The 57,671-nt window shown below is 47.3% G+C and carries 56 protein-coding genes and 1 riboswitch (1 of these 57 running past the window's edge); of the genes, 29 read left to right on the top strand and 27 right to left on the bottom strand.

Annotated features, from left to right (window positions below):
• Window positions 1-354 carry the end of an FAD-dependent oxidoreductase gene (locus J2Z28_RS23410; RefSeq protein ID WP_211084548.1) on the top strand. The gene continues 984 nt to the left of window position 1, outside the view, so 354 of the gene's 1,338 nt are visible here — the last part of the coding sequence; its start codon lies beyond the left edge, outside the window; it ends in the stop codon at window positions 352-354.
• A gap of 519 nt (window positions 355-873) precedes the next feature.
• Here J2Z28_RS23410 and J2Z28_RS23405 read toward each other — a convergent pair.
• The 4 genes from J2Z28_RS23405 to J2Z28_RS23390 all read right to left on the bottom strand — a co-directional run bounded on the left by J2Z28_RS23405 (window position 874) and on the right by J2Z28_RS23390 (window position 4,174).
• Complete coding sequence (locus tag J2Z28_RS23405; RefSeq protein WP_211084487.1) at window positions 874-1,524, bottom strand: amino acid ABC transporter permease; 651 nt, start codon at window positions 1,522-1,524, stop codon at window positions 874-876.
• A 223-nt stretch (window positions 1,525-1,747) separates the two neighbouring features.
• Window positions 1,748-2,470 (bottom strand): amino acid ABC transporter permease, encoded by a 723-nt coding sequence (locus tag J2Z28_RS23400; protein WP_036616642.1) that lies wholly within the window; start codon window positions 2,468-2,470, stop codon window positions 1,748-1,750.
• Between the two features lie 101 nt (window positions 2,471-2,571).
• Window positions 2,572-3,405 (bottom strand): transporter substrate-binding domain-containing protein, encoded by an 834-nt coding sequence (locus J2Z28_RS23395; protein ID WP_211084486.1) that lies wholly within the window; start codon window positions 3,403-3,405, stop codon window positions 2,572-2,574.
• Window positions 3,406-3,445: 40 nt separating this feature from the next.
• Window positions 3,446-4,174, bottom strand: coding sequence for an amino acid ABC transporter ATP-binding protein (locus J2Z28_RS23390; protein ID WP_211084485.1), 729 nt, complete (start codon window positions 4,172-4,174; stop codon window positions 3,446-3,448).
• A 480-nt stretch (window positions 4,175-4,654) separates the two neighbouring features.
• On the opposite strand from J2Z28_RS23390, the gene J2Z28_RS23385 reads away from it, so the two are divergent.
• Window positions 4,655-6,268, top strand: coding sequence for a glycoside hydrolase family 28 protein (locus J2Z28_RS23385; RefSeq protein WP_211084484.1), 1,614 nt, complete (start codon window positions 4,655-4,657; stop codon window positions 6,266-6,268).
• 152 nt (window positions 6,269-6,420) lie between these two features.
• Here the strand turns inward: J2Z28_RS23385 and J2Z28_RS23380 are convergent, their stop codons facing one another.
• Window positions 6,421-7,272, bottom strand: a complete 852-nt coding sequence (locus tag J2Z28_RS23380; protein ID WP_036616653.1) for an AraC family transcriptional regulator — start codon at window positions 7,270-7,272, stop codon at window positions 6,421-6,423.
• 257 nt (window positions 7,273-7,529) lie between these two features.
• On the opposite strand from J2Z28_RS23380, the gene J2Z28_RS23375 reads away from it, so the two are divergent.
• A complete protein-coding gene (locus J2Z28_RS23375; protein WP_211084483.1) occupies window positions 7,530-7,991 on the top strand; it encodes a cupin domain-containing protein in 462 nt (153 codons plus the stop codon).
• Between the two features lie 151 nt (window positions 7,992-8,142).
• Here J2Z28_RS23375 and J2Z28_RS23370 read toward each other — a convergent pair whose 3' ends face one another.
• The 3 genes from J2Z28_RS23370 to J2Z28_RS23360 all read right to left on the bottom strand — a co-directional run bounded on the left by J2Z28_RS23370 (window position 8,143) and on the right by J2Z28_RS23360 (window position 10,612).
• On the bottom strand, window positions 8,143-8,994 hold the full coding sequence (locus J2Z28_RS23370; protein WP_211084482.1) for a hypothetical protein: 852 nt from the start codon (window positions 8,992-8,994) through the stop codon (window positions 8,143-8,145).
• Window positions 8,991-9,509, bottom strand: a complete 519-nt coding sequence (locus J2Z28_RS23365) for a sigma-70 family RNA polymerase sigma factor (protein ID WP_211084481.1) — start codon at window positions 9,507-9,509, stop codon at window positions 8,991-8,993. Before J2Z28_RS23365 ends, J2Z28_RS23370 begins: the two co-directional genes overlap by 4 nt.
• 275 nt (window positions 9,510-9,784) lie before the next feature.
• On the bottom strand, window positions 9,785-10,612 hold the full coding sequence (locus J2Z28_RS23360; protein WP_047840390.1) for an aldo/keto reductase: 828 nt from the start codon (window positions 10,610-10,612) through the stop codon (window positions 9,785-9,787).
• Window positions 10,613-10,944: 332 nt separating this feature from the next.
• Between J2Z28_RS23360 and J2Z28_RS23355 the strand changes: the two genes are divergently transcribed.
• Window positions 10,945-12,201 carry a DUF445 domain-containing protein gene (locus tag J2Z28_RS23355; protein WP_211084480.1) on the top strand — a complete coding sequence of 419 codons (1,257 nt, stop codon included), beginning with the start codon at window positions 10,945-10,947 and terminating at the stop codon, window positions 12,199-12,201.
• Between the two features lie 85 nt (window positions 12,202-12,286).
• On the opposite strand, the gene J2Z28_RS23350 is transcribed toward J2Z28_RS23355, so the two are convergent.
• From J2Z28_RS23350 to J2Z28_RS23335, 4 genes are read right to left on the bottom strand one after another with little or no spacing between them, the layout of a single operon-like run.
• The gene (locus J2Z28_RS23350; RefSeq protein WP_036616662.1) at window positions 12,287-12,640 is read right to left on the bottom strand and encodes a YxeA family protein; all 354 of its coding nucleotides are present in this window, start codon (window positions 12,638-12,640) and stop codon (window positions 12,287-12,289) included.
• Between the two features lie 29 nt (window positions 12,641-12,669).
• Window positions 12,670-13,401, bottom strand: a complete 732-nt coding sequence (locus J2Z28_RS23345) for an ABC transporter permease (protein ID WP_211084479.1) — start codon at window positions 13,399-13,401, stop codon at window positions 12,670-12,672.
• 12 nt (window positions 13,402-13,413) lie between these two features.
• Window positions 13,414-14,163: an ABC transporter permease gene (locus J2Z28_RS23340; protein WP_091038114.1), complete on the bottom strand. Its 750-nt coding sequence runs from the start codon at window positions 14,161-14,163 to the stop codon at window positions 13,414-13,416.
• Window positions 14,163-15,080 carry an ABC transporter ATP-binding protein gene (locus J2Z28_RS23335; RefSeq protein ID WP_211084547.1) on the bottom strand — a complete coding sequence of 306 codons (918 nt, stop codon included), beginning with the start codon at window positions 15,078-15,080 and terminating at the stop codon, window positions 14,163-14,165. Before J2Z28_RS23335 ends, J2Z28_RS23340 begins: the two co-directional genes overlap by 1 nt.
• 156 nt (window positions 15,081-15,236) lie before the next feature.
• Here J2Z28_RS23335 and J2Z28_RS23330 point away from each other — a divergent pair, with 156 nt between their 5' ends.
• The 8 genes from J2Z28_RS23330 to J2Z28_RS23295 all read left to right on the top strand — a co-directional run bounded on the left by J2Z28_RS23330 (window position 15,237) and on the right by J2Z28_RS23295 (window position 25,798).
• A complete protein-coding gene (locus J2Z28_RS23330) occupies window positions 15,237-15,950 on the top strand; it encodes a response regulator transcription factor (protein ID WP_074093207.1) in 714 nt (237 codons plus the stop codon).
• Complete coding sequence (locus J2Z28_RS23325) at window positions 15,950-17,332, top strand: sensor histidine kinase (RefSeq protein WP_211084478.1); 1,383 nt, start codon at window positions 15,950-15,952, stop codon at window positions 17,330-17,332. The genes J2Z28_RS23330 and J2Z28_RS23325 overlap by 1 nt, the downstream gene beginning before the upstream one ends.
• Before the next feature lie 275 nt (window positions 17,333-17,607).
• Window positions 17,608-17,790, top strand: a complete 183-nt coding sequence (locus tag J2Z28_RS23320; protein WP_211084477.1) for a type A2 lanthipeptide — start codon at window positions 17,608-17,610, stop codon at window positions 17,788-17,790.
• 104 nt (window positions 17,791-17,894) lie between these two features.
• Entirely contained in the window at window positions 17,895-21,242 is a 3,348-nt protein-coding gene (locus J2Z28_RS23315; RefSeq protein WP_211084476.1) for a type 2 lanthipeptide synthetase LanM family protein, read from the top strand.
• The gene (locus tag J2Z28_RS23310; protein ID WP_211084475.1) at window positions 21,235-23,454 is read left to right on the top strand and encodes a peptidase domain-containing ABC transporter; all 2,220 of its coding nucleotides are present in this window, start codon (window positions 21,235-21,237) and stop codon (window positions 23,452-23,454) included. Before J2Z28_RS23315 ends, J2Z28_RS23310 begins: the two co-directional genes overlap by 8 nt.
• A 381-nt stretch (window positions 23,455-23,835) precedes the next feature.
• A complete protein-coding gene (locus J2Z28_RS23305) occupies window positions 23,836-24,117 on the top strand; it encodes a hypothetical protein (RefSeq protein ID WP_169480883.1) in 282 nt (93 codons plus the stop codon).
• A 15-nt stretch (window positions 24,118-24,132) separates the two neighbouring features.
• Window positions 24,133-25,473, top strand: a complete 1,341-nt coding sequence (locus J2Z28_RS23300) for a Tle-like phospholipase domain-containing protein (protein ID WP_244988482.1) — start codon at window positions 24,133-24,135, stop codon at window positions 25,471-25,473.
• Window positions 25,474-25,525: 52 nt separating this feature from the next.
• A complete protein-coding gene (locus J2Z28_RS23295) occupies window positions 25,526-25,798 on the top strand; it encodes a hypothetical protein (RefSeq protein ID WP_017691024.1) in 273 nt (90 codons plus the stop codon).
• Between the two features lie 227 nt (window positions 25,799-26,025).
• On the opposite strand, the gene J2Z28_RS23290 is transcribed toward J2Z28_RS23295, so the two are convergent.
• The 4 genes from J2Z28_RS23290 to J2Z28_RS23275 all read right to left on the bottom strand — a co-directional run bounded on the left by J2Z28_RS23290 (window position 26,026) and on the right by J2Z28_RS23275 (window position 30,256).
• Window positions 26,026-26,787 (bottom strand): YcnI family copper-binding membrane protein, encoded by a 762-nt coding sequence (locus J2Z28_RS23290; RefSeq protein ID WP_244988481.1) that lies wholly within the window; start codon window positions 26,785-26,787, stop codon window positions 26,026-26,028.
• 56 nt (window positions 26,788-26,843) lie between these two features.
• Window positions 26,844-28,559: a copper resistance CopC/CopD family protein gene (locus tag J2Z28_RS23285; protein WP_211084474.1), complete on the bottom strand. Its 1,716-nt coding sequence runs from the start codon at window positions 28,557-28,559 to the stop codon at window positions 26,844-26,846.
• A gap of 208 nt (window positions 28,560-28,767) precedes the next feature.
• On the bottom strand, window positions 28,768-29,424 hold the full coding sequence (locus J2Z28_RS23280; protein ID WP_211084473.1) for a response regulator: 657 nt from the start codon (window positions 29,422-29,424) through the stop codon (window positions 28,768-28,770).
• Window position 29,425: 1 nt separating this feature from the next.
• On the bottom strand, window positions 29,426-30,256 hold the full coding sequence (locus J2Z28_RS23275) for a sensor histidine kinase (protein ID WP_211084472.1): 831 nt from the start codon (window positions 30,254-30,256) through the stop codon (window positions 29,426-29,428).
• Window positions 30,257-30,561: 305 nt separating this feature from the next.
• Between J2Z28_RS23275 and J2Z28_RS23270 the strand changes: the two genes are divergently transcribed.
• A complete protein-coding gene (locus J2Z28_RS23270; protein ID WP_017691019.1) occupies window positions 30,562-30,729 on the top strand; it encodes a hypothetical protein in 168 nt (55 codons plus the stop codon).
• 133 nt (window positions 30,730-30,862) lie between these two features.
• Here J2Z28_RS23270 and J2Z28_RS23265 read toward each other — a convergent pair whose 3' ends face one another.
• From J2Z28_RS23265 to J2Z28_RS23255, 3 genes are all read right to left on the bottom strand, one after another.
• The gene (locus J2Z28_RS23265; RefSeq protein ID WP_211084471.1) at window positions 30,863-32,695 is read right to left on the bottom strand and encodes a bifunctional diguanylate cyclase/phosphohydrolase; all 1,833 of its coding nucleotides are present in this window, start codon (window positions 32,693-32,695) and stop codon (window positions 30,863-30,865) included.
• A gap of 532 nt (window positions 32,696-33,227) precedes the next feature.
• On the bottom strand, window positions 33,228-33,818 hold the full coding sequence (locus tag J2Z28_RS23260) for a DUF5317 domain-containing protein (RefSeq protein WP_074093217.1): 591 nt from the start codon (window positions 33,816-33,818) through the stop codon (window positions 33,228-33,230).
• 242 nt (window positions 33,819-34,060) lie between these two features.
• Entirely contained in the window at window positions 34,061-35,482 is a 1,422-nt protein-coding gene (locus J2Z28_RS23255; protein ID WP_211084470.1) for a uroporphyrinogen-III synthase, read from the bottom strand.
• 276 nt (window positions 35,483-35,758) lie between these two features.
• Here J2Z28_RS23255 and J2Z28_RS23250 point away from each other — a divergent pair, with 276 nt between their 5' ends.
• The 7 genes from J2Z28_RS23250 to J2Z28_RS23220 all read left to right on the top strand — a co-directional run bounded on the left by J2Z28_RS23250 (window position 35,759) and on the right by J2Z28_RS23220 (window position 42,936).
• Window positions 35,759-36,790, top strand: a complete 1,032-nt coding sequence (locus J2Z28_RS23250; RefSeq protein WP_211084469.1) for a BMP family lipoprotein — start codon at window positions 35,759-35,761, stop codon at window positions 36,788-36,790.
• A 332-nt stretch (window positions 36,791-37,122) separates the two neighbouring features.
• Window positions 37,123-38,622, top strand: a complete 1,500-nt coding sequence (locus J2Z28_RS23245) for an ABC transporter ATP-binding protein (protein WP_211084468.1) — start codon at window positions 37,123-37,125, stop codon at window positions 38,620-38,622.
• The gene (locus tag J2Z28_RS23240) at window positions 38,619-39,686 is read left to right on the top strand and encodes an ABC transporter permease (protein WP_211084467.1); all 1,068 of its coding nucleotides are present in this window, start codon (window positions 38,619-38,621) and stop codon (window positions 39,684-39,686) included. Before J2Z28_RS23245 ends, J2Z28_RS23240 begins: the two co-directional genes overlap by 4 nt.
• Complete coding sequence (locus J2Z28_RS23235) at window positions 39,670-40,593, top strand: ABC transporter permease (RefSeq protein ID WP_074093220.1); 924 nt, start codon at window positions 39,670-39,672, stop codon at window positions 40,591-40,593. Before J2Z28_RS23240 ends, J2Z28_RS23235 begins: the two co-directional genes overlap by 17 nt.
• A 46-nt stretch (window positions 40,594-40,639) precedes the next feature.
• Window positions 40,640-41,311, top strand: a complete 672-nt coding sequence (locus tag J2Z28_RS23230; RefSeq protein ID WP_017691010.1) for a sulfite oxidase-like oxidoreductase — start codon at window positions 40,640-40,642, stop codon at window positions 41,309-41,311.
• A 1-nt stretch (window position 41,312) separates the two neighbouring features.
• The gene (locus J2Z28_RS23225) at window positions 41,313-42,071 is read left to right on the top strand and encodes a nucleoside phosphorylase (RefSeq protein ID WP_211084466.1); all 759 of its coding nucleotides are present in this window, start codon (window positions 41,313-41,315) and stop codon (window positions 42,069-42,071) included.
• 253 nt (window positions 42,072-42,324) lie between these two features.
• Window positions 42,325-42,936, top strand: a complete 612-nt coding sequence (locus J2Z28_RS23220) for a hypothetical protein (RefSeq protein ID WP_211084465.1) — start codon at window positions 42,325-42,327, stop codon at window positions 42,934-42,936.
• A gap of 65 nt (window positions 42,937-43,001) precedes the next feature.
• Here the strand turns inward: J2Z28_RS23220 and J2Z28_RS23215 are convergent, their stop codons facing one another.
• Window positions 43,002-43,187 carry an Arc family DNA-binding protein gene (locus J2Z28_RS23215; protein WP_211084464.1) on the bottom strand — a complete coding sequence of 62 codons (186 nt, stop codon included), beginning with the start codon at window positions 43,185-43,187 and terminating at the stop codon, window positions 43,002-43,004.
• A gap of 166 nt (window positions 43,188-43,353) precedes the next feature.
• Here J2Z28_RS23215 and J2Z28_RS23210 point away from each other — a divergent pair, with 166 nt between their 5' ends.
• From J2Z28_RS23210 to nfsA, 8 genes are all read left to right on the top strand, one after another.
• Window positions 43,354-43,539: a hypothetical protein gene (locus tag J2Z28_RS23210; protein WP_211084544.1), complete on the top strand. Its 186-nt coding sequence runs from the start codon at window positions 43,354-43,356 to the stop codon at window positions 43,537-43,539.
• Between the two features lie 124 nt (window positions 43,540-43,663).
• The gene (locus J2Z28_RS23205) at window positions 43,664-44,152 is read left to right on the top strand and encodes a GNAT family N-acetyltransferase (RefSeq protein WP_211084463.1); all 489 of its coding nucleotides are present in this window, start codon (window positions 43,664-43,666) and stop codon (window positions 44,150-44,152) included.
• A 123-nt stretch (window positions 44,153-44,275) separates the two neighbouring features.
• Window positions 44,276-44,674: a metal-sensitive transcriptional regulator gene (locus J2Z28_RS31555; RefSeq protein ID WP_017691005.1), complete on the top strand. Its 399-nt coding sequence runs from the start codon at window positions 44,276-44,278 to the stop codon at window positions 44,672-44,674.
• 59 nt (window positions 44,675-44,733) lie between these two features.
• Window positions 44,734-44,934 carry a copper ion binding protein gene (locus J2Z28_RS23195; protein ID WP_017691004.1) on the top strand — a complete coding sequence of 67 codons (201 nt, stop codon included), beginning with the start codon at window positions 44,734-44,736 and terminating at the stop codon, window positions 44,932-44,934.
• Window positions 44,935-45,150: 216 nt separating this feature from the next.
• Window positions 45,151-47,637 carry a heavy metal translocating P-type ATPase gene (locus J2Z28_RS23190; RefSeq protein WP_415841478.1) on the top strand — a complete coding sequence of 829 codons (2,487 nt, stop codon included), beginning with the start codon at window positions 45,151-45,153 and terminating at the stop codon, window positions 47,635-47,637.
• Window positions 47,638-47,989: 352 nt separating this feature from the next.
• Window positions 47,990-49,150 (top strand): YhgE/Pip domain-containing protein, encoded by a 1,161-nt coding sequence (locus tag J2Z28_RS23185; RefSeq protein WP_036616709.1) that lies wholly within the window; start codon window positions 47,990-47,992, stop codon window positions 49,148-49,150.
• A 165-nt stretch (window positions 49,151-49,315) separates the two neighbouring features.
• Window positions 49,316-49,915, top strand: a complete 600-nt coding sequence (locus J2Z28_RS23180) for a TetR family transcriptional regulator (protein ID WP_036616712.1) — start codon at window positions 49,316-49,318, stop codon at window positions 49,913-49,915.
• Window positions 49,908-50,651 (top strand): oxygen-insensitive NADPH nitroreductase, encoded by a 744-nt coding sequence (nfsA, locus tag J2Z28_RS23175; protein WP_211084462.1) that lies wholly within the window; start codon window positions 49,908-49,910, stop codon window positions 50,649-50,651. The genes J2Z28_RS23180 and nfsA overlap by 8 nt, the downstream gene beginning before the upstream one ends.
• A gap of 100 nt (window positions 50,652-50,751) precedes the next feature.
• Here the strand turns inward: nfsA and J2Z28_RS23170 are convergent, their stop codons facing one another.
• The 7 genes from J2Z28_RS23170 to J2Z28_RS23140 all read right to left on the bottom strand — a co-directional run bounded on the left by J2Z28_RS23170 (window position 50,752) and on the right by J2Z28_RS23140 (window position 56,649).
• Entirely contained in the window at window positions 50,752-51,582 is an 831-nt protein-coding gene (locus J2Z28_RS23170) for a TatD family hydrolase (protein ID WP_211084461.1), read from the bottom strand.
• Between the two features lie 81 nt (window positions 51,583-51,663).
• Entirely contained in the window at window positions 51,664-52,566 is a 903-nt protein-coding gene (locus tag J2Z28_RS23165; protein WP_244988480.1) for an ABC transporter ATP-binding protein, read from the bottom strand.
• A 37-nt stretch (window positions 52,567-52,603) separates the two neighbouring features.
• Window positions 52,604-53,362 carry an ABC transporter permease gene (locus J2Z28_RS23160; RefSeq protein ID WP_017690997.1) on the bottom strand — a complete coding sequence of 253 codons (759 nt, stop codon included), beginning with the start codon at window positions 53,360-53,362 and terminating at the stop codon, window positions 52,604-52,606.
• Window positions 53,362-53,652, bottom strand: a complete 291-nt coding sequence (locus J2Z28_RS23155) for a thiamine-binding protein (RefSeq protein WP_017690996.1) — start codon at window positions 53,650-53,652, stop codon at window positions 53,362-53,364. Before J2Z28_RS23155 ends, J2Z28_RS23160 begins: the two co-directional genes overlap by 1 nt.
• Before the next feature lie 224 nt (window positions 53,653-53,876).
• Complete coding sequence (locus J2Z28_RS23150; protein ID WP_211084460.1) at window positions 53,877-54,917, bottom strand: ABC transporter substrate-binding protein; 1,041 nt, start codon at window positions 54,915-54,917, stop codon at window positions 53,877-53,879.
• Window positions 54,918-55,225: 308 nt separating this feature from the next.
• Window positions 55,226-55,338, bottom strand: a riboswitch (TPP riboswitch).
• Between the two features lie 145 nt (window positions 55,339-55,483).
• Window positions 55,484-56,239 (bottom strand): NAD-dependent epimerase/dehydratase family protein, encoded by a 756-nt coding sequence (locus J2Z28_RS23145; protein ID WP_211084459.1) that lies wholly within the window; start codon window positions 56,237-56,239, stop codon window positions 55,484-55,486.
• A gap of 17 nt (window positions 56,240-56,256) precedes the next feature.
• A complete protein-coding gene (locus J2Z28_RS23140; RefSeq protein WP_211084458.1) occupies window positions 56,257-56,649 on the bottom strand; it encodes a VOC family protein in 393 nt (130 codons plus the stop codon).
• 175 nt (window positions 56,650-56,824) lie between these two features.
• Between J2Z28_RS23140 and J2Z28_RS23135 the strand changes: the two genes are divergently transcribed.
• Complete coding sequence (locus J2Z28_RS23135) at window positions 56,825-57,325, top strand: DUF2798 domain-containing protein (RefSeq protein ID WP_211084457.1); 501 nt, start codon at window positions 56,825-56,827, stop codon at window positions 57,323-57,325.
• Window positions 57,326-57,671: the final 346 nt, after the last annotated feature.

Raw genomic sequence — 57,671 nt, 5'->3', positions numbered from 1 at the left:
GTGGTTGCAGGACGAAAGTTCGACGATGTGATCGCTAGAAGCGGTTACCCGATTGATATTCATGACCCTTCGGGTCAAGGCGTTGTGGCTGCCTTTATAGAGGGAGACGGGGCATATGATATTCCGTATCGCTGTCTGATCTCTCGCAATATCCGCAATCTGCTGGCGGCAGGACGCTGCATCTCCACCACACATGAGGCGCATGCAACGACAAGGTTGACTCCAAGCTGTATGGCTACCGGGGAGGCCGCGGGAATAGCGGCTGCACTCACAGTGAAGATGAAGCTGGACCCGGTGGAACTGCCGATCGAGCTGTTACAGGCGGAATTACGTCACAACGGAGCGGCGATCTAGCAGATGAGTTGATTGTGGACGAATTGGGCGAATCGTTAATAGTGGGAGTGGGTGTTTATTTAATTCGCGGTGGTGTAAATTTTAACGAACCTGAGACGTCTAATACGGGGCTATAAGCTGAAATGGAAAATGTAACGAATCTCAGTGAAGCTATTTTACTCAAAACCCTGTAATAGGGGGTGAAAGTAAGGTGAATCGGAAGAATAGGGCGTCTACGATTCGTTAGATTAGGAATTGCTCCGAAAAAGGCTAAATAAGCTTCCCTCAGTTCGTTACAAATTGGTGGGAAGCTCGTGAATTGATGAGCATAACTGTAGCCCCAAAGACTCCAAATCACACTGCTAGGTGGGTTTAGAGTCTTTGGGGCGCTCTCATTCTTTTAATCCATTGGTTCTATCCTTCATATCTAGTCCTTCGCATCTAATCAATCACGAGGTCTCGGTTCCGTCATGCTCCTTCATATTTCGTATTATCTCATGCCTTATTCTCAGCGCTTCATTCATTCATTCAGTCAGTCATTCAATTCATCCGTGCCTCAAGTCGTCTTGCGACAATGGACAGCGCGTAGTTGATGGCAAAATACAATACGGCTGCGAGCAGCAGGGCCGGGATAATGTAATCGAAACTTTGACCGCCAAGGATCTGCACGTTGTGCATCAGCTCCGGGAGAGAGATGATGATTGCCAGTGAAGTATCCTTCAGGAGTGAGATGAATTGGCTTACCATCGGCGGGGACATGCGGCGTAGCGCCTGTGGCATGATGATGCCGCCGAGGGTCTGCATGTAGCTGAGGCCCGAGGAGCGGGCAGCTTCCACCTGACCGCGCTCAACAGACTTCAGACCGCTACGGACGATCTCAGCGATCATCGCGCCTTCAAACAGACTCAGTCCAACAACTGTGGACCAGAAGACGGACATTTTAATCCCGAGCTGTGGAAGCACCATGTGGATGAAGAAAATGATGAGCAACAGCGGCAGATTCCGGATCGTATCCACGATCACCGCCACAATCTGTGACAGAACAGGGATACGGGTAAACCGGATCGTACCCAGCATAGTGCCGAACACAAAGCTGAATATAATAGATAGCCCTGCTACCTGCAGGGTGATCAGGAATCCGTGAAGCAGGAAACGAAGGTTGGGCCACGCATAGGCCCCGCTAAAGTCCATATTTTATTAGCCTCCTTCTGTATGCAGGAATGGAATATTGAGGATCAATAGATGGGGCATGGACTGTGTATAAAGCAACTCAAGCACCGTAGCAGTGAATTACAATATGCACTGTGACATGATCACCAATGCCAGTAAAACACAGATGATCCAGTACTCATTTAAACCACATGGACAAGCCAATATATCTCCCTGAAAATCTGCGCAGGTACAAGTCAATCTGTTACATGGTAACCTGACCTGCCGGTTTGTTCTTTTTCGGTTTGCCCTTGGTGCTGCGCGCCTCTGCATCGCTCTGTCCAAACCTGCGCTCCATATAATGCACCAGGAAGCTGAGTGGTAGCGTCAGCACCAGATAGAACAGCGCAACAATGGTGTACACACTTAGCGGCTGGAACGTATCCGAGTTAACCAGGTCGGCAAAATACATAAGATCCATACCGGCGACAACGGCAAGAATGGATGAGTTTTTGACCAAATTGATGAACTGGTTGCCGATAGACGGCAGTACAATCTTGATGGCCTGGGGCAGAATGATCAGGTTCATGGCCTGTACATAGGACAAGCCTGAAGACCTTGCTGCTTCCAGCTGTCCACGCGGCACCGTCTGAATGCCCGCTCGGATCGCTTCGGCAATGAAAGCGGCGGTGTAGATGGTCAGACCCAGAGTGCCGGAGACAAACCCATCCAGTGAGATACCTAGTGCAGGCAGTCCAAGATAGAAGAAAAACACAACCAACAGCAATGGGATGTTTCGGATAAATTCCACAAATGCCGTGCCGATCCAGTTCAGCGGTTTCACAGGGGATATCCGAAAGATAGCCAGGATCGCACCAAGGATAAAGCTGCCAATGAGAGCCATAATGCTCACTTGAATAGTATTCAGGAATCCTTCCAGAAAACGATCCGAGTGTCGCATCAGTACGCTGAAATCCAATGTGCCCATATAGGCGAAGCCTCCGTTCTCCAGATGTAGAAACGGCGATTACATCTGCTCATGCTTCGCATCCAGCAGATGAATTCGCCGCTTACCTATCTTAATTCGGGTTACTCGGGCTTGGAGCCCAGCCATTTCTCATGTAATGTGTCATATTCCCCGCTGTCTTTCATGCTTTTGAGCAGCGTGTTGACTTCCTCCACGAAGGCAGTGTCGCCTTTGCGAATGGCCATACCATAAGGTTCGCTTGTGAAATTACCACCAACCAATTGGAAGCTGTTATCCGTCTGTTGCATGCCGATGAGGATGATGTTATCTGTGGTCAGCGCTTCGCCTTTACCTGCTTTGAGAGCGGTGAATGCATCCTGATAGTTATCGAATTCAAGCACCTCAGCATCCGGGGCTTTCTCGCGAATATTCTGAGCGGATGTGGAGCCTTTCACCGCGAGTACTTTCACCCCGCTGAGGCTTTCCAGGCCGGTAATCGCACTGTCGTTTTTCACCAGCAGGGATTGGCCTGCCTCAAAATAAACATCACTGAAATCTACCTGTTCTTTACGCTCATCCGTAATTGTCATCGTGGCGATGATGATGTCGATGTCTCCATTTTGCAGCATGGGAATACGTGTCTTGGAAGTGACCTCTTTCAGTTCGACCTTAGTCTCATCTCCAAGGATCTGTTTGGCGAGTGCCTTGGCGATATCAATATCGAATCCTTCAACGTTGCCACTTGCAGGATCTTTCAAGCCAAACAGCTTCGTATCGTATTTCACACCGGCAATGAGCTTACCGCGTTCCTTAATCCGCTCAATCGTGCCTTTCGCCTCGGCGTCACCTCCACCACCGCTCGTCGAAGGTGTATCTGTACCTGTACTACAACCTGACAATACAAGGGAGAGAATGAGGACAAGCATAAATGATGGCCATTTCAATAATTTCTTCATGAATAAAGACCCCTTTCAAAAATGGAATAGTGGATTATTCTCAATGATGAATCAGACGGCTCAGGAATTGCTGTGCTCGTTCTTCTCTGGGGTTGTCAAAAAACTCGGTAGCGTTGGCCTCTTCTACAATTCGGCCTTCGTCCATGAAGATGACCCGGTCCGCAACTTCGCGGGCAAATCCCATCTCATGGGTAACGACGACCATAGTCATGCCATTATGGGCAAGGGAACGCATAACATCGAGGACTTCCCCGATCATCTCGGGATCGAGAGCAGAGGTAGGTTCGTCAAAAAGCATGATTTTGGGCTCCATGGCGAGTCCTCTGGCGATGGCTACCCGTTGTTGCTGTCCACCGGACAACTGGGAGGGATAACTGTCTGCTTTGTCGGCAATGCCCACCCGGGTCAGATACTTCATTGCCGTTGCGGCTGCCTGTTCTTTGGGTTGTTTACGCACCTTCATGGGTGCAAGGGTAATGTTATCGATGACTTTTTTGTGAGGATAAAGATTGAAGTGTTGAAATACCATGCCGATGTCACGGCGGAAGAGGTTAATGTCCACCTTTTTCTGATGTAGAGGAATCCCACTGACGACAAGTTCACCTTCGGTAATGGTCTCCAGGCGGTTAATACAGCGGAGTAACGTGCTTTTGCCGGAGCCGGAAGGTCCGATAATGACGACGACTTCTCCTTCTTCAATGTGAAGATGGATATCCTTGAGGACATGAAAATGACCGAAATGTTTCTGGACACCCCTAAATTCAATCAAGAGTACACCCCATCCTTTCTGCAACGTCTGTGTGTAAAAGGAATAATAAGGAATAAATTGAAACTAGTTATTTAATCATACATAGTCATCCTGCTTATGGCAATTGGTTTGTGATAAAACATGACATAAGTAATAGGTTATCTAGGGCTATAGCCAGAAAATATGTTATATATCTGTCATGTTATTAAATGCCTTGTGACGAATCCTGACAGAAAAATGAATCTATTCTCCTAGTTGTTTTCCAACCTTTGGAATAGTTGTATAGAGTATACTGAAAGTGATGTTTGATTTATGACTTTGAATTATAAAACAAATACCATCAAGTTCTAACCGTACATGGCAAAAAAGCTTAACCTTGCACTTCTTGCCATTGATATGATGGAGCAAGAGAGCACCCGTCTGAAAATAAACGAAGAAAATAGAAGCGAAATATTGACCCTATAACAATTCCATTACATGTAGAGAGGATGATTCTGCACGATGAATACATATCACTCCCCAATGTCGACAGGAGCAAGTGCCCAGTCCGATGTTCGAGCTTTTGAAGCTAATTTGCCCGTCATTCCCGCTCAGGATTTTCAGCTTACAGACTATGGAGCTGTTGGAGACGGCGTAACAGATAATACGGAGATGTTCCGACTTGCCATTGCTTCATGTGCTGAAGCAGGAGGTGGGAGAATCGTTATTCCTGCCGGAGTATGGCTCACAGGTCCGATTGTAATGCGCAGCCGTATTGAACTACATGTGGAAGAAGGGGCGCTGGTTACATTTAGCCGAGATTTTGATCACTACCCTTTAATTGCATCAAGCTTCGAAGGCTGGCAGGTGGTACGTTGCCAATCCCCGATCGATGGTGATGAACTGGAGGATATTGCGATTACGGGTGAGGGGATATGGGATGGTGGAGGGGAAGCCTGGCGTCCAGTGAAACGCTCCAAAATGACCACTTCACAATGGAAACGATTGGTCGCTTCCGGTGGTGTTGTAGAGCAATCCGGCGGAGATGAAGAAATCTGGTGGCCTACCATAGCTGCACTTGAGGGCGGCACCATCGCGAATCGATTGCATCAGGAGCAGGTACGTGATGTTGCTGCCTATGAAGAAGTCAGAGACTTTTTACGTCCCAATATGGTCAGTTTACGAAGATGCAAACGGGTACTGCTGGACGGTCCAACGTTCCAGAACTCACCTGCATGGAATCTGCATCCCTGGGCATCTGAGCATGTCACCATTCGTAACGTGAGTGTGCGAAATCCGTGGTTTTCTCAGAATGGAGATGGGCTGGACGTTGAATCCTGCCGTCATGTGGTGGTCGAGAAGAGTGTATTCGATGTCGGTGATGATGCGATCTGTCTGAAATCAGGCAAGGATGCCGAAGGCCGTGAACTGGGTCTGCCATCGGAGTACATCACCATTCGGGATTGCACGGTGTATCACGGTCATGGCGGGTTTGTCATTGGCAGTGAAATGTCCGGTGGTGTGCGGCATGTGCGGGTGTCGGATTGCACGTTTATCGGAACGGACATAGGACTTCGTTTCAAAAGCGCACGTGGGCGCGGCGGAGTGGTTGAGGACATTCAGATTGAGCGCATATATATGAAAGATATCATTATGGAAGCGATCTCGTTTTCCTTTTTCTATGCAAATCAGGAAGGGTCTGCCCGGGGCAGTGATCTATCTCAGGAGATTAGCGAAGAGACGCCAGTGTTCCGGGATATTCGAATATCGGATGTGGTCTGTGCCGGTGCCGACACTGCGCTGCTTGTGAGTGGATTGCCGGAACAGCCTTTGGATGGGGTGATCATCCAGCGTTACAACGTGCAAGCTCGCAGTGGTATCCAATGTGCTCATGCGAAACATCTGCATATCGCTGAATTGAAGGCGCAGATCACTGAAGGTCCGCTGGTTCATTTGCACCAGTGCAAAGGGGCAGAATTAGAGAGCATTCAGGGCAAAGGTGCAGATGGCCGACTTCTGATGGTGACCGGACACGAGTCCGCAGGCATTGTATGTCGTGAAGGCGATGCTGACACAGACGGTCGTCAGATCTCTGTGGGTCCCGAGGTACGAAGTGGTGTGATCATTCGCAGGTAAAAGGTATGTAGTAGGGGTTATACAACTTGGTCCAATTCAGCCGTAGTGGCGTAGCCATAGATCCAGTAATCGTGATGCCTTTTAATATAAGGAATATGTAATCTCTGGAGCGAGGCTACCCACTCGGCTTTTATATGAAGTTATCTGATGATCTACCGGTGTTCCTTGCGATAGCGCAGCGGTGTTGTACCGGTAACCTGTTTGAATGTTTTGTTAAAATGAGCCGTATGTTCAAATCCTACCTTCTCAGCGATCATCTGGACACGCTCTTGTGTGGACAGTAATCTTCGTTGTGCTTCCCGGACACGAACAACACGCAAATATTCGCTAAATCGAAACCCGGTAAACCGGCTGAACATTCGGCTCAGATAGGATGGACTGATATAAAAACGATTGGCTGCACCCTCCAGTGTAAGTGGTTCGGTATAGTTTTTATTCACATAAGTAACAATTTCACTGATTTTGTCCTGCATTGGATGCAAGGGACCGGGGCATGACTGCCGGATGTCCTCCTCTACCCGATGAATACGGATCAAAAGTTGGGCAAGCAGACTTCTTACGGCGATCTCATAGTGAGGGCGTCGCTCTTTGCATTCTTGCAGCATCTGCCACAATATACGCTCCATCTCGGGCTGTTCCGCTTCAGGCAGGCGAAGGAGTCTTGAACAATTAAAAGGCAGCAGACCACATATGCCAAGTTCCATCCCCGTTGCAAAAGCAGGAGAAAAACCGATTAATATCCGTTCGAAGCCGGGAATACTTCCTTTGGAGGTGGTATGTACATCGTGTGGATTAATCAGAATGAAATCACCCTTGCGAGCGGACAGAATCTGACCATTCATGGAATACACTCGTTCACCTTCAAGTAAGTAATACAGTTCGTAGAATGGATGAGCGTGAGGTTGTGGCATACCATTCCCATCATGTCTGCGCATATGTTCAATGGTAAATGAATGTTCACCGATTCGGTATTTGGGTCCAATCCGGTCCTCTATGAGACTCATGGTACAGCTCCCCTCTGCTTCACGGATTAACAACGATATCCATATCATAACGGAACATCCATCTTTTTGTAAACGCTATCATTGGAAATGAAATATTTCTTTAATCATATCGTTAGATACCGAGAGAACGAATCTGGCATGGCACTTATGTGCTGTCAAGGTGACAAAACTTGAATGATGTTTTAGAGTAGGGAGAGAGAGGCGAAACTCTGGTTAAGGAGTGTCTCCAATATGATTTGGAAGGAAGGAAATAGGTTATGACGACACATGAATTATCGCCATTGGTTGCTGCGCTCAATATGCAACCTCACGTTGAAGGCGGTTGGTATAAGGAAGAATGGAAGGCATCTTATCAGATTCCACAGTCCGTTCTGCCGGATACATACTCCGGCCCACGATTCTCGGCAAGTTCCACGTATTTCCTGCTGCACGCACATGAAATCTCCGATTGGCATACGGTTCTGTCCGATGAACTTTGGCTGTGGCACAGCGGCAGTCCGGTTGAACTGAAGCTGGGCGGCAACGGGGAGAACCCGGAGAACGAGGAAGTTCTTGTTCTGGGGATGGATATTGCTGCGGGGCAATCACCACAGGTGCTCGTTCCTGCCGGCGTATGGCAGACCGCGCGTCCGCTGGGCGATGAGCCTGTACTGGTAACTTGCGTAGTAGCGCCAGGTTTCCACTTTGATGATTTCAAGCTGGTCTCCAAAGGCGAATAGGTTTTAATATGTGAAAATCCCGATCGGAGATGCTCAGGGCATCCGAATCGGGATTTTTTTGGATTGAGCGTATTAAGTATGCTAAGGTCTATGCCCAGTTCGGGGATGTAGGATTCCCTTTGGGATCAGCATCACTTTTGGCGATGATGGATCACTTGGGCTTCTCGTTACTCATCCAGCTGTCCACATAAAACTCCTCATGATAATCCGGTTGCTGAGCGAGTTCTTTGAGTTTCTGTTCAGCTTCTTCAGCGGTAAGATATTCTCCAATAACTGCTGTAAACTCACCAGTGGACGTTTTGAGGAAAGAGATGTCCTCATCCGGATAGGATTCTTTAATTATACCCATCGATTCTCCAAAAGGCATTGATTCTGTGCGGAGAGAGTATACCTTCCGAGGTGTGACCGGTTTGCCGTCAGAAGTCAGTTTCACTTCCAGGTATCCAGGGTTCTTGAATTCCGTTACGGCATAATGTACCCCTTCTTTTAAAACAACTACGAATCCGACGGAAGAGTCGTCTAAAATCATGGAACCATAAACATCTTTCACTAAAGGCTGGGTCATAAAGTCGGCTTTGACTTTCTCTATATCCATGTAACGTGCACCGCTAAAAGTGAAGAGGATACGATTCGGCGCTTCTTTGTGTACCACATTATAATGGGGTGCATCATTAGTCTGATCTTGTTCGTCGGTGCTAAAATTGATTTTAAGCGTATTTTCTGTTGCTTCCGATCCCACAGTTACTCCATCTGTAACTTTGCCTCCATCGCCAAATTGCAACACCTGAACAATAGATCCAACCACAGGTATTTTGACCATGGCGTTTGCGACAGTAGGAATGTTGACTATGAAGAGAAAAGCAGCACATGCCGCTATGACTGAGGCATAACGAATCATTCGAGATGAATTCTTGCGAGCAGTGGCTCTTTTCTGTGCATGATGAATAACGTCAGTAAGTTGAGCAGGGATTTCAATATTTTCGTAACGATCTTTACCTGTCATAGATCTCCAACCTCTCCTTCTATTAAATCCATTTTTAATTTGTTGATAATCCGATAGAATTTTGACTTAACGGTATTCTCCGACAGGGAGAGCACTTCAGCGATCTCCCGGAAACGCATATTACCAAAGAACTTTAATATAATATAGGCTCTATCTTCGGGCACGAGTCGGTCCAGTGCGTCATACAGATCCATTTTTTCTTCCAGCGACGCCCCTCGCTCTGGAGCTACAAACTCCTGAACATGATCCTCCATATAGGTCACTCGCTGGTTGCGTCGAATATGGTCTATCGCTGTGTTGATCACAATTCGTGACATCCAGGAATCAAAATAAGTCATGGACTCCATCTTTCCATAAGCGATGAACCCTTTATAGACCGCTTCGGATACGATATCCAGCGCTTCTTGTTCATTTTTAACATAGCAGTATGCCAGTCGATATAATTTATTTTGAATCTCTGTTATTTTTTCGCTGAACTGTTCTTCTTTTGTCTTTCTATGGTTCAGTCTAATCACGCCTGATCCCCCCCTGATCAACCTAAAAATTCAAGTCACCGCTCGTTCCAGGCCTGGATTCTATATAAGTGCTTGAGTTCGCTTGACACTCGTTAGACTGATGAGGAGAAGAAATAGTTCTAAACGGTCAAAAAATTTTTTTTCTTTCGGCCCTGAATAGGATAACGAGCCTCGCCTCCATTCTTAACAACGAATAGTTTGCCTATAACATCACATACCAAAACACCCGCTCTTCTAAGATCGAAGGCGGGTGTAATCGAATTTATCTGCTTATATTAGAAGTTAAAGTTGTCGGGATCGGAACCAAAGCGTTTGTTCTCGTTCAGGCCGTTAATCTGCTCTATTTCTTCCGAAGTTAACTCAAAATCGTAGAGATCGGCGTTCGCGTGAATACGCTCAGGAGTGACGGATTTGGGTATGGTCACGATGCCGTTCTGCAGATCCCAGCGCAGAATCACTTGTGCCGGGGACTTGCTGTATTTGGCGGCGATATCCTTCAGCAACGGATGATCCATCAGATGACCTTGTCCGAGCGGGGACCAGGCTTCGATCTGAATCTGATGTTTGTTGCAGTACTCACGAAGCTCTGACTGAATCAATAGTGGGTGAAGCTCCACCTGATTAACTGCTGGTTTGATCGTGGCATCGATCATCAAGTCTTCCAGATGGTGAATCTGGAAGTTGCTCACACCGATCGCCCGGATGCGTCCTTCTTTATGAAGTTTCTCCAGCGCTCGCCATGTATCTTTGTACTTGCCCTTAACCGGCCAGTGGATGAGATAGAGATCCAGATACTCCAGTTCGAGTCGTTCCATGCTGGCTTCGAAGGCAGCTAGCGTGGATTCATATCCCTGATCGCTATTCCATACTTTAGTGGTAATGAACAGATCCTCACGAGCTACTCCAGATTCACGAATACCCTGAGCGACACCTGTTTCGTTGTTATACGCTTTGGCTGTGTCGATGCTGCGATAACCAGCTTGAATGGCTGTTTTGACAGCATGAACGACTTCGTCTCCGTCTTTAACTTTGAATACCCCAAAACCCAGCCATGGCATTTTGACTCCGTTATAGAGTGTGGTTGTGTCCTGCACGTGTTTCATGGTCCGAAATTCCTCCTCTTATTGATTCATTGTTCCACTATGTAATTACCCTGCTGTTCAGCAGCCAATCGATATCGAAGGGCTGTCTTGATTGATTATACTAGAATCTTCCTGGTCTTGGAAAAGGGAGTGATCCATTTTACGAAGTAAACGCCGCTATTATCCTTTTTCTTCAACCAGAGGTTTGGTTTTGACGCTTGTGGGTGATAAGATGAAGTATACGAAATATGGAAGTCGAGACTTTGCTATGGAGAATTTACATAAGAAACGAAGAAGTGCGGAATCGGGTACAGTCCAGACCGTACGATTAACGATAAAGGAGCAAGATTACAATGGCTAAACCTAAACAAACCAAAAAAGCAGCAGCCTGGTCTCTCGTGGTCATGGGAGCGGGATTTGCTGCATCCTTGCCGTTCCAGGGCGTTCCGGTGGGCAAATTGCTGGTAGGATCATTTGAAGCGGGACTCGTGGGTGGACTTGCGGACTGGTTCGCAGTTACCGCACTATTCCGTCACCCGCTCGGCATTCCCATTCCACACACGGCATTGCTGCCGAAAAATCGCGATAAAATGACGGAAGGTCTGGTCTCCGCAGTAGAGAATAACTTGCTCAACAAAGACAGCATTACCGAGAAAATTGCAGATTTCAAAGCAGCAGAGACAGTGCTCGATACGTTGACACGTGAGCTTCATAATGACGGGATCAAGATCATGATTGATACGCTCTGCAAACGAATTCTGGCTGGTCTGCCGTTAGAGCAGATTGCTCCGCTCGTAGCACGTGAGATCAAGTCACAAGCGGGCGCCTTTGATCTAGGTCCGATTCTGGAACGGGCTGCCCACCAGATGACAGAGCGGGGTTATGACGCCAAAGCGCTGGACTACGGACTGAAGCAAGCCGAGGAGTGGCTGGTTAAGCCCGAGACGATCATGTTTTTGGGTGAAAGCGGCATGAAAGCCATCAGCGGCATTCAGATGAACGGATTGATGCAGTTTGCGATGAATGCGTTCCTTGGTTATATGAACGAGGAGCGTCTGGGTGGTATTTTACAAGGATATCTCTTCGATCGGGTAGAGGATATGAAACGTGAAGGCAGCGCTCTAAGGTACAAGGTGCTTGATATGGTACGTACCCAGACGGTGCGTCTGGCAATGAGCGAGGCTATGCAAGATGGAATCAACAGTTGGAAGAACAATATGCTGGAGGGCTGGAACGCAGAGGAAACGGTGCTGAACAAACTCACCGAACTGAGAGACAAGGCGCTCGCCGCGATGGAAGATGGACATTATGTAGATACGTATGCACTGCCTGCCATTGAGCGGGTATTGGTTGATCTGCGGGCAGATCACGAGTTGATGACAAGCATGAATGCCAAGATCGTAGATGGCGTCACAACACTGCTGGAGAAAAACCATTCCAAAATCGGTAAACTCGTACGCGAAAATGTGGACAAAATGGACAATGCCACTTTGGTTTCGATGATTGAGGATAAGGTTGGACAGGATCTGCAATGGATTCGGATCAACGGAGCCGTTACCGGATTTGTTATCGGGATTGCGCTGACTGCGCTGCAGATGGCATTGGCATAACCTAAAAGAGCCACCCTTGAAGTAATGGGGCAAGGCTCTTTTTGTTACGCAAATATCAATGGAGATATAGAAACGCATTTTTTTTCTATTTAGAGGTTAACTGCTTGGCTTGCCCTGGCAGATCGTCCGCTGTGACCTCTTCCCAGTGTGTAACACCACGCAGCGTGGATACATATAGTTTCAGATAGGCCCCATTTTTGAGTAGCTTACTGGTGGAGAAGCTGAGTGTTTTGGATTTTCCTTCGTCTGTATAGCCGATCAGTTCATAAGCATATCTGCCATTGTCATCCTTGTTGACTGTAGTCTGATTCACAGTGGTATAGTAGGTTGTTTTGCCAGCAGGGTTATCGGGAGTCAATTTAGCAGGGTCCATGAAGAAGAGCCACAGGCAAGTCAGAATAACGAGTACCAATGCGAGAATAGTGAATGCTTTTTTCATGTTCTTGTCCTCCTTTGATCTCGGTAAATTTAGGACGATGCGATGTCTTTATATTTCAGGCGGCGGATCGACCAGGTAGCAAACAGAAGGATAAAGAGACTGTTCATGAAAAGAAAGACGATATTCTCCGAGGATGTCAGTCCCTTTTGACTCAGAACGCCCATGCCTATAGTTAACAAGGAGTAGGGGAATAACATGCCGATTTTCAGCACATACATGCCTAGTCCCAGAAAGACTGCACAAAGGCTGATGCCAATTGGCGTCGCAAAGCTTCTTATCCGGATCGACAACCCTAGTTGCAGTGCAGCAATAGAGATAGAGGCAAACCATCCTCGCAGGCTCCATACGACGATCTCCATCGGGAACGGACCCGGAATGACGAACAGTTTGCCTGCTGCCCAGTACATGAGCATGAAGAAGGTTTGAGCCGAGAAGATCAATATGCCGACAATGACCAACTTGGCAACAAACAGGCTGGTGACCGAAACCGGAGAAGCCAGAATCATGTTCCAGTTGCGATTGCTGTGTTCCAGGCGGCATACAAAGGCACAACAGATAGCGATTAGGATAGGTAGAAAGAATTCCCCGTAAAATAAACTGACCTGTGTCCACAGGCTGTACCACCCGTTTTGTAAAGCCGCTTGATTGAAATAAAAGTTAAAGCATCCGATAAGCAGGCTGATAATAGGCAGAATGGCCAGTACCAGACTGATCCGGGAATGCCGAAGTTTAAGCCATTCGGCGGAAATGCTCCTCAGCATGTGTTTCCCTCCTCAAATCTCTTTTCTTGAAGCATGAATATTCCCTGCAAAATAGAAGATGGCAGCCATCAATAAGGCGGCTAAGAAAAGACCGACAGGCAGCATACCCGATACATAGGTACCCGAAGTTGCGCTGTAAATGTAAGTGACTGGATTCAGATCCATGTAGTAAGACCATATGAAAAGGTGACGTACACCTGCAGGAAACAACCCTGATGTTGTACCAATGAATCCGCCCAGCATACCCAGACATAACGCAAAAGCCTGATTGCGTACCGTAAGAGACAGCCATTGCTGAAGAGCGGTTATCGCGAGTGTAGTTAGCAGTGTGCCTATAACGAACTGCACCAGCAGGGAGAATGGTAGCGGGCCGGATATGTTTTTGGATAGACCGAAACCGACAATGAACACAGCTTGCGCAAGAATACCATACAGAATCAGGCTGTTCGCACATATGTACTTGGCTGTGTAGACATGATTACGTCCGATGTTGGTCGTCATCAGCATCTTCCAAGTGTTCCCCTTATGCTCCATGTCACAGATGCGGGATACAACGATAGCCGATATAATGGGCAGGAACAGTCCGTTCATGGAAGCGATGCTGAAGATCAAGGCTTCCCAACTCGCATTGGCTGCACTTCGGGAGATGGAGATGCTCATGGACATGGAGGCCCAGATCATTTCTGCGGCCAGAAAAAGGGATAGCATGACCCAGATCCTTTTGCGGCGGATTTTATAATACTCCAGGGATAGAGCTTTCATTACAGGCTCCGCTCCTTTCCGGTCAGATCCAGGAATATGTCTTCCAGACTTTTCTTGTGTTCCTCGATCCGGATCACGGGGATATCATGTTCTACCAGCACCTTGTTCATCCGAGAGACTTCCTCGTCACGAAGATAGTTGAACACCAACTGTTTTCCATGAACTGTGGGCATGTAGCCTTGAGTCAAAAGGATTTTCTCTGCCCTTGTCGTGTCTGTTGTCTGAAAACGAATGGTGGTCTTGTTATTGGCTTGAAGGCTCTGCATGGTTCCCTGAAACAGCAACTTGCCATCACTGATAATCCCGACCGAGGTAGCAATCTGTTCGATCTCTGACAACAGGTGGCTGGATAACAGGACTGTTATGCCATATTGACCCGGAAGGGACTTGATTAATTCCCGGATCTCACCGATTCCGGCCGGATCAAGTCCGTTTGTAGGCTCATCCAGAATAAGCAGGCTTGGGAAGGCAAGCAGGGCCATGGCAATACCGAGTCGTTGCTTCATCCCTAGGGAATACTGATCGGCCTGCTTATGTTTTTGATTTTCGAGCCGGACAATTTTGAGAGCTTCATCAATATTTTTGTGCGGTACGTTCCGCAGTCGCTGCATGACTTTCATATTCTCAAGTCCAGTCAAGTGGCCGTAATAAGATGGGGATTCGATCAGTGAACCTGTCTGATTCAGAATGGAAGGGCGATGTTTATTCAGATCTTTGCCGAACACCTTCACAGTGCCTTCGGTGGGTTTGATCAAACCCAACAGCATTTTTAATGTGGTTGTTTTGCCTGCTCCATTCGGACCCAGGAAGCCAAAAATCTGTCCTGTCTCAACTGCCAGATTAACCTGGTGTACGCGGTTAGTACCGCCATAAGATTTGGAAAGGTTGTGCGTTTCCACGATGGGGGAAGAATTTATCATTGATCTCAACTCCATTTCACTAATGTCTCTGTTGCTCTAAATATAGATCAGGCTTCTTGCTCGTAGCTGAAGATAACCTTACAATTACCTTAAATGGAAATGGAAAATATCGGATGAATGCCTTTATGATGTATAATAAAAAGGGTGATATCAATGGAATTATTGAAGAATAAGAAAATATTGATCGTAGATGATGAACCTGAGATACGGGAAATGATTGAACGTTTTTTACGTAAAGAAGGTTTTTTTCGGGTCTATACGGCCGATAACTTCGTGAATGCCTTGGCAGTATGCAGGCTTGAAAAACCGGATGCAGCAATCCTGGACGTGATGCTTCCAGATGGGGATGGGTTCTCTCTGCTCTCTTCGATCCGGTCATTCTCGGACATGCCTGTTCTGTTCCTGTCGGCACGTGGTGAAGATGAGGATCGATTGCTCGGTCTGGGGCTGGGAGCGGATGATTATATGGTCAAGCCCTTTCTGCCAAGAGAGTTGATTCTCAGGCTGATGGCTATTCTGAAGCGGGTATATGCCTCCAATACGGTGGAGAGATTGCCTGTATTCCGTTTAGGTGAACAAACCATTGATCTGGAGAGTGCTGTTGTACAGGGGACAGACAGGGAGCTTCCATTGACAGCTAAGGAGCATGCCATACTGATCAAGTTGTATGAGAATCAAGGCCGGATTGTAACCAGTGATGCCCTGTGTCAAGCCGTATGGGGAGACGAGAGTTATGGTTATGAAAATACACTGATGGTGCATGTTCGGCGAATCCGGGAGAAGATTGAGGAAGACCCATCCAAACCGGTATTTTTGCTAACCGTTCGGGGACTTGGTTACAAACTGATGGCTCAGGAGTCTAGGTGATGGATGGCGTTGTTCGAATTCTAAGAAAGTTTGTAGGATCTACCATTCTGGTATCTGTGGTGCTGTTATTGTTCAATCTAATTCTGCTAGGTTCGCTGATCTTCAAGGAAATTCATGAGGGTCCTTCCCCCGGTGCGGTTGTGAAACAGATGGCCAGTGGCCTGAGTAAGGGCGAGCAGGGGGACTATGCGCTAAACAGCGATGGAATGCAACTGCTGGATACATATCAGGCTTGGGCAATGCTGCTCGATCCCCAGGGCAAGGTACAGTGGAGCGAACGGCTTCCGGCTGAAATCCCGCGCTCTTATAATGTGACGGATGTTGCGAAGTTCGCGCGATACTATCTTAAGGAATACCCGGTGTACGTATGGGAACGTGAAGATGGATTATTGGTCGTAGGCTACCCTAAGAATACGTACGGAAAATACCAGTTCGACTTTCTGGCAGAGTGGCTCAAGTCATTGCCTATTCGGATCATACTATTGTTGGTGTGTAATGTGGCTCTTGCTCTACTAGTATCCATACTCATTGGAACGCGGGTGATCCGTAGTATTCGACCGTTAATCCATGGCATTCATGCATTGGCAAAGGAAGAGCCTATTCACGTCGAAACCAAAGGTATATTTAATGATCTGTCTCAAAGCATCAATTCAACATCCCGTATGCTTCAGGACAAGGATGATGCTCTAAAAGCGAGAGATGAAGCGCGATCCAACTGGATCGCAGGCATTTCTCATGATATACGGACACCCTTGTCCATGATTCTGGGTTACGCGAGTGAGTTGGAGGAGCAATCGGATTTGTCAGCCGAGCACAAACAGCAGGCCTCCATTATTCGTCGCCAGGGTGAACGCCTGCGGTCACTGGTCAGTGATCTAAACCTGGTATCCATGCTGGAGTATGAGATGCAGCCTCTACAGTTGAAGTCGATTCGACTCTCGGTACTAGCAAGGCAGGTTGTGTCGGATTTTTTGAATAATGGACTGGATGAGCGTTATCCAATCTCGCTTCATGTTCAGGACGAGAGTCTTCATGTTATGGGGGATGAACGATTATTGTATCGTGCAGTAACGAATTTGGTACAAAACAGTATCACGCATAACCCGGAGGGGTGTGCAATTGTGCTGGAAACGATGCGTGCAGCTGAGGATGTATGTTGTGAATTTGTGGTGTCAGATGATGGAAAAGGAATTCCAAAAGAGTATCTGGACGATGTGGTGGTTCTCCCCTATGCGGCAGGGCGCGTACGGCCTTCCCGTCAGGGACATGGCTTGGGGCTTCCAATGGTATCAAGGATTGCGCAGGCTCATCGGGGAAAGCTTATTCTTGAGAGTGATAATGGGGAAGGGCTTAGAGCTGCTTTGCAGTTGCCTGCTACTTAGAAAAACACCTGTCTTGGACAGGTGTTTAAAATTTTGTGCGTTTAACAACGAAATAACACAATTTTGTTTTGATTCTAGTAAAAGCGATTTATCTTGTCAAATGGTGGTAAAATCCCGAAAATAGATTTACAAAAAATAGCAAATTATGCTAGAATAAATATAGAAAATAATTACATAATTTAAATATTTTACAATACTATGCAGTTGAGTTCAACATTGGTGTTTAGCTTTTTATAAGCTATACATATAAAAAAATTCGAATGGAGGTTTTTTCAATGAAACAATTCAATCTCGAAGCATTGGGAGCAATCGAGGACATCAGTGATGATGAGCTGATGGTCATTACAGGTGCGGTATCTGTAATTGATGTCAAAGCAAGCGGCGGTGTATTCTGTACGGTAAGTCATGAATGTCATTATAATTCGGTTTCACCTTCTTCTTGGCTGACTTGTTGTTAATTTTCACTCTTATTTTCAGGCACATAGCTGATTTCAGTTATGTGCTTGATTTTGTTATATGAGGTTTTGGGCACGAACCATCCAATAGAAGGGGAGATAAAACGATGAGCATACAGGAGCGGTTACATGACTCCCGGTGGAGTGATGCACTCTACTTAACAGAGAAATACAAACAGTTTGTGCAGCGATATACTGCACAAGTTCCCAACGTTCCGAATGTGGACATGCCTGTAGAGCAAACGGATTCAGGAAGAATGCAGCAATGGCTTGAAAAGTTTTTTCAGGACCAGGAGCTATTGTCCAATCGCTTCCGGGCTGAATCCATGAATATGGAGACGGTGCAGGCTATGTTTAACGATACAGGCTTCATGTACGACTTTGTGCAGATGCCCTGGCATCGGGAACTCTGCAGCACATTTTTGGAGAATGAGCATCTGGAGATCGAATATTTTATTGAGGGCGATACGGATGAAATTCCGTTCTTTGAGTTCTCCAGACCCTTCCTGCAACGATCCATTCAGATCATGACCGAAGGCCTGAATGAAGGATATGACTGGTTGGACAAACGGCGTGTTACAGGGCTTGTTCTGAAGACGGTCTCGGATAAAGTGTTCCACATGTCTGCCAAGACACTAATCTATGAGTTAAACAAAGCGAGATTACAAGATGAATTGAGAGGTGAGGATTCCCGGCAGCGGTATCAGCACTTTGTGAACCAGAACATGCAGTCCAGAGATCAGATTCTCGCCTTACTACTGGAATATCCTGTTCTTGCACGAGGACTTGTTGAGCACACTCTTCGGATCAGTCTGAATATGATGCGTGTTCTGGAGCGGCTGACAAGAGATCGTCGTGAAATGGAATCTTTTTTTGATTTCAAGCTGGATAAGCTGGAGGATATCGTATTTCTCGGGGATTCCCATAATGGTGGAGCCAGTGTATTGCGGTTGGCGTTTGCGGAAGGGGTCAATGTCATGTACAAACCAAGGAACATGGCCATCGACACCGCTTTTGCCAGTCTGTTGCAATGGTTTAACGATCAGCGAGTAGGGTTACCGTTCCGTATTGCCAAATCGCTGGATCGCTCCGAATATGGCTGGCAGCAGTTCATACCCTATGAGGAAGTCACCAGTCTGGAGGGAGCGGAACGCTTTTTTGAACGGCAGGGGCAGTATCTCGCTATTTTGTATGCCGTTAATGCAACAGACATGCATATGGAGAACATCGTTGCTCAGGGAGAGCATCCCTTCTTCGTCGATCTGGAATCACTGTTGCATAATCAACCTTTCAAATATGAGGAGGAGAAGGCACACTATACAGCGCTGGAGAAGACCCTTTCGATATTGAATGATTCCGTGTTAAAAACGAGCATGTTACCAACGTTGGATTCCAACGCTTTGTATCACAGTGATCTGAGCGGACTTGCAGGGGATGTGGATCAAGTACTCAATACGTATGAGATTCATGATAAAAACACCGATACCATGAGAATCCAACGAAGCAAGGTGAGTGTGAGTCGATTTAGTCATTTGCCTTCATATGAACATACACCCATTAAACCTGAGCGATATATCCAAAGTTTGAAGGAGGGATTCTATCGCATATACAGTGCTATTATGGAGCAAAAGGAGTCATTTATCTCAACAGTCCGCAATGACTTCCATGGTTGTGCTGTACGTACCATTGTTCGTCCGACCGTTACGTATTTTACGCTGATTGAAGCCAGTTCCCATCCGAGATATCTCAGAGACGGGTTGGATAAGAATCTGTTGTTCGACATGATGTGGATGATTGTGCGGCAGGATCGTGATCGTGAAAAACTGGTGAGATATGAGTGCCATGATCTATTGCACGGCGATGTACCCATGTTCCAGACGTTTATCGGTGAGCAAATGTTGTTCCACCACTACGACAATCAAGCGATTGACGGCGTGTTTTCCTCCGATATTTTAACGCAGACCGCGGATAAAGTGCGGGCGATGAATCCCAAAGATATGGATATGCAATGGGAGTTTACCGAGCGTACAATCCAGACTAAATATGTCCTGGAACGCTCATTCGCCATGGAGAAAAGCACGGAAAGCGTCCGACCGGAAATATTGGATGAACATCAAATACACATGACCAAAGAAGAATATTTGCAAGAAGCCGTGAGGATTGGGGAGTACATAAAAGATATTGCTATTATGGGAGATGAAGGTCTTTCGGTGTCATGGATCAGTATGGGTATGGATGCAGACGAGAAGCTGATCTACAAATCTTCCGAGTTGGGGTTATATAACGGGGTAACCGGTATTGCCTATTTCTATCTGTATCTAAGTCAGGAGACAGGTGACCACAAATATATGCAGATGGTCAATCTGTGTATTCAGACAGCCTGGGAGATGATCCGCAAAAACATCGATAAAAACATCTCACTGTTCACTGGCTATGGATCACTTCTCTATTTACTGGTTCATAAAGCCAACGTATGTTCCGAACCGGGGATTAACCCGGATACGCTGGAATTGCTCGATATTCTGGACGATATGGTCGATAATGATCAGCAATTGGATGTGATTTCAGGTTGTGCAGGTACATTGATGGCTTGTGTGGACATGTATATGAACTTTCAATCGCAAAGAGCGCTGGACGTGGCTGTGCGTTGCGGAGATCGTTTGCTGAAGCTTGCGGAGCCGATGGATCAAGGTATGGCTTGGGTGACGTCAGCGATTAATAAAACGCCACTTAGCGGCATTGCACATGGTAACGCAGGCATCTGTCTGAGTTTGGCCCGTCTATACAGTGCTACAGGCAACAAAGCCTATCTTGAAACCTGTATTGAAGGACTGAAGTATGAGGAAGCCCTCTACAGTCCTGAAGTGAACAATTGGAAGGATCTGCGGTTCACCGATGGCAGCATGCCGGAAGAACATTATGTCATGTACTGGTGTAATGGCGCACCTGGTCTAGGGATCGCCCGTATAGGGTTAGCGCAGCAATTGAGGTCATTAGGAGCTATGGATACGGTTGAGAAGGATATCCGCAGAGCGTTAGCCAAGACCATGGAAGAAGGGTTTACAGAAGTTAGCTATTCGCTCTGCCATGGGGATATGGGCAATCTGGAGTTGTTCCTGCTCGCAGCCGAATATTTGCAGGATGAAGAGTTGAAGGAGTACTCAGTTCAGATGGCAAATTACATGGTGACACAGGTGAGACGTGATAACCATCATTGGAGATGTGGCATTCCGGGTCGTCAGCAAATCCCAGGATTGATGCTAGGGCTTGCCGGCATTGGATATCAATTGCTCCGACTTTACAATCCTGACCTGCCTTCAGTATTGATGATGGAGGGACCAAAAGGCAAGGAAATAAGGGATATGGCGCAGACATACGCTATGGAAACGGCATCCGCTCAGCAGCAGATGGACACTATGGAACAGTCACCCCATATGGGGCAGCATTATGCCTGAACGGCCTGTATTCCGTCTGCGCGGAAAGAGACAACGCAAAGTCCCTATCAAACTGCAAATGAATCAATATGATTGTGGCCCTAGTTGCTTGCACATGTTACTCGCATATCACGGCTATGAAGCAGATTTCACCGATCTGAGGGAACGTTTTGCGATGCTGGGGAACGGTCGGGATGGCAGTTCCATGCTCAAAATGAAAGAGGTTGCCCAGACCTACCATTTGAAAGGGATAGCTAAAAAAGCGCCTGTTGAATCACTCAACAATGACTTTCTGCCAGTCATTTGTTTCTGGGAAGACAGCCATTTTGTCGTGCTTGAGCGGATCAAGACGGATGGTCAGTTCATTATTGTCGATCCGGCTTTGGGCAGACTGGTCATCAGTACACAGGAGTTTACTGAGAAATATTCAGGTATCTTTTTGCTCGTATATCCGGATGATGGCTTTGTACCTTTGTCCGAGAAAAAGATTAGTAAAGTGGCGTATTTCAAGGATTTGATTCGCAGTAACAAAAAACACTTTGGTTGGACCATCCTACTTGCTCTGGGGTTGCAATTGGTTTCGGTGGCCTTTCCGTTCCTGATGCAAGTTTCAATTGATGCGGCCACTAGCGGTGAGGGTTATTCATTATTTCCTGTCCTGATCACCAGCATTGTGCTCTTAACCCTGTTTCAGATCGGCTTCAGTTATATGAAGGATATGTGCATCGTACGGCTTCAGGAATTGCTGGATTCCCAACTGACGACTAACTTTGTCTCTCATATGCTCAGACTGCCTTATCAATATTTTGAAATTCGTTCGCGTGGGGATTTGATGCTGCGGATTAATAGCAATACGACCATTCGAGAGATATTATCCCAGAAGATGATCTCTACGCTGATCAATCTATTTTTAATTGTTGTGACCTTCACATATATTATAATCCAGTCCCGTTTGATCGCTTTCACACTGCTTGGTGTAGGGCTGATACAAATTCTTGTTTTTGTATACACACGCAGCAGATTCAAGAAGCTGACACAAACTCAGATTGTCGCCCAAAGCCTGGCTGGATCATTCATGACGGAAGTGTTGGAAGGCATCTCGACCATCAAATCACTAGGGATTGAAGAGCGTACCGCGGAGAAATGGAGAGCGCTATTCAAGCGTCAACTCGCAACAGTCAAGGAAAAAGCGATTTTTCAGACGAGAGTGAATACCGTAACCAACACGCTGAACTTTATGACTCCGATGCTCATTCTACTGGTGGGATTATATCAGATTATGCAGGGGAATATGACTCTCGGCATGCTCGTTTCATTCCAGTCTCTTGCCGCGCTGTTTCTGGGGCCGTTGAACTCACTTGCTTTGATGCTCAATGAGTTCGTGATGGCGGATGCGCTACTGGATCGAATCTATGATGTGATTCAAGCCGAGGAAAGTAATAAATTCAAGAAAAAATCAACGCCACCCCTTCATGGCGTGAAGCTGAATGGGGATATTACGATTGATCAGATCAGCTTCAGGTATACGGACTATGGTGAAGATGTGCTTAAAAATATCAATATTGCAATCAAAGCAGGGCAAAGGGTCGCTCTGGTTGGCAAATCAGGATCAGGAAAGAGCACCTTGGCAAAATTGCTGGTAGGGCTGTACACGCCGACCCAGGGCAATATCTATTTTGACGGGATGAATGTAGAAGAACTGGAACAGCAGGATATTCGCAGCCAGATCAGTATCGTGCTTCAGGATAACTTTGTTTTTAACAATACTGTTCATGACAACATCAGGCTGCACGCAGCGGATTCAACGCTGGAGGATGTGATGATCGCAGCGAAGCTGGCTGATATTCATGCCGATATTGAGAAGATGCCAATGAAGTATAATACACTGATCTCTGAGGCGGGATCGAATCTGTCTGGAGGGCAGAAGCAACGGATAGCTCTCGCACGAGCATTGGTGAGCAGACCCAAAGTTCTTTTGTTGGATGAGGCAACCAGTGCTTTAGATACCGTTACAGAGGCGACCATTGCCCATAATCTGAACATGTTGAAATGTACCCAGATTATCATTGCCCACAGGCTAAGTACGATCCGAAGTGCGGACACCATATATGTACTGGATCAAGGTGAACTCGTTGATGCTGGAACACATGATGAATTGATTGGGCGGTGTAAATCCTACAATGATCTCGTGTGTGAACAACTGGACGAAACCGGGGCCAGACAATATGGATAAGGCTAGTGAAGATGATGTTGACGGAAGACAAAAGGCTTTCTTTTCTACACAATATGTGTTGAAGAGAATGCTTTTTTGTTATATATGGAAAAGTCGAGAAGCTAAACTGATGCAAGAATTAGGAAAATGGGTAATGTACACCAAAGTGCTCTGAATGAATCATATAGGAAGAAAGTTACATGAAAACGATCCTGTTAGCCGATATGGCACATGTTGATTTTGTACTATGATGCAGGTAACAGATGAGTAGGGTGTACTTCACATGTAGTGAATGCCTCGATTCTACCAAGAGGAGGAATACGTATTAAACGTGCAGGATGGTTGAAGGGTTTATTCACACTAATGATGGTGTTTACTATATTTCTGGGAGGTTGTCAGAACATGAATGCAAGTGAGAAGGAAGCTCTATACCAAGAAGCTGAAGCAACCGTAATTCAGCACTTCAAGCAGAAGTTTGAACTGGATGTTGTGATTACAAGCAAAGAATTGTTGCCGGAAATGGCAGTGTCCCAGATTGGGCTGAAAGGGCATGTGAAAGATCATGAAGATCAGAGCTTTGGCATTTCGTACGACTACAAAAAGAAGGTAACCAAGAACCTGGTCATTAGCCCTGAGATTGAGGAAGTGATGATGGCCAAGGGACACGATCCATACGTCAAATAAAGGGAGGTGTAGTTATTGAGTAACGGGTCCAATATTGATGATGAAACGTATAAAACGATGTCTGATCTAGCCTACCAAGATCAAAAGGCTGGAGACAAATTAACGGAACTTCCCGGATGGCAGGTCCTTGAGGGGACGGAAAGCAACAAATTTTCCGGTTTTGATGCTGTAACATTTTATAATCCCGAGACCAAGGAAGCGGTCATTGCTTATCGTGGTACAGAAGGAAGTGCGTCCTTGGATCGCTCTGTACCTGACTTTGTCATGGATGGCCGTATTGGGGGCGGAGAGTTGATTCGTAAGGGTCAGCAGGAGGCCGGGAATTTTGTTAATAATCTTACGCCGGATTGGCTCGACAAAGGGGTGGAAGGCGTTAAGGACTTCACGGGTATATCCAAAGTGGAGGATTGGGCTGGTGACAGGGTAAGAGACGTGGAGAACTGGACCGGTGATCGCGTAAAAGATATTGAAAAAACCGTTTCCCCTACAGGCTGGGCCAATCAGATGTATCAATCCGAAGACTACGCAAATCACATGCAGAACAAGCATAAGGATCTGAATTTCTCGATGACCGGACATTCCTTGGGCGGGGGGAATGCACAATATGCATCTGCTTATACAGGAATTCCAGCCGTGACGTTTAGTGCACCATCGGTAATGGGTAATTTGACGCCAGAAATGCGGCGCCGGGCTGAATCGGGTGCATTTGACGGGCAGGTTGTGAACTATGCGAATCCCAGTGATCTGGTAGCCAGCGGAACGCTGGGAGGATATGACCGCCATGTAGGATCGACCTATTACATCAACTCCGATTATGACTCGGCGAATGATGGCGTGAGTATTATCGATAAAGCCAAGAACTCATTTGGCGGGGAAAACTATCACAGTCTGGATCAATATGATTTCAAAAATGGTTACATATCCAATGACCTGTACGATCCGATTACTGGAGAGAGAATTCGCTATTCACCGCGCCTTATGGATCACATGGGGCCGTTCAGCAAGAACGTCGGTCCGTTACGTTCCAAGTCTGGCGGCGGTGGAGGTATGGCTTCGGCTGCTGCAGCTTCAGGTCTGATTCAGGTAACGCCGGAAGAACTGAAAAGTGTCGCTTCACGGTGGAAGCAAAATGCACAACAGTGCAATGCGGAGCTGAATCAAGTGCGAACCCGCATGGCCCAATATCTGCATACTAGCCGCAGTCGCAGGCTGGAGCCAATTGTCACCCAACTGGACGCATCCATTCATGAGCTTGGCACATGGCACATGAAACACACCAGCCAATTCCTGAACTTTATTGATGAGAAAGCAGATGCCTTCCGGCAGGCGGACGAGAGTCCGGTTCATTTTAATTAGGAACCAGGTTGGTTAATGTCGATATCACTTACATAGGGGAGGGGGAACATGAGTGGGTGGACAATTGCTGGTGGAATTGAATGATCTTCGGATTGCGGAAAAAGAACTGACACAGCTGCTTGCCCGTCTGCAAGCCGATGAACAGGAAGCGAGGGCGTTATACAGTCGCCTGAACGATTGGAAGGGGCAATCTGCTGATCATACAAGGCAGCAGATTGAAGAGTTTTTTGCGGGCCTGTCCAGACGTATTCAATCCATTGAACAGCAGAAGAAAAGCTTGCTGCAATACATTGAGATCATGATCCAGACGGATCAGGAACGCTAAAGAGTGGTAAGGCTGATGCCATATTGCGGATGGTAATCAGCGTGGATAAGAGTGTGACCGTGGAGCGGCATGATTAGTGCCTTAACCACGGATTGTAAAGAACATGGGTAGCCAATCAAAATGATGATAGCTAAAAAGCCTACGGCATATCGGGTTTGAACCCGTATGCCATAGGCTTTTTGTTATCTGAATTTGTCTCAAGTTATCGTAAAACTGTAAGTTAGTTCTTAACGTTTTTTGCGACGCGTAGCCAATGCAATCCCCAAGAAGGACAGGATCAGGGCCAGAATGGATACGATCAATGTTGCTTGTTGAAGCTTCAGCGTACCCGGGTCTGTATCCGTGTTGTTTGGCTCACCTGTAACGGTGTCATTGAGTGCATCGCCCAGCGTGGTGTCATCGTTTGCTTTGCTATCGTCAGTAGCTGCATTATCTCCAGTGGCGCCTTCTGTACCTGCACTATCATGTCCTCCACCTGACGCAGCATTATCAGCAGCAGCCGGATCTTCACTAATCGTCGTGATACTGTGCGGGTTGGCGTCACTTGGTTGGCCTGTCCATTCTACGATACTACCATCACTGTAGTATTGGAACGCATCCCAAGCTACTTCAGCTTCTGCCTTAGGATTCTGTACAACGAAGTTGAACTGCTGGAATTGTCCTGCGATAATACCCTCGTTATCGCCATCAATTTCCCATGTGATCGATGTGACTTCATTGGAATCGTTCTTCTCTGTGGTGATTTTCCAGCCTGCCAGTGGTTGATATTGCTTGAATGCAACACCTTCCGGAATTTTCATCGTGATTTTGGTTGTAGGCAGTTCTTTCTCGGATGGAATCTTAATCGTGTACGTCTGCCATGCGCTTGTCTGTGCAACGGATGGGCTAACGGTAACGTGAGCGCTCGCGAATCCGGCGAATAACATGAATGCTGCGGTACCTGTTGCGATAGTGGATGTCAGTTTGGAAATCCATGATGTTTTCTTCAAAATAAATAACCCCTCTCAGTTCTTATCATATGTCATTCAATATAAACGTTGTGTAATTATGGCTTGGTGGTGTCGATCTCAAATTCGGCATCCAGTGCATCCAATGTTTTGGTCAGAAGATGTACCTTGATATTCCAACGTCCAGGCATGGAGATATAATCTTCAGCCTTGTACACACCAGTGTCGTTTTTCGGAATGGTGATCTCGTAGATCCCCATATCCATGTCCAGATGTGTGAGTGACAGGGTAATCTGTTCCAGATCATTAACGATACTACCATCTGCGTGTTTCACATCGACTTCAAACTGATTCTCTCCCGTCACATTAGGACTCACCTGAAGTGTGATCGCCGAGCCATCGTCCGTAGTCTTTGTCTCCTGATACGGTCCGGCCGCTGCGGGTTGTCCTGGAGACAGATGGGTCAGTACGGCGGCAAGAGCGAGAATTACAGCACCAGTAGCAAGCTCGGCTTTCAGGCTGCCGGATAATCTGCTTCCCGTTGCTGCTCTTGCCAATCGGGCATGACGCCACGCGAAGACAAGCATCACAATAAGCAGGACGATCTTGCCGATCAGGACAAGGCCATAAGCTGTAGTGAACAAGGAAGTCAGCACAGGTGCTGGTAGAATAATCAGACTGCTGTATATCCCTGTAGCGACCAGAGCAGCTACGGCACCAATCCCCCAGGCGGTAAACCTGCGAATGGCAACCCAGTAGACTTCTCCTCGTACCTTCGATGGCAGCTTATCCGCCAGTGGAGGCAGACATATCGCCATGGCGGTTAGTGCGCCAATCCAGAAAGCGGCACCGATCAGATGTATGAAATCCATGGCAATCGCCAGCGCACGTTGATCCGCCGCAGCCGGATGTCCCGTCATGGCATGCGTGAACAGCCATCCAAGCACGAGCACGAGTGACCCGTAAGAAGACCAGATGCGAGCACGGATGGATCGATCGCGATCATATCCGGAGAGAATCGTGACGGCCAGCAGCATTACAATGAGTATCTGTAACATCCAGATCTGACCAAAGGATGTCAGCTTGAGCGCACTTCCGATCAGTCTCCAGCTTAGTTCGTTCAGAGCCACACCAGATTCATATAACGTATTCAGTGGCAGGCTGACCAGGGCGGCAAAGGAAGCAGCAGCGTAGCTGATCCATAACAATCTGTAGCTACCCGGAACGTCCATAGGTTCTCTTGTCATGGATGTCGGTGCGATTCGCAGCAGCAAGAATGCAAGTGTCCCCAGTATGACAGACAATCCGAGATATTGAATCCAGTCTGTCAGGGATACAATCCATTTCAGCGGCCCACCTGTTGAACCGGAACCGGATGTAAGATCACTCAGTCCGGCAGGAGAACCGGATGGTTCACCGATATGGAAAACATATGCCCCTTGAATCGGGTGTCCATCGGCAGATACAGCTTTCCAGTTGACGGCATATGTTCCGTTGCCAAGTCCAGCCTGCAGGCCAGTCTCCAGAATATGAGGGCGATCCGCATCAACATGCACATTTCCGTCGTCTGCCTGATTGCCGTCAGGGCCGGTAATTTTGATATCATAAAAGGCCGTCTGCAAGGATTCGTTGAACTCCAGCGTCAGCCGCTCCGGAGCAGCTACGAGGATCTCATTTTCTCCTGGCGAAGCCTTAACAATATAAGCATGGGCAGATGCCCACTGTGGCATAACAAGGCAACATACGAGCAACAGACAGGTGACCAATGCCCAGTGCCGTTTGCCCCATTTCAGGGTAAAGCGTGTAAAAATCAAAAAATCATCACCCTCAGGTTATAGATTTGTAGTCATTCATGGTCCGTTTAACACAATCTAACCCATTATAACTTTGTCCAAAATGACTGCGTATGACTACATTGGGCTATAAAAAAACGATTTGGTCTACATAATTGTGACAAAAGCATGAATGCTATGTCATTTCTCACCTATGTCTGACGCATCAGTAAATCCGAAGCAACAATGTTTATTTGCGAAGTTTACGTCCTGCAAGCCCGCTCTCTAACGCGTAGCGGGTGAGTTGTACCCGGTTTTCAAGCTGGAGCTTCTGCAAAATGTTTTTGAGATGATTCTTCACCGTCTGGTCTGAAATACCGAGTTGATCGGCGATCTCCCGATTGGTATATCCCGCGGATACCCATTGCAGAATCTCAAGCTCCCGCGCCGTTAACGGGTTATCTTGCATATCTTCACTGCGTGGTGCGGGGAACTCCTGCAAAATCCGGTAGGCCAGTTCCTTACTGAGCGGTGCATCGTCACTGACGATGGCGCGCAGGTATTCAAGCCAGGTGGAGGGTGTTAGATTTTTGAGCAAATAGCCTTGAGCGCCTTGTTTCAGTGCTTCGAACAGAAACGTCACATCATCCGATACGGTGACCATAACAACAATAACATAAGGGAATCGCAGCTTGATCTGACGGGTGGCTTCCAGTCCATCCATGCCCGGCATCTGCACGTCCATCAGGATCAGGTCAGGCATCCATTGTCCAGTGAGCTCCAGCGCTTCCTGTCCATTCGAAGCTGTACCAATCACTTCAAACAGGCTGTCCTCGGATAAAATGCTACAGATCGCTTCACGCGCATGCGCATGATCATCAACTACCAATACACGTACATGTTCCATATTAAGCATGCTCCTTTCCAATCGTCATTCGTGTATGCCCCGGTCTTGAATCGAGGGTAAAAGACCACCCCATCTCGGCAGCACGCTCCTTCGTAATTCGCAGTCCGTACCGATCCTTCAGATGAAGAGGATCTCCACGTAGTCCATTCCCATTATCCTGAATATAAATGAACCAGGCAATTGGGTTACCTTCCGCATGAACCTGAACGTGGGTAGCCTGCGCATGTTTGCGTACATTCAGTAGACCCTCCCGGATACAGGCGAGCAGTTCCACTTGTTCTTTGGCAGAGAACGTTACACCCCTGAGGTCCCAATATATCTGTGCATCAGGTACCGTTTCCTTGACGAGCACTTCGACCTGCGCATGCAGTGAAATAATTTCTGACGTTACCGTAGAGGAAGGAACAAAACGCAACTGGGCAATAGCTTGCCTTACATATGTATTGACTTCATGCACGGTTTTTTGAATCTCCTGGATCTCATGCTCATGTCCGCTGCCTGCCAGACTACGGCCCGCTTTATCGGTCTTCACTGACAGCAGGAAAAGAGACTGAGATATGCCATCGTGAAGTTCTCTTGCCAATTGGTCACGAGCTTCCAGCGCTGCTTTCGCTGCACGTTCCTGCTCCAGAGCAGCCCTGGCACCTTCGAGCATGTGGAACAATCGGCTGAGCAGTGTCACGCTGACGAGGTAAACGATGACGGGTGTTAACCAGTTTCCTGCATCCATCGAAAGGTATGGCATCAGAAACTGATGGCGAATGTATTCCCAGATGCCAACCGTGAATGTGGGGATCAGCAGAATCATCCATTTAATTTGTTTATAGGACATGAATGCAGAACTCCTTTGATCTAGGATTAGCTTATTTAGGTACTTTATTTATACAGGGATGGGATCATTATAACGCAAGCTTGTCCAAGACCCTAGTCTCTGTCTTTGGAGAAAGCTGGGGAGGATCAGGGAGTATTTAGAAGGATATCTAAGAACGACAAGGGGTGAAATGTTGTCACGCTAGGTGAGGGATGGTGTGACCAGCTGAGGAAGGCTGAGTCCGTTTTCCCTATCGGAGAAGGTCCTCTATACTTAATATAGAACGTGAATTCATTACAAAACATGTTAAGGAGTGAAGCAACAACATGAGTCAAGAAGTATTGGAACGTCGCAGTGAATTGCTCAAAAAGAACATTCATCAGATGCTTGTTCAAGACAATCAGCACGGTATCAGTCGCCAAGACAACATGTTTTTGCAGCAGATGATTAAAGAGCTGCATCAGACCTCACATGAGCTGAATACCAAATCTTAATGTAGAATCTGCACGAGAATGAAGTTGTCTGGTGTACGATTCATTCCATGAAAATGAAAATGGCGCTATCTCCGATCAGACCGGGGATAGCGCTTTGACTTTTTCAGGGCTTATAGAAGAAGCTCCGTTCATCTTACTGCAACTGTTGCTGAGCGGTTCTTTTCTCAATATATTGAATGAACAACTCGGCAAGCTCTGGATCGAACTGTGAACTCGAACATGCGCGTAGCTCCCGAATCGCTTCTTCCACATTCTTGGTTTCCTGATACGGCCGCTCTGTCGTCATGGCATCAAAGGAGTCAATCACGGTCAGCATCCGGCAGAGCCGGGGAATCTCGTTACCCTTCAGGCCGTAAGGATAGCCCTTGCCATCATAGCGCTCGTGGTGAAGTTCAATATACGGAATCAGATCGGCGAAGCGATCGTTCGTGATCACCATTTTTTTGCCCCAGGTGACATGTCCTTTGATCGTTTCCCATTCTTCTGCGGTGAGCTTATCCTTTTTGTTCAGAATGGACCAAGGAATCTCCAGTTTGCCGATGTCATGAATCAGTGCTCCCAGCACAAAACGACGTTTTTCCGCATTGTCCAGTGTGAGCAATTCACTGATGTCCAGTGCATATTTGTAGACCCGTTTGGAATGTTTGAACGTATCCATATCCTTGTATCTGAACAGATTGAGCTGCTGCTCGATGTCACGAACATCCTGTACCAGATCAATTTCGTGCTCCATACCATCATTGCTGCCGTGGCGGTGCACGTTGTTCTTGCCCTGTTTCTTCGCATAATACAGTGCTTTATCCGCCTGATCCACGAGCTGGGATTTGTTATACATATCCACCTGATAGGGGGCGACGCCACCCGAGAAGGAGAGACAACCGTGCGGAAACACTTCAACGCCTTCAAACGGCGTGTCGTTAAGTTGTTTGCGCAGCTTATTCATAAACCTGTAGGATTCGTCCAGTTCCATTCCTGGCATGAGCAAAGTGAACTCTTCCCCTCCATAACGAAAGGCGGTAACAGGTGTACCTTCCGTCTTTCGCATCAGAAAATCCCCCAGCAGGGACAACAGACTGTCACCTTGAAGGTGACCAAACCGGTCATTATACTTTTTGAAATCATCGATATCAATAAGTCCCAGACAGAGTGGGGTTCCCTGAGTACGTGCCACAGTAAGTTCACTTTCTAACATGCTTTCGAAATAGCTATGGTTAAACAGACCTGTACGTTGATCCGTATTGGCCTTCTCTTCAATGGTCTGATACATGATAAACAACTGCCTGAAGGCATGAGAGAGCAGAATACTGAGACTCAGATATAACAACAAGCCGAGTACGCCGTTGTGCACCACCAGAATCGTCAGGACAAGCGCGAGAATCAGCGTACATAAATAAACCAACAGGGATTCGGTAACAAATGCCCGCTTCATCTGCTGTAATGCATCCTTCGTCGAGAAATGAAAGAATAAGCCGAGCGTGATCGTGTTAATAATGAAGTAGGCTGCGAGCGCTGCAAAATAAGGAAACAGGTTATATCCGTCCAACGTTCCCGACTGACCGCCCGTCCACTCGAAAACGGCAGCTGCCCCGGTAATCATGAGACTGTAAATGCTGAAGTTAACGATGTGTTTCCACCAGGTGAGCTTGCGCTCTTTGATTAGCAGGATGATGGAGACTGGGAGCAGCACAGATAGACTGAAAGCTCCGCCAAACATGAATATACAGGCAAGATACACGGATGAATCCATAGATTGCTGATTACCTTTGGGTGGAATCTGAAACGTGAAATAATCCAGAATCAACGCCGCGCCCAGCATAGTGTAGACCATAACCCAGTCCGCTGTGGATAGATGAAGGTAAGACCACTTATTCATGTATAGAAAAACACCGATCCCGGTACAACTAAGCAAAATAACATACATACTGCTTCGATCTGCCTTATGGATAAGGTTACGAATAAAGTTCATAAAAAATCTCCTGCTTGGGTTTAGTCTAATCTTGATGTGTATATAAATTGAGCTGATGGGTATTAACACTTACACTTCGATGACAGAACAACCTTCCGATCCCTGTTATCCCCAGATTTTTTGATTTCTTTTCCAAAAGGGAAAATCCCGGGATAGCATATGCTTCCGATGTAGCTTTCTTTCAGAAAGCTTTTAGGCGAACGCTCCGCTTCTTCAGGTTATTTCTGTCCTCTCCGTTCTCGTGTAAATGTTCAGTTCAATATATAATTGGTGTTATTGTTTGTGGATATACTATATGGATATATAACATACCAAGTTGCCTGCCAAAAATCCAGAAAGAAAAAACAGGCCGCTGGCAGCCTGTTTGTCTTGTTGGGTGGTATGGATACTAGCCGCCCAGCTTGTATCCCGAAGTTAATGCTACAACGACAGAAGCCACGATGATTGCGTTGATGACAATGCGGGAATATTTCACACCTTCAAATTTTTTCATGGAGAAGACCTCCCTTCCTTGGAGTCTACCTGCTTCTCTTCAAGCCTGATGAGTTTTAGCAGGTTGCACAACCTTTTTGTCCCGATTCACCATCATGTACTGGATAAAAAGGAATATGCCAACGTTCATGACCACATCACCGATGCTGATGACCTGAGTCCGTGGATAAGGGCTGGAGAGTGGGATGATATCACCGAGAAAAGGCAGATTTGTAGACGCATTCATCATAAAATGCTTCGATACGGCGCCGCCTTCCCTGAGCATGTCTACATAATAGGGTCCCAGTACAGCAGAAGCTTCAACAGAAACTGGCATGCGCCCACCATTTACAGCCATGACGGCAAAATTGAGAAACACCCCAATCCAGATGAGCATGAAACCGGTATGGTGTCTGTTGAGCCACAGGAAAGCGAGCCCTGTAATGTAGACGGCAGCAAAGAGATATCCATTAATGGATGCCACCCATTCGAATCGTTCCTGGAGATAGAAAATAAAGAACTGGATTAGCAACAATACAGGGAAAATCCAGCCACTTCGTAGCTTGAGTGCTGCAAACTGGTTGAGCCCATGTCGCAACCCGCCCCGAAAAAATCCAACGATCAAGCCTAGTAGAATACCGTCATATACCATGGAGTAACTCCTGTTCGTGCGGAGATATGCAATATGATTGCGTGTTTGTGTACATAAAGGATTCGACCTTATATTGGTAATTCCTGCATGAGAAAAATGATTTTGTAGAAGAAATTTGCAAAATGCTGAACAAAAAACCGCCTTTACGAATCTAGGGGTCGAAACCCCTGTGAAATTCGGTAAAGACGGATGCTTATAATGGCAAAATACGAGCTTTAATTCGGTTGGAGACGGAATTTATTTTATTCAGATCCACCGTTCAGATAGTTGAAGAAAGGTTGGTCCACCCAGAAGTCATACGTCGTAATGTCCGCATCAGGTGCCAGCTTCAGGAAACCTTCCCGAATGGCTTTGGCATTCTCTTTCAGAGAGAAGGACTGAGCATAGTAATTGCCAAGCGCGATCTTATTATTGGAAATGACCGGATAGTTAGCTAATGCGGTTGGTGAATAATACAGTGGTTGCCACCAGGAGCTTAGAATCAGTGGAGATGTACTGTCACTGTTCTTTTTGGCATATTTCAGCACAATGTCGTTGAAGCGGACTTTGTCTGCCACATTGTTGAACTCGAACTGAATATCATATTCCTTCGCAGAAGCAATATAGTTACCGTTCTCGATCTGTGTCACTTTATAGTCTGGTGTTTCCTTCGGCTCGCCCCATTCCTTCAAATAAATGAAGGCAGATGTCTTCGGCTGGAATTGCACATCAGCATCAATACCTTCGCTACGCAACAAACCAACCAACTGTACAGCATGTTGAATATTATCGTGGCCGTAGGTAAGTATCAGTTCATCGATAAAGTTGGAATCAAAGCGGCTATCCTTCAGATTGTAACCTGTTACAAGATCATCTCGCAGCGCCTGATCCACAATCTTTCTCAGCTCAGGTGATTCGATCAGATCCGCTGTGCGATATGCAGCATACAGTTTGGAATAGATGTCCGCATCGCCGGAACGCCCAATCTCATGTTTGTATTTCCCTTGACTGACCAATACGCGTCCAAGCAAAGTATCAGCGAAATCTTTATTTGCTACGCCACCCTTAAGGAGAGCGGGGTATAGGCTTTTGGGAATCAGGCCTGTATCGATCGCAGCAGCCAGTTCCTGTGCGGCTTGTCCCTGAACACGGTTTGGGCTAATGCCAACTTTGGCAAGCGCTTTGGCTGTTTTCTCTGCAGGATAAGTATAAGCCAGTTCCTTGAATCCGGCTGCTTTCACCGCGATGAAGACCGCTGCATAAGTGCTCAATTGATCCTTGGCACGTACTTCTGTACCCGTAAGAACCCCATTATTGTATAAGGATGCGGCAGCATCATAAGAAGAATCACCAGAGGACAGATCGGTAAAGACAGGAGCTTTGGCTTCACTGTCACTTGCTTGAGTTGCTTCCGTGATGGCTGCAATGGCTTGAATGAAATCACCTTTGGTAATCTGTTGCGGCAATTGAATGTTGTATTTCGCTTGCAAGAATTGAGCAAAATCCACTGCGCTTTCCGTATAGGTAACTGGCGCCTGAGCTACCGGTCCTTTGACACTTTGTGAGGTGGCGGGTTTAGCCGGAGTTGCAGATGCTGCAGAAGCGGAAGCGGGCAAGCTAAGGCTGCCGAGTGTTACCGGAGCGGCGAGTAGGGCCGCCAACGTGATCTGGGTGATTTTTTTCAAATGAATAGCCTCCTTAAAATGGGTTGGAAAATAATCAGCTTTGGGTTATAATTCTGACAATTCCTATCAGAATAGAATAATTGGATTGACTTTAGCACGGAGACGCGCTGGATGTCAACGAAAAAAAGCTTGATACAGAACGGTTTCCAAAGCTTGGTAGAAAGCGAATTGTCAATTATATTCTATTTGAGTGTATACGCTCAAAGATTTATTGACAAGGATCGACAGTATCCGCTAGGATAAGAAAAAAGAATGTTGAAAAGGGGTATTTTCAAAATGAAAAGAGGTTTATCGTTCGTCTTATCGATCATCATGTTGGCTATTTTGTTGGCAGCTTGTGGGAATTCGGCTTCCAAAGACGAACAATCCGCCCAAGGCAGTGATTCGGAGAAATCTCTTCGGATGGCCCTCGTACTTCCCGAAAAAATAGGGGTTAACCCTTTCTTTGTACAGATGGATGAAGGTTTCAAAAAAGCAGGCGAAGAATTCAAATTAGACACCAAGACGATTGAATCGACAGACCCGGCAGCATTTGAACAAAATCTGCGTGCTGCGGTTGCCGAGAATTATGATCTGATTATTACAGCCACTTTCCAGGCAGAAGATGCATTGAAGAAAGTCGCAGCAGAGAATCCGGACAAGTCCTTTGCGATTGTAGATACAACAGTGGATCTGCCTAACGTTCGTAGCGTTGGTTTCCGTGAATATGAAGGGGCGTACCTGCTCGGTGCAGCTGCTGGATTGTCCACCAAAACAGATAAAGTCGGCATGATCGCAGCAATGGATGTACCATTGATCAAGAAATATACGGAAGGTTTCAAAGCAGGATTGGAATCCGTGAATCCAGACGCAGAATTCCTCGTGAACTATGTAGGTGGATTCAATGACCCAGCCAAAGCAAAAGAATTGGCACTGGTACAATTCGGCAAAGGCGCTGACTTCGTCGCTGGCGCATCCGCTGTAGGTGATCTCGGCGTGTTCGAAGCAGCCAAAGAAAAAGGCTTCTACGCTTCAGGTCAAGATACGGACCGTACCGTTGAAGACCCGGAACATATCGTATTGTCTCAATTGAAATCAACCGATACGGTTGCTTATGAGACTGTGAAAGATTTTGTAGAAGGCAACTTCAAAGCAGGCGCTGTTAACTACGGTTTGAAAGAAGACGGTGTAGGCCTGACTTACGTTACACGTGACAGCGAATCTCCATTGAATGCTTTTGTTGGACAAGAAGTGATCGACAAGGTTAAAGCAATTAAGGATGATATCGTATCCGGCAAAATCGTAGTCAAAGATCCATTGCAACAATAGTTTTGATTGTCCTTTTCAATGAATGAGTGATGGAAATGATCAGCCGGCTGCCCGATCAGGCAGCCGGTTTTGCTGCTATTAAATGACCAGTATATGTTCAACTTATCGTTTACACGATAACGAAGAGGGCAGAAATAACCTAAGGAAGCAACGCTAAAAGCTTTCTGAAAGAAAGCTGCTTCGGAAGCATACACCTCGCATTTATCACCGGATTTTCCCGTGTCAAAAGGGAATCAAAAAATCTGGGGATAACGGCGATCGGAAGGTTATTCTGTCATCGTAGTGGCGAGTGTAACCTTTTTAAGTTGAACTGAGGGGAGCGAACGCGAGATATGCTGTTGGAGATGGAGCAGATTACGAAGAAATACGGCGGCTTCACCGCTAACCGTGACATCCGTTTTAATTTGCGTGAGGGAGAGATTCATGCCCTTGTTGGTGAGAACGGGGCAGGTAAAACAACCCTGATGCGTATGCTGTACGGTATGGAACAGCCCACGTCAGGCACAATCAAAGTCCGTGGACGTGAGGTAAGCTTTGCTACGCCGTCCCAGGCGATGGCAAGTGGCATCGGTATGGTGCACCAGCATTTCATGCTGTTCCCTTCCTTTACGGTGGCGGAGAACATCGTGATCGGACGCGAACCGGCTAAGGCAGGCGCATTTGATCGCAAAAAAGCAGCGGCCCAGGTGAACGAACTTGGCAGACAATATGGCATGCCGGTTGACCCGTGGAAAAAAGTGTCCGAGTGCCCGCTTGGCATGCAACAGCGTGTTGAAATTCTCAAGGTGCTGCATCAGGGCGCAGACATCATTATATTAGATGAACCTTCGGCGGTACTGACACCGCTGGAAGTGAAAGAACTGCTGGCGAACATGAAATCTCTCGCTAAGCTGGGCAAAACCTTTGTACTGATTACACATAAGCTTCAAGAAGTCATGGATGTAGCCGACCGGATCACGGTGCTTCGGGATGGTCAGGTGACAGGTACGTTGGAAGCCAAGGATACACATGTGGAGGAATTGTCCCGTCTGATGGTTGGTCGTGAACTTGTACGTATGGACAAGCAGCCATCGGTTCCAGCGGAAGCCGTGCTTCAAGTGGAAGGGGTCAATCTGTCCGGAGCGAAGGATCGTTCGGCGCTCAAGGAGATTCATATGGAGGTTCGAAAAGGTGAGGTCGTGGGTATAGCAGGCATCTCGGGTAACGGCCAGTCGGAACTGATTCAGGTCATTGCTGGACTGCGTAAGGCGGATAGTGGTCGCGTTGTACTCTCCGGGCAGGATACAACGAACTGGCCTGTACGGCGCATCCGGGAGCATGGACTTGCTCATATTCCGGAAGATCGCTACATGTGGGGAGCAGCCAAGGATGCGAGTGTTCGCGAGAACGGGCTAATGGGACACCATCATCGCTTGCAGTCACGCGGCATTATCAAAGCCAAAGCAGCAAGAACGATGGTAGAGAGCTGGATCAAACAGTTCAGCATCAAGACGGGTTCTGCGGAAACCAAGGCACAGTTTCTGTCCGGAGGAAACTTGCAGAAGCTGATTGCTGCCCGTGAATTTGCACAGGATACACCGTTTCTGATTGCAGCCGAACCAACACGTGGTGTGGATATCGGAGCGATGGAGACGATACATGCCGAATTGCTGCGCAAACGTAGCGAGGGTGCGGGTATTCTGCTCATTTCATCGGAGTTGTCCGAGATTTTGCAATTATCTGATCGGATTATTGTGATGTATGAAGGCGAGATTGCCGGAGAACTGAGAGCAGAGGAAGCGACTGAGGAACAGATCAGCTTGTTAATGGCAGGAGGGAAAGAGCGGATATGAATCGGGTAAAAGAAACACTTCGCGGACTCGTACAGCCGCTGCTTGCCGTATTCATCGGTCTGATTGCAGGGGCTGTGGCGATTCTGATCGTTGGCGGTAATGTGGTGGATACGTATGCGGAGATGTGGAAAGGGGCCTTCGGCAACTTCTACTTCTTCACCAATACGTTGGCTCGTTCCACACCAATCATCTTGGCGGGGCTTGGCGTAGCATTGGCATTCCGTGCCGGATTCTTCAACATGGGAGCCGAAGGCCAGATGATTCTTGGCGGGCTTAGTGCCGCGCTCACGGCGCTCTATCTGCCAGGGCCAGGCTGGTTTGTGTGTATTGCTGCGATTGTGGCAGGTATTATTGCCGGGGGAATCTGGTCTCTGTTTGCAGGCTGGCTGGATGCACGCTTCGGTATGAACTTGTTGATCACAACCTTACTACTTAACTATATTGCCATTTATTTCGGGGGCTACATGGTCTCCTATCCATTTAAGGACCGCACAGGATCTGCAGCGATGGCGCAGACTCCGATGATTGATCAAAGTATCTGGTTGCCGAAGTTGTTCCAGGGCATGGGACTGCATGCCGGCTTCATCATTGCCATTGTAGCGGCTATTATGATCTATTGGTTCACACATAAAACGGTGACCGGTTATGAAATCCGTATGCTCGGCAGCAACCCGTCCTTTGCAACCTACGGTGGTGTTCGTCGCATTCGCATGATGATGCTGTCCATGGTCATTAGTGGTGGACTTGCTGGACTCGCGGGTGCGGGGGAAGTGCTCGGTACACAGTACCGTTTCCTTGATGGCTCACTGTCATCGGCAAGTTACGCATGGAGCGGCATTATGGCAACGCTGCTTGCCCGCTCGCATCCACTTGGTACAGCTGTAGCAGCTATTTTGCTGGCTGCGTTACAGACAGGTGCCATGGGGATGGAACGGAATACGGATGTGCCGCTGGAAGTCGGCAGTGTCATCCAGGCTGTATTGACGTTATTTGTATCAGCTCAGATCGGTTATTCATTCCTGAAGCGGAGAAAGGAGAAAAAGTCCAATGCAACAACTGTTTGATGCAGCCATGTTTGGCTCAACCTTGCGGATTATGACTCCAATCCTGCTTGCAGCGCTCGGTGGGGCTTTATGTTCCCGTGTCGGTCTGTTCAACGTGGGTCTTGAAGGACTGGTTCTGATCGGTGCATTCTCCGCAATTGTCGGCAATTATCTGTTCGGCAATGTGCTGCTTGCTGTACTCTTTTCCATTATTATTGTGATGTTATTCTCGGCGCTCTTTGCCTTTATAAGTATTAACCTCAAGGCCAACGCCATCGTGGTCGGGATCTCGCTAAACTTCCTGGCTGCGGGAGTGACGACCTTTGCACTGCGTGCGATTTTTGATGTAAAAGGTGCATACTACGACAAAGACATGGTGGGACTTCCCAAGTGGGATATTCCGCTGATCAAGGACATCCCGTGGTTGGGCGATGTATTATCGGGACATAGTCCCCTGGTCTACCTCGGCATTGTGCTCGTGATTGGACTGCAATTCTATCTGTTCAAAAGTGTATCCGGCTTCCGCCTGCGTTCCGTCGGTGAGAACCCGATTGCAGCACAGAGCATTGGGATCAAGGTACGTGGCATCCAGTATGGTGCCGTTCTGATGTGCGGTGTGTTGTGTGCTCTGGCTGGAGCACAGTTGTCGCTTGGTCAGGTGACGATGTTTACCGAAGGCATGACCGCGGGTCGTGGTTTTATCGCGCTGGTGGCAACGATGCTGGGACAAGCGAACCCGCTGGGCGTCATGGGCTCCAGTGTGCTATTTGGCTTCATGGAAGCATTGAGTATTCGTCTGCAAGGCTTCTCCTTGCCAACCCATTTCACGTTGATGCTGCCGTATATTGTGACGCTGGTCGCGATGTTCTTTTTCAAAGACCGTACCTATGCACAGGATGCACTGAAAGCGGGCGGAAGCTCGCGTTAATTCTGAATGTCTATGTTAGAGACAGTAAAAGAAGGAGGAATTCCACTTGCATAACAAGGCTGAACGTTTGAAAAAAAGTAAAACCCCGGCACCCAAAACAGGTAACGATCACGGAGATCGTTTGCCGCCAGGGCAGATGCTGACGGAGAAATTCCCGATTCTGCATGAAGGGGAAGTGCCGGAATATGACCTGTCCACATGGGACCTGAAGGTATTCGGCGAAGTGGAAGAGGAGAAGGTGTTCTCTCTAGCTGAGTTACAGGCGATGCCACAGGTGAACACGGTGAGTGATATCCACTGTGTCACACGCTGGTCGAAATTCGATACGCCGTGGGAAGGTATTCGCTTCTCCGATTTTGTGAAACTTCTGGGGGTTAAACCGGAAGCCAAATACGTCATGATCCATGCAGATCATGATTATGAGACAAATGTACCGCTTGAAGAATTGATGCATGATGATGTACTGCTTGCATTCAAATATAACGGCGAGCCACTAACACCCAAGCATGGTTTTCCACTGCGTATGGTTGTGCCACAACTTTACTTCTGGAAGAGTGCCAAGTGGATACGTGGGCTGGAGTTTATGACAGAAGACCGTAACGGCTTCTGGGAAGTGAATGGTTTCCACCATTTTGCCGATCCGTTCAAGGAACAACGATTCTCGGGTGAAGATCTGCCGATTCCGGAAGACGAGTGGACGAAGAAGGAGTTTGATTGATATGTTGATGCCTATTTTGCAGATTCATTCAGAAGACATGCCGGCATACGCCATCGTCTGTGGTGATCCGGCACGTGCGGAGAAGATTTCCCGTAAGCTGGAGCAGGCGAGAGAACTGGCGTTCAGTCGGGAGTATCGTACATTTGTTGGATTGTATGAAGGGGTACAGATCGCTGTGGTCAGCCATGGTGTAGGTTCACCTGGAGCAGCTGTCTGTTTCGAGGAATTGATTCGCGCGGGTGTAACAACTCTGATTCGTGTAGGTACAGCGGGATCGTATACAGTCGATTATCCAGCAGGCAGCGTGATTGTGAGTACAGCCGCTGTTCGTACGGACGGATTAACTCGCCAACTGGTGCCGGATGGTTTCCCAGCGGTAGCGGACCTTGGGGTGACACAAGCGTTGATCGAAGCTGCTCGTGAGCAAGAAAGCGCGGATGCTGCAACATTTGCAGGCAAAGTGGGCGTTGGTATCACCGTAACGCTGGATGCGTTCTTTGCAGGCGTGGAAGAGATCCCACACCGCAAGTACAAGCAGGCTGGAGCACTTGCAGCTGAGATGGAAATTGCTGCGCTCTACATCGTCAGCACCTTGCGTGGCGCTCGCGCCGGAGCGATTGTCGCGATCGATGGATTCGCAGACAGCGATCTGGCAGCCGAGTATGATCCGCATACGGATGCGGTTGGACAAGCGGTGGAGCGCGAGATTAATGCAGCGCTACATGCGCTAGCCGCGCTTGCTCGCCAGGATCAGGCGTAGGGTTGGTTAAGGCAAGTATGCATTTTTGCTCATTGTTACAAGCAAAACAGTAGATGATGTCCATTTGAGGTGGACAATATAAAAAGGGCGTCCCGTAAGGTCATGAATATGACCCAAGGAGCGTCCTTTATTTTAATTTTTCCGTTTTGGTTAAGTTGAGCCTTTGAAATAAACTGAAAAAGAAGAGGGGATGCAGGTACAGTAGCGAATTGTATTTGTATGGCATGTCATTAAATTAGGAGAGTGATTAAATATGGGCTGGAGTGAATTGCGTGAAATTCCTAATGAATACAGCGATGAGGTACAGCGGATTGATGAGCAACTTTTGAAACTGGTTGCAGCCAGAAAGGACATAACCGGAGCAGTCCAATACCAACCCCCTCAAAATACCATAGATGAATGGGTGAGCTTACTGGATATGAAGGAGGAAGATATCCGATATGTTCTCCGTAGCGTGCAACCGATGCCGCAAAGACACTACTTTCCAAGTGAAGCTCTTCAATTGACGAGTGTGGTGCCGATTATGAAGAAAATGATCAAAGATTCGTGTAAGTATATGATCACGCATTCGATGCAATATGAAGGCGAAAGCCTCGTTTATGTGGAGATTCAATATAAGGGGAATGAAGCTGAGCGTATACAAATGGTTCCACATTTGGCTCTGGAAATATTCAGCGAACAGAGATATATCACCATGAGACATGGCAGTCGTGGAGGAGGTGGGGAGACGCAAATTAGTTTCCGAGTGGTTCCTGCTCTTCCTTCTTCTCTGGAAAACGTTCGATTCTCCTTGATTCCCTCAATACCAGAGATGGAATACAAAGTAGAGGAAATCATTTTGGATAAACAGGTTGATTTCGATTAACGGGGAACAGGATATATCATGAAAAATGACGTATGGATAATGCGCATGTACTAAGGGCGCAAAATCTATACGTAATTATGTTTATCTGGGTAAATAACACCTTGTTCTTTCTCAAATTCTTCAATATGTTGTTCAATAAGATACTCAATTTGCATTGCGATAGATCGTTTGTTTTTGTCCGCAATCACTTTAATTTTCTCGAAATTCTTTTCTCGCAGCCTAAGTGTAAAGACTCTTTTATCTGTAGCCATGAAATAAAATCTCCTCAAAAAGTAATGTTCATATTGTATCATTTAATTCAAGTAACACATAACTTGGTGACGGCCTGTCCCTCGAAGAGAATGATAATACAGAAAGTGGGCACGTTATATAAAGGAACATCATCTTGAAGATGAACACATAAGGGAGGACTCTATGATGATACAGAACAATCAACCTCAGGATGAGGCGGAAATTCGCAACAAGTTGGATGAAGACGGGGATTCCTTGATGGAGAAAAAGAAGATTCTAAGCGGAGTAGACATTGAGCCGCAGGCGGACGAATGGGCAGCGAAGCCATCACCTGTTGCTTTTAATGAAGGAAATGCTTCTTCGAAAAAATAAACAACCTGAGCATCACATTAGGTCTGATGGAATGAAGATAAATTTAGCGAAGCAGGTACCCTTATGGTATCTGCTTTTTGGTTGTATAATAATGTAAAATTCAGTAGATGAAAGAGTGATGGGGATGAGTACGGGTACGATTAACATCCGAAAGGCAGAAATGAGGGACTACTCTGGCGTGTCATTGTTGATGGATGAGCTGCACCAGATGCATGTCGAGGCGCGGCCGGATCTATACAGAGCGTTGGAGACTAGAATGAAGAAAAAGGAGTTCATCGAACTGCTGGAAACGGACAAGCGTTACCTATATGTTGCCGAGTCTTCCGAAACGGGCTTGATTTTGGGTTACGGGAGCGCGCAGTTAAGTGTAATTCAGGATAACCCATTGATGGTGGATCGCAAGATGTTGTACATCCATGAACTTGTAGTGGATAACAAACATCGGGGCCAAGGAACAGGTAAACAGTTACTACAAGCATTCATCGAGCTAGGGAGAGAGCTTCAGGCAGAAAGCATGGAATTGTCCGTGTCAACGTTTAACTCTGGCGCACAGGCTTTCTACGAACAGATGGGTCTGGTCGTTCGCAGCAGCAGGATGGAGTATACCTTGTAAGATGCATCGCCCTATTTAATTAGGAAGGATTCATCCATTTTCAATAAAATATCAGAACACTCTTGAATACCCCCATGGGGTATGTTACTCTTAGAAAAGAACGAAAGAAAAGGGGTGTTCATGATGGATCATCAGAGCCATCCCGAGGAACCTTTGCAATCCTCCAAGTCAGATTCAACGGAAGCTTTGGCAACAGTCCAAGAAGCAGTATCCTGTCATGCCGAGGGCAGTGATGGGAAGCATGTGCGCAAGAGTCACCATTCGCAGGAGATGAAGAGTAATCTGGTTTCTCGTTTGAACCGTGTGGAAGGTCAGATTCGCGGGATCAAGGGATTGATCGAGAAGGATACGTACTGTGATGATGTGCTGACGCAGATTGCGGCGGCTCAGTCTGCTCTTAATTCAGTAGGTAAACTTTTGCTTGAAGGCCATATGAAGAGCTGTATCGTTGAGCGTATTCAGGCTGGTGAACATGAGGTTGTGGACGAACTGCTGGTTACGATGCGGAAGTTAATGAAGTAATCTGGATTTATTTACCAAATAAAGTTATCATTTTAATATACCCCAAGGAGGAATTTACAATGTCTAATGTTACGTTGAACGTTACGGGAATGTCTTGCAATCACTGCGTGAAATCAGTTGAAGAAGCTGTGAAGAATACCGGTGCGAGTGGTAAGGTTGATCTGGCAGCGGGAACAGTAGCGGTGGAATATGATGAGCAGACGGTGAACGTGGATCAGATCAAAGCTGCCATTGAAGATCAGGGGTACGATGTAGTCTAAAGGGATCACAGGCTTAAACCGAACATGCTCATGGGCGAAAAAGAGGTCAGAGTACCTTTTCCCAAGAGTCAGGTTTAAGCCTAATTTTCTGTTTGATATATACCCCTTGGGGGTATAATTGGTGCAACATACAAAAATTGAATCGACATGAAAGGAGCTGACATGATGGATAACTCAACGAATAAACCAATGGATAGATCATCCGAACCAACCCCAATGCCACCTATGGCAGACGCACCAGGACTAAAGACAACACTGCACATCACGGGGATGACCTGTGCTGCATGTTCGACACGAGTGGAGAAGGGATTGTCCCGCATGGAAGGCGTGCAGCAGGCCAATGTGAATCTTGCCATTGAACAGGCGACCGTATCTTATGATCCGAAGACAACCAACGTGAATGCGTTGCGAGATAAGGTGGAAGCATTGGGCTACGGTACGGTGTCAGAATCGGTTGATCTGAACATCACAGGTATGACGTGTGCTGCTTGTTCTGCCCGGATTGAAAAAGGTCTTTCCCGACTACCGGGGGTATCTCAGGCGAATGTGAATCTGGCGCTGGAAACAGGGCATATCGAATATGCCGCTGGTGCATTGAAACCTTCGGATATTACCGCCAAGATCAAGCAGATGGGATACGGTGCTGAACTGCAATTGACACAAGAAGAGACCACATCGGTTCGTGAACGTGAGCTGCAACGCAAAAAGTGGAAATGGATGATATCTGCTTTATTATCGATTCCGTTGCTGTGGGCAATGGTGGGGCATTTCTCGTTCACATCCGGAATCTATGTCCCCGAACTATTCATGAACCCTTGGTTCCAGCTGCTGCTGGCAACGCCGGTACAGTTCGTGATTGGGTGGCAATTCTATGTGGGGGCGTACAAAGCCTTACGTAACCGCAGTGCCAATATGGACGTTCTCGTCGCATTGGGTACCAGTGCAGCGTTTTTCTATAGTCTGTATCTGACGTTATCCAGTGGGTACTTACCTTCTAAACCCATGGACCATGGGGCAATGGGAACGAGCACAGCCGCCATGCCCTCGGTAGAACTCTATTATGAGACAAGTGCAATTCTGATTACGTTAATTCTACTGGGAAAATGGTTCGAAGCTGTGGCGAAAGGTCGCTCTTCACAGGCGATCAAAAGCCTGATTGAACTGGCTCCACGTGAAGCCCGTGTCATCCGTGATGGACAGGAAGTGATGGTTCCTGCCGCATATGTCGCGGTGGGTGACTTGGTTCTGGTGAAGCCGGGTGATAGCATCCCGGTGGATGGTATTGTTGAAGAAGGGCAATCCTCAGTAGATGAATCCATGCTTAGTGGAGAGAGCCTTCCCGTGGATAAAAAGCCAGGAGATCCCGTTACAGGTGCTACGCTGAACAAAAACGGGGTATTACGACTGCGTGCGACCCGAGTGGGATCGGATACGGCTTTGTCCCAGATTATTAAAGTAGTCGAGCAAGCTCAGGGCTCCAAAGCACCGATCCAGCGGATCGCAGATGTCATATCTGGCATTTTTGTTCCGATTGTTGTCGGCATAGCTGCGCTGACATTCCTGATCTGGTATCTGTTTGCAAGTCCGGGTGACTTCGCCGGTTCCCTTGAGAAAGCTATTGCCGTGCTCGTCATTGCTTGTCCATGTGCACTAGGGCTGGCAACGCCGACTTCCGTCATGGCTGGATCAGGACGTGCGGCTGAATATGGCATTCTGTTCAAGGGCGGCGAACATCTGGAGTCGGCACAACAGATTCAGACCGTGGTGCTCGACAAAACAGGTACAGTAACCCAAGGTAAACCGGTCCTTACCGATGTTATCACGGCTCCGAATTGGACGGAATCCGATCTGCTTGAGCGTGTAGGAGCGGCCGAACAGAGTTCCGAGCATCCGCTGGCAGAGGCGATTGTTGCAGGTATTCGTGCCAAGGGTCTGGAGTTAACCCCAACAGAGAAGTTCGAGAACATACCGGGATACGGCGTGCGAGCTTCGGCAAAAGGGCAGGAAATACTGGTTGGCACGCGGCGTTTGCTTGCGGATGAACAGGTGAATGTCTCCCAGGAAACAATTCAGCAGATGAACCGTCTGGAGGAACAAGGGCGTACAGCGATGCTGGTAGCGGTGGATGGTCAGTGGGCAGGGATCGTGGCTGTGGCTGACACCATCAAGGATACCTCTCGAGAAGCCATTGGTCGTCTTCAAGCGATGGGGATCGATGTTATCATGATCACGGGAGACAATGAGCGAACAGCTCGTGCTGTAGCAGAACAGGCAGGGATCGGTAAAGTTCTGGCTGAGGTTCTGCCGGAAGGCAAGGCTGCGGAAGTGAAGAAACTTCAGGAAAGTGGCCTGAAAGTCGCGATGGTAGGTGACGGCATTAATGATGCTCCGGCACTCGCTACAGCGGATATTGGGATGGCGATCGGAACAGGAACGGATGTAGCGATGGAAGCGGCGGATATTACGTTGATGCGTGGTGATCTGAACAGCATTGCAGATGCCATTGAGATGAGCCGGCGCACGATGGGGAACATCAAACAAAACTTGTTCTGGGCACTCGGTTACAATGTTATTGGTATTCCAATTGCGGCAGTTGGCTTCTTGGCTCCATGGTTGGCAGGGGCGGCGATGGCGTTCAGCTCCGTATCGGTTGTACTCAATTCCCTACGTCTGCAACGCATGAAGTTGAAGAGAAATGACTGACCGACTTTTGTTTGGAGATATATTCAACACCTCATTGTCAATAAAGTGGGGATGAATAAATACGCGGTTCGCTGCGGCGGACCGTGTTTTTTGTTGAGAAAAATACAGTTGAGTCGCCAGAAAGTAAGCCTGAATCGTTGGTATTAGATGTTCTTTTCTACGAAGCAAAGATAGCATAATGCCCTTTTGTGAAAATGGATCGATTGTATTCATGAATAAAGCTTACGTTTTCTGAATTTTTCAAAAATGAGTTGACAATATGGACATATTCACATAAAATTTAAACGATCGTTTGATTCAAACAACTGTTTAAATCAAATTTGAATTATTTGAGTAATGGAGGACATCTTTTATGTTGCAGGCTTTACGTACATTGTTTAAAAAACCGCCAGTGATTGTAGGGATCGTAACAGCACTTATGTTCCAAGTGATCTTTAGCGTGATCTGGATGACCGCATATTCTGGAGTAAATGACCGTGCGAAAGAATTGACGGTTGCGATTGTGAACGAGGACGGAGAAATGTCTAAAGGAATCGCGGATTCGCTCGCAGGAACACTGCCTTTCCATACCGTATCCAATCTAAGCGCGGCTGAAGCGTTGGATCAGCTGAATCATCACCAAGTACACATGGTGCTGGATATCCCGGCTGGATTTAACGAATTGCTTCAGACGGCTGGCTCCACCGCCGAGATTAAATACACCATTAATGAAGCGAACCCGGTTACGATCAAAAGCATGATGCAAGGTGTATCACAAAGTGTGACAAACACGATTAACAAACAAGCTACAGCACAAGGGGTACAGACGGTGTTAACCGCTTCAGGTGCACCTGCCGATCAGGCTGCTGAAGCCGCTACAAACCTGACTACCCGAGTGGAAGGAACGACAACGTCCATTAACCCGGTTAACGGGATGAATAATCAGATGGTGCCGATGATGATGGTACTGGCTTCCTATGTAGGTGCCATGATCATGGGGATGAACCTCCAGACAGCCATGGGTATGCTGTCATCTACCTATTCCCGCTTGACTTTGTTTGGCGCAAGAGTAGTCATTAATGTGGGTTCTGCATTGGTCGTTTCCTTGCTGGGATCATCGCTGATCGTGGCACTGGGAGGACAGATTGCACAAGGATTCGTTGCATTCTGGTTGTTCCAGGCGCTCTTCCTGTGCACGTTCATGTTCTTCTCCCAGTTCTTCCTGATCTGCTTCGGACCAGCAGGAAGTCTGTTCAACATCATCTCACTGTCCTTGCAACTGGTATCCTCCGGTGCAATGGTACCGCGTGAATTGCTGAATAGCTTCTATAGCGGCATTGGGCAGTACCTGCCAGCAACATATGCCGTTCAGGGTATTATGAGCGTTCAATTGGGAGGGCCAGGAGTTCAGTCTGCTGCAGGCTCTATCGTCATTGTACTGTTGATTGCTGTTGCGTTGTCACTGGTCGTGACGTTGTTGAAAAAACAACGCATGCCAGCTATGGCTCCAAGCCCTGCTCAAGCGAACAACTAATACAGCAGATGTATAAGATGCATATCATTGCTTTATAGGATAGGACAAGCACCCCGATGATTTTCATCGGGGTGCTTGGTGTAATATAATAGACAGATAGAGTACCTGACTACGGCTCTTGAGCTGGAGCGAATGAAATGAACGGACAAGAGGGAGCGGGACGGAATGACGGAACCGGAGTTGGATATCAAAACGAGGATATTGCTTGCAGCCAAGAAGCTTTTTGCACAGCAGGGGTATGACGGGACGAGTGTTCGTCAAATCTGTGATGAGGCGGGTGCGAATGTTTCACTGGTCTCATACCATTTTGGCGGAAAAGAAAAGGTGTTCGAAGCATTATTTGAGCATTTTTTCCCTGGGCATATAATGAACTCGCTGGCGGAAGAGCCCATGTCCTCGCCTGTGGAAGGTATCCGCCGAATTATCGGTGAAGTTGTGAAGTTCACGATGACGGACCGGGAGATGAGCGATATTGTACAGCTTGAAATTACACTGCGTACACATCGAACAGCTACTGTATTTCGTTTTCTGGACCCTGTTTGGAGCAGAGTGAGGGAACTGCTGCAAGAAGGAAAAGACCAGGGATTGTTCCAGATCGAGTCCGTATCTTATGCGATGCTTCAGGTAATGGGTGTGGCTTTGGCGCACAAACGTGCCAAGAATTCACGATTTGGCTTTGATTATCAGGATATGAATACAGACGAGCTTGCTGAGCAGACAATCGAGTTCGTACTACGAGGATTGGGAGTGAACAGCCATGAATGAAACCATTGAGTTGATGATGAAACACCGCTCTGTACGCAAATTCAAGCCAGACCCGGTAAGTGAAGAGCAACTTGCAGCCATCGTAGCGGCTGGGCAGATGGCTTCTTCTTCAAGTAGTGTGCAAGCATATACCGTAATTGCTGTGACTGACTTAGAGCAAAAAGCCAAGCTGGCTGAATTGGCAGGCAACCAGGCCTATGTCAATGAATGTCCGGTGTTTCTTGTATGGTGTGCTGATCTGTATCGGCTGAGTGATGCTGCGAAACGTCATCTTCCTGAGAAGCAATCGTATGCCGATTCAACCGAGAATTTCATGGTAGCCACGATTGATGCTGCTCTGGCTTCCCAGAATGCCGCTCTTGCGGCAGAGTCGCTTGGTTTCGGAATTGTATATATAGGCGGGCTTCGTACCCGGATTGAGGAAGTTGCTGAGCTGTTGGGATTGCCGGAAGGGGTATATCCGGTGTATGGCATGTGTATTGGTGTTGCAGATCAGGAAACGGGAATTCGGCCGCGTCTGCCACTGGATGCAGTTCTTCATCATAATCGTTATAATGCCGAGCAGAGCATCAAAGGCGTTGAGCAGTATGATGAGACAACGACGGCGTACATGAAAGCACGGACTAACGGTGAACGAACAACTCCATGGTCCGAACTGATGGCGAAGCGCCTGACTGAGCCGACACGGTTGCAAGTGAGACCGTTCCTGGAAGGCAAAGGCTTCTTGAAGCGATAAATTATATATGTAGTTTAGAAGTCAGTCGGGGCGAAGCCGACTGGCTTCTTTGTGCTGTGCTGGCAGGGCAAGCGAGAGTACTTGCTGTTACCTTATTTACTCAAGTTAAGCCGTAGAAACGCTTTGTGTTCTGATAAAAAAGACGGGCGGCCCGCTCGGTTCCCATGCCAGTGATTTCACTCCATGCCTGGATGACCTGTCTGGTCATGGCAGGGTGTGTCATTCGTCCCTGAAATGGTCCTTCGAAGGGCCAAGGTCCGTCGGTCTCGGCCATCACTTGTTCCGATGGATATTGCCGGGCGAGTTCACGAATCTCTTCTTCATATAGAATATCCGGCGTGAAGGAAATGAAATAACCGTTGTCCGCCATGCGCCTTACGGTTTGGCGAGAACCTTTGAACCAATGGAAATGAGCACGTCGGAACTGATATTGCTCCAGCAAATCACAGACGATATCCGCATCATCGTATACCGCATGAAGGACAAGTGGTTTGTTATGCTTTTTGGCAAGTTGGATGAAACGTTCAAGCAGCTCAATGTACCCGCTCTGATCGAAGCGTTGCCCTGCCTGCTCCGCTTCCTGACGATTGTAATAGGGAAGGCCAACTTCTCCTATGGCTGTGGCTTGTCCCATATGCTTCTCGATCCATTGGAAGAAGAGGTCCATTTCTGCAACGGACGGCAGTTCCTGTTCCGGATGGAAACCGAAGGCTGGATAGATGTTACGTGGATGTTGTTTTGCAAGCTCCAGATTGGTCTTGGCAGAAGCGAGATTCATGGACACGGCAATGACTGCCTCGACTTGCTGAGACGGGAAAGATAACAGCATCTCGCGTTGTTCGTCAGGCGTATACTGATCGAAGTGAATATGAGCATCAATTAATGGTGCAAAAGCTTGAGCATGCACGAGGGAATTCCTCCTTGTGTTCATTTATATTCTAACTATGTTACGCAGGATTTCTCATGGTGGATCACCCATTAAAGGAAAATAATAACTTAAAAACCCGCACTATCAAGATAGGCGGGCTTTCTGCTGTTCTTCTCGCATCCACTGAGCAATCTGCCGTTTACGCTCCAGAAAAGCGGATTCCTCCGTAATTTCTTCTCGTCTTGGGCGATCAAAAGGAACATGTACCTCGTGCAATACCGTTGCAGGTCGGTTGGATAATACATAGACCCGATCCGCTAGCAGCAATGCTTCTTCGATATTGTGGGTGATGAACAGCACCGAGCGGCGGTTCTGTTCCCAGATATCGAGCAGCCAGCGCTGCATGTCGCTACGTGTCAGTGCATCCAGCGCGCTGAAAGGTTCGTCCAGCAGCATGAGTTCCTGCGGACTGAGCAGGGCACGCAGGAATGCAGCACGCTGCTGCATTCCGCCCGACAGCATATGAGGATAGGCCTGCTCGAATCCGGCAAGACCCACGCTGCTTAACCACTTACGAGCTTCTGCAAGTGCTTCAGCCCGAGGGGGTGCACTTGAGGCTACTTCACCAGCAAGCAGTACATTATCTTCAATGGTGCGCCACGGGAAAAGAGCAGGCTGTTGGGGCATATAACTGATCTTGCCACGTTGGCCCGTCACATCATGACCGTTCATGAGTACTTGCCCTTCCTCTGGCTTCAGCAGACCGCCGATGATATGGAACAGGGTGCTTTTGCCACAGCCAGAAGGCCCAACGATAGCAACAAACTCGCCTTGCTCCACAGTCAGGGATAGGCCGTTCAGAACCGGTAACTTGCTCCGCCGTTCACGGAATGATGCATGAACATCAACGACGTCCAGTGCAGGTGGAATCGAAGCAGGAGAAGCAGGTCGATTAGGGGGAGCCGGGTGAAGCTTTTCACCGTGCGTTGGCTCCATTACACTTGCTCCTCGTCCAGGCTGGACTTGTTCATCCTGTTGCAGATTCATATGGTCATCACTTCCTAATATACAGATTACTTCTTTACTACCGCTTTTGTGGCCGCCAGCGCACGAGCAGCTTCTCCAGCAGGGCAATGAACAGGAAGAGCAGCAAGCTGAGCGCGACAATAATCATGATCGCCACGAATAGGCGGTCCGTACGATAAGCCGACTTTTGCAACATCATATAATAACCAATACCCTTGTCTGCACCAATCCATTCGGCGATGATGGCGCCCATCACGCTATAGGTAGCGGCGATTTTGACACCGGAGAACACGGATGGCAGCGCATGGGGAAGCTCCAGCTTCCAGAAGATATGATGACGTTTCGCACCAGCCATGCGCATATAGTTCATCATCGCTGCATCTGTACGGGTCAAGCCGTCCATGGCTGCCACTGCAACGGGGAAGAAACAGACCAGGATGATCGTAATCAGCTTGGGCAACAGACCGAATCCAAACCAGATTAACAGGAGCGGCGCGAGCGCGATGGTTGGGATATTTTGACTAAGAATAAGTAAAGGATACAGGGCTGACTTGAGAAAAGGAACTAAATGCAGCACCATCGCAATCAGTAATCCAACCGCTGTTCCAGCGGCGAATCCAATCAGCGTTAACTGAATGGTTGCGGAAGCGTGCATGCCAAGTCGTTCGGCCTGGGTTGCCGCTTCGCGGGCGATGTCGGACGGTGCAGGCAGCATCCATTTCTCAATATGGAAGAGGGAGACGGCTCCCTGCCATATCGCTATAAAGAGAATAACCGCCACAATGGGCGGCCATACACTTTTGAAATAGGCAGGCATTAGCGATACTTCTCCGTCAGTGTGTCCATGCTGAAGCCGGTAGGGCTATGGGCGATTTTGATCTGGGAGATGATGCTTGGGCTGCCAGCCTCCACAAGTACCTCGTGCATTTTACGGACAACTTCCAGCAGTTCCTCTAGTTCCCCTTCCATCGTGGTGTCGAGCGCGTTCACCTGATATTTCAGGCCGGATTGCTGAATAACTTCAATGGCGCGATCAACGTAAGGATAAGAGTTCTCGCCATTTGGCGTTTTGGGAATAACCTGAATACTAAGTAGTGTGCTTGCCATGAGAGATCACGGCTCCTTTCGTGATATATAAAATGAACTAATGACTGTTACACTAGCCACTTCGATGACAGAATAACCTTCCAATCGCTGTTATCCCCAGATTTTTTTGATTCCCTTTCTCTAAAGGGAAAATCCGGTGATAAAGGCGACCGCTTCGCTTTTTCACGTTATTTCTGTCCTCTCCATCCTCGTGTAAATATTAAGTTCGTTTTATACGAGAAATTTTATTGGGGTAAAAACGCGTTTGTATATGCCTTGCTCACATCGATCTGTTCATCGAGCAGTTTTTTGCTAAACATCCAGTCGGTGTAGTTCTGCCACACTTCCTGTTTTTGCTCACCCCAGCGCGGGGCGTCATCTGTGTACTTGGGACTAAGCCATTTCTGGCTTGCCAGCACCAATTCCTTATCCAGATCCGGTACGGCCTTGATCAGAATGTTCGCAGCGTCTTCCGGATGATCAATCGCATATTGATACCCTTCGGAGGTGGCTTTCAGGAATGCTTTCACCAGCTCAGGGTCTTTCTGAATCGTCTGCTCGTTCGTTACGAGGACAGGCGTGTAATAATCCAGTGCATCTGAATAATCCTTCACATATAACATGTCGATCGGTTCCCCGCGTAGTTCGGCTTCAATACCTGTCCAGGCGTAGAAAATCCACGCGAAATCAATATCCCGTTTTACTGCGGTGAAAAAGTCGGCATCACCCATGTTAATGTTTTTCACTTTCGATACATCGGCTCCGTCGCCTTCCATAATAGATTGCATCACGGCTTCTTCGACTGGGGAACCCCAACCGCCATAGGTTTTACCTTCAAAATCTTTCGGTGACTTGATATTCCGATCCGCCGGAGCAGCGAAACCAGATGTATTATGCTGAATAACTGCTGCGATGGAGACCAATGGAACACCCTGTGTGCGGGCTTGAGTTACACTCTCCTGATAACTTACGCCAAAAGGCACTTCATTGGAGGCAACCATTGTATCTGCGCCACCGGCACCTGGTTGTACAATCTCCACGTTCAAGCCTTCGGCCTTATAAAAACCTTGATCTACAGCCGCATACAGGCCTGTGTGATTCGTATTCGGTGTCCAGTCGAGCACCACTTTAATATCTTTCAGGGCGGCAGTGTCACCTTCGTTGCTGCTTTCCGTATTTGTGTTGCCGTTCTGCCCAGTTGGGGCAGCTTCTTTGCCACCACATGCGGCTACAGTCACCATAAGCACGCATAAGAGCAACAATCCCATCGTTTTACGCCATTTCATCTGTGGTTCTCTCCTTCGGTATGTCCGGCCGATTGGCACGGGGTACTCCTTGGCTTCATATCCAATCATCTTGCATAAATCGACAGATTTATACCAGTTGAGATCCGGATGACGTTATTTTTGAACAAGTAAAACGTCCATCGATGTCAATTCAAGGAAGCCAGACCGCGTTTAGCGGCAGTTTTTCTTGCAATATCAGAAAGGTGATGCTTCCAAACTTATACTTTCTGATAGTAACAAAAAAAGCGTCCCGTATTCCGGGACGCGTGCAGGCGTTAGAGAGGTGGCGTTCAGCCATAGGGCTGTGCCATTTCGATATACTCCGATTCCTACGCTGGCATGATCCAGATCAGGTCTAAGGGTTAGTATCTTGGTGGGATACACTCTCAGCCGGCCAATTCCGACTCCCCTGGGAAACTATGAAGTTACGGGCATTACTAGGTGTAATTATAGGCGAGAGGGTGGGACCTGTCCAGTCAGGAACTGGATGGGGACACGTATGAAGTTATCAAACAGACTGTTATACATATGTATAACAGCCTGCTTGGATGTGTTATTTTCAATAATTATCGCGGTGAATCATACAAGGCAATCTGACTGAGTGCAAAAGCATCGGATTTCGGGTCATAGCCTACCTGTTTCTGAGTGCTTTCCAGATTCAATCGTTTAAACCGATTATTCGAGATCCCATGCAGTATGGTGAAGGGCTCCAGATCGGTAGTTGTAATTGCTTTGAACATCAAATCACACAAGTCAGCCGGACTAATATACGCGCTCATATCCCTTGCCTCCAGCACTGGTCCGTCCGGTTGAAAATCATCATATGCACCTATACGTATTGCTACACTTTGTAAACCTTCTGTATACGCAAAATAGGAAGCGAGCGATTCTCCAAAACATTTGCTAACCCCGTACAAATTCCGTGGACGTGTCGGCATGTCTGGATAGACTTGAGCATCAATGGGATACCCCTCAATCGTCTGTGCACTGCTTGCCAGAATGACTCTTCGTACACCTTGGTCTTTAGCTGCACGGAATACATTAAATGTACCTTTGATATTGATATCCAACAACGATTCATAAAATCCGGCATTCGGGGAAGGATCTCCCGCCAGATGTACAACCACATCCATGCCTTCGCAAGCATGCTGACAGGCTTCGGGGTCTGTCACATCCAGTGTCATGATCTCATGGCTTGTCCCTTGATACGTATGCAGTCTGTCGATATTCAAATCCGTAAGTCGCAGGTGAAATGCTTCTGACAAGTGTTGGGACAAGTTACGTCCAATTTTTCCGGCTGCGCCGGTAATTAAAATGTTCATGAAATCAGCTCCAATTCTTAGCGCTGGAAGAACTCAATCCATTCCTTTTCAGGTCCATATATGAAGAAATAGCGGTAACCGTTAGGCAGTGTGATAATCTCTCCGTCGATAAATTCGGCTTCGGTGGCTTGGATGCGTTTGTACTCAGAATCAAGATCATGCACGTGGATCGCAAAATGGTGCACCGTACCTTCGGAAGGCAGCTTGTCGCTGTACCCTTGAATTAACTCAATCTCAGTCTCATTACTTCCATTGAAGCCAAGGAATGCGAGCTGAATGATACCGTTGGTATGGGTTACCCGGTCTTTCAATTCAAGACCAACAATCTCCGTATAGAAACGCAGCGTGGTCTCCAGATCACGCACAGCAATGCCGACGTGGTCAATGCGTTTTGAAAACTCATAATCCAATCCTCCTTATGTATTGAATGTTTCTACCATTTTAAGGGATATCATAGAGCTGTGCTACATGGTTGTCAAATCCAATTTTAAATTGGGAAAATCATAATTGTTCACATAATGTTCACTTATGTGGAGGGTTTCCTCATCTCTATAATTACGAAGGTAAACAGAGAGGATGAGAGAATTGCCAACCAGCAAGAAGGAACAAATTATTTTCGGATTAATGATGTGTACAGGAATGGTCTTGGTCATGATGTTCTTCAATCTATGGCACAGTGGGTTACTCGGCAAGATGTCCCCGCTTGAAATCCTGCTTCAATTCGTATTATGTTTTGTCATCGCGTTTCTGGTGGAGTCATTCATTGTCGGACCTATAGCGAGAAAGATTGCTTTTTCCTTGCCCTTTGACAAGTCCAACAAGATTTTGGGTGTGCTCGTTATGTCATTTTTCATGGTGATTGGCATGGTTCTGATCATGTCCTTGTATGGAATGATCTCGGCATATCTCGCGGATCAATTAGGTGGGGGTTCCATATTCCGTACCTATCTTCAGACGATCGCTCGTAACTTCAGCTTGGCGCTTCCATATCAATTGATCATTCTGGGTCCACTCGTGCGATATGTATTCGGTAAATTCATCAAGGATAACGGGCCCGTAATGCCTGTTGTTAACAAAAGTGTGTGATTCGGCTGGCCCTAAGTATTTCCTGGGCAATCTTGTGCAAATGAATAGATATTATTCTCACCTTTAATGTAAGGTGATCAGAGGCAAAGATAGGATACTTTCCACCACGATTACAACGCTAACGAATCAAGAACACCTTATTAGGCCAGTTTTTAGAGAATGAAAAATCTAACGAATCTCAGCGGCGTTATTATGCAAAAAACCTCCAACAAGGCATTTAATTGAAGCTAATTACCTACAATAACGTCTCTAGTGGAGCTAGAATAAAAAGTGGACACCCGTTAACGGACGGAAGGATAATAAGACTAACGGAGGTGTCCACATGGGAGAACAGCGGCAACGATAT

The sequence above is a fragment of the Paenibacillus xylanexedens genome (assembly GCF_017874615.1).
In the GTDB taxonomy this organism is placed as follows: Bacteria; Bacillota; Bacilli; order Paenibacillales; family Paenibacillaceae; genus Paenibacillus; species Paenibacillus xylanexedens.
Note: the sequence above shows the minus strand (reverse complement) of the source record. Positions and strands in the feature narration are given on the sequence as shown.

Excerpts from the sequence above, each read along its gene's own strand:
- nfsA (WP_211084462.1), top strand. The coding sequence starts at position 49,908 with ATGAATGAAACCATTGAGTTGATGATGAAACACCGCTCTGTACGCAAA.
- J2Z28_RS23195 (WP_017691004.1), top strand. The coding sequence starts at position 44,734 with ATGTCTAATGTTACGTTGAACGTTACGGGAATGTCTTGCAATCACTGC.
- J2Z28_RS23260 (WP_074093217.1), bottom strand. The coding sequence starts at position 33,818 with ATGGTATATGACGGTATTCTACTAGGCTTGATCGTTGGATTTTTTCGG.
- J2Z28_RS23270 (WP_017691019.1), top strand. The coding sequence starts at position 30,562 with ATGAGTCAAGAAGTATTGGAACGTCGCAGTGAATTGCTCAAAAAGAAC.
- J2Z28_RS23315 (WP_211084476.1), top strand. The coding sequence starts at position 17,895 with ATGAGCATACAGGAGCGGTTACATGACTCCCGGTGGAGTGATGCACTC.
- J2Z28_RS23385 (WP_211084484.1), top strand. The coding sequence starts at position 4,655 with ATGAATACATATCACTCCCCAATGTCGACAGGAGCAAGTGCCCAGTCC.
- J2Z28_RS23375 (WP_211084483.1), top strand. The coding sequence starts at position 7,530 with ATGACGACACATGAATTATCGCCATTGGTTGCTGCGCTCAATATGCAA.
- J2Z28_RS23330 (WP_074093207.1), top strand. The coding sequence starts at position 15,237 with ATGGAATTATTGAAGAATAAGAAAATATTGATCGTAGATGATGAACCT.
- J2Z28_RS23155 (WP_017690996.1), bottom strand. The coding sequence starts at position 53,652 with ATGGCAAGCACACTACTTAGTATTCAGGTTATTCCCAAAACGCCAAAT.
- J2Z28_RS23355 (WP_211084480.1), top strand. The coding sequence starts at position 10,945 with ATGGCTAAACCTAAACAAACCAAAAAAGCAGCAGCCTGGTCTCTCGTG.
- J2Z28_RS23145 (WP_211084459.1), bottom strand. The coding sequence starts at position 56,239 with ATGAACATTTTAATTACCGGCGCAGCCGGAAAAATTGGACGTAACTTG.
- J2Z28_RS23170 (WP_211084461.1), bottom strand. The coding sequence starts at position 51,582 with ATGAACACAAGGAGGAATTCCCTCGTGCATGCTCAAGCTTTTGCACCA.
- J2Z28_RS23395 (WP_211084486.1), bottom strand. The coding sequence starts at position 3,405 with ATGAAGAAATTATTGAAATGGCCATCATTTATGCTTGTCCTCATTCTC.
- J2Z28_RS23185 (WP_036616709.1), top strand. The coding sequence starts at position 47,990 with ATGTTGCAGGCTTTACGTACATTGTTTAAAAAACCGCCAGTGATTGTA.
- J2Z28_RS23310 (WP_211084475.1), top strand. The coding sequence starts at position 21,235 with ATGCCTGAACGGCCTGTATTCCGTCTGCGCGGAAAGAGACAACGCAAA.
- J2Z28_RS23350 (WP_036616662.1), bottom strand. The coding sequence starts at position 12,640 with ATGAAAAAAGCATTCACTATTCTCGCATTGGTACTCGTTATTCTGACT.
- J2Z28_RS23205 (WP_211084463.1), top strand. The coding sequence starts at position 43,664 with ATGAGTACGGGTACGATTAACATCCGAAAGGCAGAAATGAGGGACTAC.
- J2Z28_RS23305 (WP_169480883.1), top strand. The coding sequence starts at position 23,836 with ATGAATGCAAGTGAGAAGGAAGCTCTATACCAAGAAGCTGAAGCAACC.
- J2Z28_RS23150 (WP_211084460.1), bottom strand. The coding sequence starts at position 54,917 with ATGAAATGGCGTAAAACGATGGGATTGTTGCTCTTATGCGTGCTTATG.
- J2Z28_RS23345 (WP_211084479.1), bottom strand. The coding sequence starts at position 13,401 with ATGCTGAGGAGCATTTCCGCCGAATGGCTTAAACTTCGGCATTCCCGG.
- J2Z28_RS23400 (WP_036616642.1), bottom strand. The coding sequence starts at position 2,470 with ATGGGCACATTGGATTTCAGCGTACTGATGCGACACTCGGATCGTTTT.
- J2Z28_RS23160 (WP_017690997.1), bottom strand. The coding sequence starts at position 53,362 with ATGCCTGCCTATTTCAAAAGTGTATGGCCGCCCATTGTGGCGGTTATT.
- J2Z28_RS23340 (WP_091038114.1), bottom strand. The coding sequence starts at position 14,163 with ATGAAAGCTCTATCCCTGGAGTATTATAAAATCCGCCGCAAAAGGATC.
- J2Z28_RS23190 (WP_415841478.1), top strand. The coding sequence starts at position 45,151 with ATGCCACCTATGGCAGACGCACCAGGACTAAAGACAACACTGCACATC.
- J2Z28_RS23210 (WP_211084544.1), top strand. The coding sequence starts at position 43,354 with ATGATACAGAACAATCAACCTCAGGATGAGGCGGAAATTCGCAACAAG.
- J2Z28_RS23165 (WP_244988480.1), bottom strand. The coding sequence starts at position 52,566 with ATGAATCTGCAACAGGATGAACAAGTCCAGCCTGGACGAGGAGCAAGT.
- J2Z28_RS23370 (WP_211084482.1), bottom strand. The coding sequence starts at position 8,994 with ATGACAGGTAAAGATCGTTACGAAAATATTGAAATCCCTGCTCAACTT.
- J2Z28_RS23325 (WP_211084478.1), top strand. The coding sequence starts at position 15,950 with ATGGATGGCGTTGTTCGAATTCTAAGAAAGTTTGTAGGATCTACCATT.
- J2Z28_RS23250 (WP_211084469.1), top strand. The coding sequence starts at position 35,759 with ATGAAAAGAGGTTTATCGTTCGTCTTATCGATCATCATGTTGGCTATT.
- J2Z28_RS23265 (WP_211084471.1), bottom strand. The coding sequence starts at position 32,695 with ATGAACTTTATTCGTAACCTTATCCATAAGGCAGATCGAAGCAGTATG.
- J2Z28_RS23240 (WP_211084467.1), top strand. The coding sequence starts at position 38,619 with ATGAATCGGGTAAAAGAAACACTTCGCGGACTCGTACAGCCGCTGCTT.
- J2Z28_RS23235 (WP_074093220.1), top strand. The coding sequence starts at position 39,670 with ATGCAACAACTGTTTGATGCAGCCATGTTTGGCTCAACCTTGCGGATT.
- J2Z28_RS23405 (WP_211084487.1), bottom strand. The coding sequence starts at position 1,524 with ATGGACTTTAGCGGGGCCTATGCGTGGCCCAACCTTCGTTTCCTGCTT.
- J2Z28_RS23215 (WP_211084464.1), bottom strand. The coding sequence starts at position 43,187 with ATGGCTACAGATAAAAGAGTCTTTACACTTAGGCTGCGAGAAAAGAAT.
- J2Z28_RS23220 (WP_211084465.1), top strand. The coding sequence starts at position 42,325 with ATGGGCTGGAGTGAATTGCGTGAAATTCCTAATGAATACAGCGATGAG.
- J2Z28_RS23225 (WP_211084466.1), top strand. The coding sequence starts at position 41,313 with ATGTTGATGCCTATTTTGCAGATTCATTCAGAAGACATGCCGGCATAC.
- J2Z28_RS23180 (WP_036616712.1), top strand. The coding sequence starts at position 49,316 with ATGACGGAACCGGAGTTGGATATCAAAACGAGGATATTGCTTGCAGCC.
- J2Z28_RS23380 (WP_036616653.1), bottom strand. The coding sequence starts at position 7,272 with ATGAGTCTCATAGAGGACCGGATTGGACCCAAATACCGAATCGGTGAA.
- J2Z28_RS31555 (WP_017691005.1), top strand. The coding sequence starts at position 44,276 with ATGGATCATCAGAGCCATCCCGAGGAACCTTTGCAATCCTCCAAGTCA.
- J2Z28_RS23275 (WP_211084472.1), bottom strand. The coding sequence starts at position 30,256 with ATGTCCTATAAACAAATTAAATGGATGATTCTGCTGATCCCCACATTC.
- J2Z28_RS23245 (WP_211084468.1), top strand. The coding sequence starts at position 37,123 with ATGCTGTTGGAGATGGAGCAGATTACGAAGAAATACGGCGGCTTCACC.
- J2Z28_RS23320 (WP_211084477.1), top strand. The coding sequence starts at position 17,608 with ATGAAACAATTCAATCTCGAAGCATTGGGAGCAATCGAGGACATCAGT.
- J2Z28_RS23280 (WP_211084473.1), bottom strand. The coding sequence starts at position 29,424 with ATGGAACATGTACGTGTATTGGTAGTTGATGATCATGCGCATGCGCGT.
- J2Z28_RS23360 (WP_047840390.1), bottom strand. The coding sequence starts at position 10,612 with ATGAAACACGTGCAGGACACAACCACACTCTATAACGGAGTCAAAATG.